Origin of the sequence: Paenibacillus oryzisoli (assembly GCF_050467285.1) — a bacterium.
GTDB classification, from domain to species: Bacteria; Bacillota; Bacilli; order Paenibacillales; family NBRC-103111; genus Paenibacillus_E; species Paenibacillus_E oryzisoli_A.
Window position 1 is genome coordinate 115,343 of record NZ_JBCMUN010000013.1, and the last position, 57,671, is coordinate 173,013.

53 protein-coding genes (1 of these 53 cut by a window edge) are annotated in these 57,671 nt (G+C 48.9%); 10 read left to right on the forward strand and 43 right to left on the reverse strand.

Features of this window, described 5'->3' with window-relative positions; translation table 11 throughout:
* The 10 genes from ABE504_RS22650 to ABE504_RS22695 form a co-directional block, all read right to left on the reverse strand.
* Positions 1–433, reverse strand: the beginning of a protein-coding gene (locus ABE504_RS22650) for a copper amine oxidase N-terminal domain-containing protein (protein ID WP_430092976.1). The gene continues 866 nt to the left of window position 1, outside the view; the window shows 433 of its 1,299 coding nt (coding positions 1–433); the start codon lies at positions 431–433; the stop codon falls past the left edge of the window.
* A complete protein-coding gene (glmM, locus tag ABE504_RS22655; protein ID WP_430092979.1) occupies positions 414–1,772 on the reverse strand; it encodes a phosphoglucosamine mutase in 1,359 nt (452 codons plus the stop codon). Before glmM ends, ABE504_RS22650 begins: the two co-directional genes overlap by 20 nt.
* Positions 1,773–1,796: 24 nt before the next feature.
* Positions 1,797–2,558 carry an NTP transferase domain-containing protein gene (locus ABE504_RS22660; RefSeq protein WP_430092982.1) on the reverse strand — a complete coding sequence of 254 codons (762 nt, stop codon included), beginning with the start codon at positions 2,556–2,558 and terminating at the stop codon, positions 1,797–1,799.
* A 24-nt stretch (positions 2,559–2,582) separates the two neighbouring features.
* Positions 2,583–4,412 carry a glutamine--fructose-6-phosphate transaminase (isomerizing) gene (gene glmS / locus ABE504_RS22665; RefSeq protein WP_430092984.1) on the reverse strand — a complete coding sequence of 610 codons (1,830 nt, stop codon included), beginning with the start codon at positions 4,410–4,412 and terminating at the stop codon, positions 2,583–2,585.
* Between the two features lie 32 nt (positions 4,413–4,444).
* Positions 4,445–5,800, reverse strand: a complete 1,356-nt coding sequence (locus ABE504_RS22670) for a nucleotide sugar dehydrogenase (RefSeq protein ID WP_430092986.1) — start codon at positions 5,798–5,800, stop codon at positions 4,445–4,447.
* A gap of 31 nt (positions 5,801–5,831) precedes the next feature.
* The gene (locus ABE504_RS22675; RefSeq protein WP_430092988.1) at positions 5,832–6,647 is read right to left on the reverse strand and encodes a response regulator transcription factor; all 816 of its coding nucleotides are present in this window, start codon (positions 6,645–6,647) and stop codon (positions 5,832–5,834) included.
* A gap of 24 nt (positions 6,648–6,671) precedes the next feature.
* Positions 6,672–8,072 (reverse strand): glycosyltransferase family 2 protein, encoded by a 1,401-nt coding sequence (locus ABE504_RS22680; protein WP_430093181.1) that lies wholly within the window; start codon positions 8,070–8,072, stop codon positions 6,672–6,674.
* A gap of 63 nt (positions 8,073–8,135) precedes the next feature.
* Complete coding sequence (locus tag ABE504_RS22685; RefSeq protein WP_430092990.1) at positions 8,136–9,305, reverse strand: HEAT repeat domain-containing protein; 1,170 nt, start codon at positions 9,303–9,305, stop codon at positions 8,136–8,138.
* A gap of 20 nt (positions 9,306–9,325) precedes the next feature.
* Positions 9,326–11,563 (reverse strand): hypothetical protein, encoded by a 2,238-nt coding sequence (locus ABE504_RS22690; protein ID WP_430092992.1) that lies wholly within the window; start codon positions 11,561–11,563, stop codon positions 9,326–9,328.
* 267 nt (positions 11,564–11,830) lie between these two features.
* Positions 11,831–13,012, reverse strand: coding sequence for a winged helix-turn-helix domain-containing protein (locus ABE504_RS22695; protein WP_430092995.1), 1,182 nt, complete (start codon positions 13,010–13,012; stop codon positions 11,831–11,833).
* Between the two features lie 136 nt (positions 13,013–13,148).
* Here ABE504_RS22695 and ABE504_RS22700 point away from each other — a divergent pair, with 136 nt between their 5' ends.
* Positions 13,149–14,561: a PQQ-dependent sugar dehydrogenase gene (locus tag ABE504_RS22700; RefSeq protein WP_430092998.1), complete on the forward strand. Its 1,413-nt coding sequence runs from the start codon at positions 13,149–13,151 to the stop codon at positions 14,559–14,561.
* Between the two features lie 57 nt (positions 14,562–14,618).
* Here the strand turns inward: ABE504_RS22700 and ABE504_RS22705 are convergent, their stop codons facing one another.
* The gene (locus ABE504_RS22705; protein WP_430093001.1) at positions 14,619–15,188 is read right to left on the reverse strand and encodes a TetR/AcrR family transcriptional regulator; all 570 of its coding nucleotides are present in this window, start codon (positions 15,186–15,188) and stop codon (positions 14,619–14,621) included.
* 150 nt (positions 15,189–15,338) lie between these two features.
* Between ABE504_RS22705 and ABE504_RS22710 the strand changes: the two genes are divergently transcribed.
* Complete coding sequence (locus ABE504_RS22710; RefSeq protein WP_430093004.1) at positions 15,339–16,268, forward strand: ketopantoate reductase family protein; 930 nt, start codon at positions 15,339–15,341, stop codon at positions 16,266–16,268.
* Positions 16,269–16,408: 140 nt separating this feature from the next.
* Here the strand turns inward: ABE504_RS22710 and ABE504_RS22715 are convergent, their stop codons facing one another.
* Positions 16,409–20,749, reverse strand: coding sequence for a leucine-rich repeat protein (locus ABE504_RS22715; protein ID WP_430093007.1), 4,341 nt, complete (start codon positions 20,747–20,749; stop codon positions 16,409–16,411).
* A gap of 147 nt (positions 20,750–20,896) precedes the next feature.
* Between ABE504_RS22715 and ABE504_RS22720 the strand changes: the two genes are divergently transcribed.
* On the forward strand, positions 20,897–22,636 hold the full coding sequence (locus ABE504_RS22720; protein ID WP_430093008.1) for a histidine kinase N-terminal 7TM domain-containing protein: 1,740 nt from the start codon (positions 20,897–20,899) through the stop codon (positions 22,634–22,636).
* A complete protein-coding gene (locus ABE504_RS22725; protein WP_430093010.1) occupies positions 22,633–23,766 on the forward strand; it encodes a response regulator in 1,134 nt (377 codons plus the stop codon). The genes ABE504_RS22720 and ABE504_RS22725 overlap by 4 nt, the downstream gene beginning before the upstream one ends.
* A gap of 199 nt (positions 23,767–23,965) precedes the next feature.
* Here ABE504_RS22725 and ABE504_RS22730 read toward each other — a convergent pair whose 3' ends face one another.
* From ABE504_RS22730 to ABE504_RS22745, 4 genes are all read right to left on the reverse strand, one after another.
* Positions 23,966–24,421: a macro domain-containing protein gene (locus tag ABE504_RS22730; RefSeq protein ID WP_430093183.1), complete on the reverse strand. Its 456-nt coding sequence runs from the start codon at positions 24,419–24,421 to the stop codon at positions 23,966–23,968.
* 23 nt (positions 24,422–24,444) lie between these two features.
* Positions 24,445–24,930 carry an NADAR family protein gene (locus ABE504_RS22735; protein ID WP_430093012.1) on the reverse strand — a complete coding sequence of 162 codons (486 nt, stop codon included), beginning with the start codon at positions 24,928–24,930 and terminating at the stop codon, positions 24,445–24,447.
* A 21-nt stretch (positions 24,931–24,951) separates the two neighbouring features.
* The gene (locus tag ABE504_RS22740) at positions 24,952–25,854 is read right to left on the reverse strand and encodes an NUDIX hydrolase (protein ID WP_430093015.1); all 903 of its coding nucleotides are present in this window, start codon (positions 25,852–25,854) and stop codon (positions 24,952–24,954) included.
* Between the two features lie 306 nt (positions 25,855–26,160).
* Entirely contained in the window at positions 26,161–26,442 is a 282-nt protein-coding gene (locus ABE504_RS22745) for a hypothetical protein (protein ID WP_430093018.1), read from the reverse strand.
* A gap of 183 nt (positions 26,443–26,625) precedes the next feature.
* Between ABE504_RS22745 and ABE504_RS22750 the strand changes: the two genes are divergently transcribed.
* Complete coding sequence (locus ABE504_RS22750; protein ID WP_430093021.1) at positions 26,626–26,970, forward strand: helix-turn-helix domain-containing protein; 345 nt, start codon at positions 26,626–26,628, stop codon at positions 26,968–26,970.
* A 142-nt stretch (positions 26,971–27,112) separates the two neighbouring features.
* Here the strand turns inward: ABE504_RS22750 and ABE504_RS22755 are convergent, their stop codons facing one another.
* The 15 genes from ABE504_RS22755 to ABE504_RS22825 all read right to left on the reverse strand — a co-directional run bounded on the left by ABE504_RS22755 (position 27,113) and on the right by ABE504_RS22825 (position 44,115).
* Complete coding sequence (locus ABE504_RS22755) at positions 27,113–28,093, reverse strand: restriction endonuclease (RefSeq protein ID WP_430093024.1); 981 nt, start codon at positions 28,091–28,093, stop codon at positions 27,113–27,115.
* 16 nt (positions 28,094–28,109) lie between these two features.
* A complete protein-coding gene (locus tag ABE504_RS22760; RefSeq protein WP_430093027.1) occupies positions 28,110–30,515 on the reverse strand; it encodes a DUF2357 domain-containing protein in 2,406 nt (801 codons plus the stop codon).
* The gene (locus ABE504_RS22765) at positions 30,487–32,727 is read right to left on the reverse strand and encodes an MrcB family domain-containing protein (protein ID WP_430093028.1); all 2,241 of its coding nucleotides are present in this window, start codon (positions 32,725–32,727) and stop codon (positions 30,487–30,489) included. Before ABE504_RS22765 ends, ABE504_RS22760 begins: the two co-directional genes overlap by 29 nt.
* A gap of 43 nt (positions 32,728–32,770) precedes the next feature.
* Entirely contained in the window at positions 32,771–33,514 is a 744-nt protein-coding gene (locus ABE504_RS22770) for an NERD domain-containing protein (RefSeq protein WP_430093030.1), read from the reverse strand.
* A gap of 182 nt (positions 33,515–33,696) precedes the next feature.
* Complete coding sequence (locus ABE504_RS22775) at positions 33,697–35,178, reverse strand: recombinase family protein (RefSeq protein ID WP_430093032.1); 1,482 nt, start codon at positions 35,176–35,178, stop codon at positions 33,697–33,699.
* Positions 35,175–35,342, reverse strand: a complete 168-nt coding sequence (locus ABE504_RS22780) for a hypothetical protein (RefSeq protein WP_430093034.1) — start codon at positions 35,340–35,342, stop codon at positions 35,175–35,177. The genes ABE504_RS22775 and ABE504_RS22780 overlap by 4 nt, the downstream gene beginning before the upstream one ends.
* A 16-nt stretch (positions 35,343–35,358) precedes the next feature.
* Positions 35,359–36,264, reverse strand: a complete 906-nt coding sequence (locus ABE504_RS22785) for a phage/plasmid replication domain-containing protein (RefSeq protein WP_430093035.1) — start codon at positions 36,262–36,264, stop codon at positions 35,359–35,361.
* A gap of 470 nt (positions 36,265–36,734) precedes the next feature.
* Positions 36,735–37,436, reverse strand: a complete 702-nt coding sequence (locus ABE504_RS22790; RefSeq protein WP_430093039.1) for a CPCC family cysteine-rich protein — start codon at positions 37,434–37,436, stop codon at positions 36,735–36,737.
* A gap of 34 nt (positions 37,437–37,470) precedes the next feature.
* A complete protein-coding gene (locus tag ABE504_RS22795; RefSeq protein WP_430093042.1) occupies positions 37,471–37,803 on the reverse strand; it encodes a hypothetical protein in 333 nt (110 codons plus the stop codon).
* A 100-nt stretch (positions 37,804–37,903) separates the two neighbouring features.
* Positions 37,904–38,956 carry a hypothetical protein gene (locus ABE504_RS22800; RefSeq protein WP_430093044.1) on the reverse strand — a complete coding sequence of 351 codons (1,053 nt, stop codon included), beginning with the start codon at positions 38,954–38,956 and terminating at the stop codon, positions 37,904–37,906.
* A 69-nt stretch (positions 38,957–39,025) separates the two neighbouring features.
* Entirely contained in the window at positions 39,026–40,039 is a 1,014-nt protein-coding gene (locus tag ABE504_RS22805) for a DUF4062 domain-containing protein (RefSeq protein WP_430093045.1), read from the reverse strand.
* Positions 40,040–40,236: 197 nt separating this feature from the next.
* Positions 40,237–41,763 carry a 23S rRNA (uracil(1939)-C(5))-methyltransferase RlmD gene (rlmD, locus tag ABE504_RS22810; RefSeq protein WP_430093048.1) on the reverse strand — a complete coding sequence of 509 codons (1,527 nt, stop codon included), beginning with the start codon at positions 41,761–41,763 and terminating at the stop codon, positions 40,237–40,239.
* Between the two features lie 155 nt (positions 41,764–41,918).
* Positions 41,919–42,884 (reverse strand): diacylglycerol kinase, encoded by a 966-nt coding sequence (locus ABE504_RS22815; protein WP_430093050.1) that lies wholly within the window; start codon positions 42,882–42,884, stop codon positions 41,919–41,921.
* 7 nt (positions 42,885–42,891) lie between these two features.
* On the reverse strand, positions 42,892–43,668 hold the full coding sequence (locus tag ABE504_RS22820) for a sirohydrochlorin chelatase (protein WP_430093052.1): 777 nt from the start codon (positions 43,666–43,668) through the stop codon (positions 42,892–42,894).
* A gap of 156 nt (positions 43,669–43,824) precedes the next feature.
* Entirely contained in the window at positions 43,825–44,115 is a 291-nt protein-coding gene (locus tag ABE504_RS22825) for a YerC/YecD family TrpR-related protein (protein ID WP_029198698.1), read from the reverse strand.
* A gap of 237 nt (positions 44,116–44,352) precedes the next feature.
* Here ABE504_RS22825 and ABE504_RS22830 point away from each other — a divergent pair, with 237 nt between their 5' ends.
* Positions 44,353–45,000, forward strand: a complete 648-nt coding sequence (locus ABE504_RS22830) for an aminotransferase (RefSeq protein ID WP_430093055.1) — start codon at positions 44,353–44,355, stop codon at positions 44,998–45,000.
* 125 nt (positions 45,001–45,125) lie between these two features.
* Here the strand turns inward: ABE504_RS22830 and ABE504_RS22835 are convergent, their stop codons facing one another.
* A complete protein-coding gene (locus ABE504_RS22835) occupies positions 45,126–46,226 on the reverse strand; it encodes a DUF3048 domain-containing protein (protein WP_430093058.1) in 1,101 nt (366 codons plus the stop codon).
* 153 nt (positions 46,227–46,379) lie between these two features.
* Between ABE504_RS22835 and ABE504_RS22840 the strand changes: the two genes are divergently transcribed.
* Both ABE504_RS22840 and ABE504_RS22845 read left to right on the forward strand, forming a co-directional pair.
* Positions 46,380–46,847 carry a ferritin-like domain-containing protein gene (locus tag ABE504_RS22840; protein ID WP_430093062.1) on the forward strand — a complete coding sequence of 156 codons (468 nt, stop codon included), beginning with the start codon at positions 46,380–46,382 and terminating at the stop codon, positions 46,845–46,847.
* 113 nt (positions 46,848–46,960) lie between these two features.
* Entirely contained in the window at positions 46,961–47,305 is a 345-nt protein-coding gene (locus tag ABE504_RS22845; RefSeq protein WP_430093064.1) for a DUF2512 family protein, read from the forward strand.
* A 54-nt stretch (positions 47,306–47,359) separates the two neighbouring features.
* Here ABE504_RS22845 and ABE504_RS22850 read toward each other — a convergent pair whose 3' ends face one another.
* The 7 genes from ABE504_RS22850 to ABE504_RS22880 all read right to left on the reverse strand — a co-directional run bounded on the left by ABE504_RS22850 (position 47,360) and on the right by ABE504_RS22880 (position 50,912).
* Entirely contained in the window at positions 47,360–47,746 is a 387-nt protein-coding gene (locus ABE504_RS22850; protein ID WP_430093067.1) for a rhodanese-like domain-containing protein, read from the reverse strand.
* Between the two features lie 20 nt (positions 47,747–47,766).
* Positions 47,767–48,033, reverse strand: coding sequence for a metal-sensitive transcriptional regulator (locus ABE504_RS22855; protein WP_430082288.1), 267 nt, complete (start codon positions 48,031–48,033; stop codon positions 47,767–47,769).
* A 71-nt stretch (positions 48,034–48,104) separates the two neighbouring features.
* Positions 48,105–48,590: a DsrE/DsrF/DrsH-like family protein gene (locus ABE504_RS22860; protein ID WP_430093070.1), complete on the reverse strand. Its 486-nt coding sequence runs from the start codon at positions 48,588–48,590 to the stop codon at positions 48,105–48,107.
* Positions 48,591–48,595: 5 nt separating this feature from the next.
* Positions 48,596–48,823, reverse strand: coding sequence for a sulfurtransferase TusA family protein (locus ABE504_RS22865; protein ID WP_430093073.1), 228 nt, complete (start codon positions 48,821–48,823; stop codon positions 48,596–48,598).
* Positions 48,824–48,838: 15 nt separating this feature from the next.
* Entirely contained in the window at positions 48,839–49,411 is a 573-nt protein-coding gene (locus ABE504_RS22870; protein ID WP_430093075.1) for a sulfurtransferase TusA family protein, read from the reverse strand.
* Between the two features lie 14 nt (positions 49,412–49,425).
* Complete coding sequence (locus ABE504_RS22875) at positions 49,426–49,743, reverse strand: rhodanese-like domain-containing protein (RefSeq protein WP_430093077.1); 318 nt, start codon at positions 49,741–49,743, stop codon at positions 49,426–49,428.
* Between the two features lie 29 nt (positions 49,744–49,772).
* The gene (locus ABE504_RS22880; protein ID WP_430093186.1) at positions 49,773–50,912 is read right to left on the reverse strand and encodes an MBL fold metallo-hydrolase; all 1,140 of its coding nucleotides are present in this window, start codon (positions 50,910–50,912) and stop codon (positions 49,773–49,775) included.
* A 357-nt stretch (positions 50,913–51,269) separates the two neighbouring features.
* Between ABE504_RS22880 and ABE504_RS22885 the strand changes: the two genes are divergently transcribed.
* Positions 51,270–51,683 carry a thiol-disulfide oxidoreductase DCC family protein gene (locus ABE504_RS22885; protein WP_430093079.1) on the forward strand — a complete coding sequence of 138 codons (414 nt, stop codon included), beginning with the start codon at positions 51,270–51,272 and terminating at the stop codon, positions 51,681–51,683.
* A gap of 68 nt (positions 51,684–51,751) precedes the next feature.
* Here ABE504_RS22885 and ABE504_RS22890 read toward each other — a convergent pair whose 3' ends face one another.
* Positions 51,752–52,546, reverse strand: a complete 795-nt coding sequence (locus tag ABE504_RS22890) for a DODA-type extradiol aromatic ring-opening family dioxygenase (protein ID WP_430093082.1) — start codon at positions 52,544–52,546, stop codon at positions 51,752–51,754.
* A gap of 348 nt (positions 52,547–52,894) precedes the next feature.
* A complete protein-coding gene (locus tag ABE504_RS22895; protein WP_430093085.1) occupies positions 52,895–53,845 on the reverse strand; it encodes an N-acetylmuramoyl-L-alanine amidase family protein in 951 nt (316 codons plus the stop codon).
* A gap of 38 nt (positions 53,846–53,883) precedes the next feature.
* On the opposite strand from ABE504_RS22895, the gene ABE504_RS22900 reads away from it, so the two are divergent.
* Positions 53,884–54,012, forward strand: coding sequence for a hypothetical protein (locus ABE504_RS22900; RefSeq protein WP_430093088.1), 129 nt, complete (start codon positions 53,884–53,886; stop codon positions 54,010–54,012).
* A 478-nt stretch (positions 54,013–54,490) separates the two neighbouring features.
* Here the strand turns inward: ABE504_RS22900 and purD are convergent, their stop codons facing one another.
* Together purD and purH are read right to left on the reverse strand one after the other, a co-directional pair.
* Positions 54,491–55,750, reverse strand: a complete 1,260-nt coding sequence (gene purD, locus ABE504_RS22905; RefSeq protein ID WP_430093091.1) for a phosphoribosylamine--glycine ligase — start codon at positions 55,748–55,750, stop codon at positions 54,491–54,493.
* Positions 55,751–55,820: 70 nt separating this feature from the next.
* Positions 55,821–57,368, reverse strand: a complete 1,548-nt coding sequence (gene purH, locus ABE504_RS22910) for a bifunctional phosphoribosylaminoimidazolecarboxamide formyltransferase/IMP cyclohydrolase (RefSeq protein ID WP_430093094.1) — start codon at positions 57,366–57,368, stop codon at positions 55,821–55,823.
* Between the last annotated feature and the right edge of the window lie 303 nt (positions 57,369–57,671).

Consider the following 57,671-nt stretch of genomic DNA (forward strand, 5'->3'; position numbering starts at 1 on the left):
CCCCGAGGCTCTCGCTAACCGCTCTCAGCGGCACCATGGTTCGGTCATTTTTCAGAATAGCCGGGGCGTCTAACTCCACCTGCTTGCCGTCAACCACAGCAACGTTCTGACCGATCGTTAATAATGTTGTGGCGTGCTGACTGCGAAACGTTACCTGTTCCAGCGAACGGTTCCATTCCACCTCAGCCCCCAGTTTTTCGGCGATTTCTCTTGCCGGCACCATCGTACTTCCCGTTTGTTCATCGATATAGGGCTGGGCATCTGTAAAGGTGATTTTTTCCCCGTTGACCTCTACCCCAGGCTCCGTGATCAGCGAGTACACCGGGAAAAACAAAGGAGCGCTTGTTACAATTAAAACAAAGACCAGGCATATAATTGTCTTTCTCACAGGGACTTTCATAGGAACGAACGGATTAAACCACGCTGTATTCAAGCTCTTCCTTGACCACCTCTACAATGCCCTCCACATAACCGGACAGCTCCCTTTCATCCGGTCCTTCCGCCATCACACGCACCAGGGACTCCGTGCCCGAAGGCCGTACCAACACACGGCCGCGGCCGGCCATCTCGTTTTCCACCCGGCGGATGACGGCATGGATGCGGCGATTGCCTTCCAGCTTGGTTTTATGGTTCACCCGCACATTCACCACCAGCTGCGGGTACTTGATGACAGGTGACGCGAGCTTCGACAAAGGCTTCCCTGTTTGAAGCATCACCTGCAGCAACTGAACGGCCGATAACAGGCCATCGCCTGTCGTCGAATGATCCAGCAAAATAATATGCCCGGACGACTCACCGCCCAGGTTATACCCGCCGCTGCGCATCGCTTCCATGACATGCCGGTCTCCGACCTTGCTTTGGAACGAGTCGAGACCGATATTATTCAGCGCTTGGTGAAAACCAAGGTTGCTCATGACGGTAGACACGACGGTGCTGTGACGCAGTCGGCCCTGCTTCGCCAGATGAGCGGCAAGAATATAGAGGATGTGATCCCCGTCCAAAATCTCGCCCCGCTCATCAACCGCAATCAGCCGGTCCGCATCCCCGTCAAACGAAAGCCCCGCGTGGGCCTTGTGGTCCAACACAGCCCGACGCAAATGCTCCGGATGCGTGGAGCCGCAATCCTGATTAATATTTAACCCGTCCGGTTGATGATGCAATAGCACCGTCTCCGCGCCCAATTCGGCGAACAGCTGCGGAGCTAGTGCAAAAGCCGCCCCATTCGCGCAATCGAGCACGATTTTGCAGCCGGACAGCCCCACCGCAGCCGTCGACTTCAAGTAGCTCACGTAGTCCTGCGCGCCTTGCGGGTCATCACGCAGGGTGCCGATTCCCGCTCCCGTAGGGCGGGACAATCGATGCTCGTTCCCTTGCAAGCGGCGCTCGACTTCCGCTTCCCATTCATCCGGCATTTTGAAGCCGTCCCTGCCAAAAAACTTGATCCCATTGTCCTCCACCGGATTATGCGAAGCAGAGATCATCACCCCTGCATCCATGCCGGATTGCCGTGTGACATAAGCCACGCCCGGCGTCGGCAGAACGCCCAGTCTGACGGCATCCGCCCCGGCGGATAACAACCCCGCAACCAAGGCTGCTTCCAGCATAGGCCCGGAAATGCGGGTATCCCGCCCGATGGCAACGGTAGGCCGACGACCTTCACAGCTGAGTGACAGCATCCAGCCAACAATCAGCCCTAATTCAAAGGCCAGTTCCGGCGTCAACTCGCGGTTAGCTACCCCTCTGACGCCATCTGTACCAAAAATAGCTCCCATATCAGCTCTCCTCCCTATAACTTGTTAGGCAAAAATCCCCTTGCGTTCGTAAAAGACCCGATTCGCCTCTTCCAATTGTTCCGGGGTGTTAATCCCCATTACTTCTGTCGCATCTTCGAGAATAATCGCCTCGAATCGCTTCTGACCACCGGCAATACCGGATAGTCGCATCACCTTCACGATGTCGGTCAAGTAGTACTCCTGCTGCGCATTCGCATTGGTAATGCCAGAGAGAGCTTTAAACAAGCTCTCATTATCGAAACAGAAAATTCCCGTGTTAATTTCGGCGATCTCTCGCTGCTCAGGCGTCGCGTCTTTCTCTTCCACAATATCGACGACTTCGCCGCTTGCAGCATCGCGGATGATTCTGCCATAGCCCGTCGGGTCCTGCACGATCGCGGTCAACACCACACCCGCGCTTGCCCCCGCCCGCTGGGCCGCCAGCAGCCGTTCGATGGTAGATTGCCGGATGAGCGGCGTATCGCCCGTTAGCACCAGGGTCGAGCCGCTGCGGCCCCCCAGCAACGGCTCAGCCTGCAGAACGGCATGCGCCGTTCCGAGCTGATGCTCCTGCTGGGCGTAAGTCACCCGCGTGCCCAAGCACTTCTCCACCAGCTCTCCCCGGTGCCCGACCACGGTAATAATCCGATTGATCGGCATCGCTTCCAGCTTGTCCACCAAACGGCCGATCATCGGTACGCCTCCGACGGGATGAAGCACTTTGGGCAGCTCCGACTTCATCCGTGTGCCTTTTCCTGCCGCTAACAGAATAGCGAATGCTTCCATGTGGTTCAACTCCCCTCCGGTTGGTTATTCAACTGTCACGCTTTTGGCCAAGTTGCGCGGTTTATCAATATCGTTCTCCAGCGCCAGAGAGGCGTAATAGGAAATTAACTGCAGCGGCACGACGGCCAAGATCGGCGCCAGGAGCTGGTGGGACGGCGGGATGAAGCAGATTTCATCGACCGCGTTGAGCAGCCCGACATTGCCCTCCACCGTAATCCCCATGACGTGGGCTCCACGGGCTTTGACTTCTTTGATATTGCTCACGGCTTTTTCGTACAGATCCATCTGTGTGGCCAGCGCAATGACCGGCGTATCCTTCTCGATCAGCGCCAAGGTGCCGTGCTTGAGCTCCCCAGCTGCATAAGCCTCCGAGTGGATATAAGAGATTTCCTTCAGTTTGAGCGATCCCTCAAGTGCAACAGCGTAGTCGAGGCCCCTGCCGATAAAAAACAGGCTGTCCGCATCCTTGATCGATTCCGCATACAGCTTCACTTCGTTGGCGTTTTCCAGCACCTTCTCCACCTGGACGGGAAGGGACTTCAAGCCTTGAACCAGCTCCGTATGAAGCTCGGCAGACAGTGTCTTTCTTTCCTGAGCCAAGTAAATGCTGAACAAGTAGAAAGCCAGCAGTTGAGCGGTGTACGCCTTCGTCGAGGCCACGGCAATTTCCGGGCCGGCCTTCGTGGCGATGACATAATCCGCATCCCGCGCAATCGAACTGGTCGGCACATTCGTAATGGCCAATACTTTCGCGCCTTGCCTTCTGCTCTCTTGCAGCGCAGCAAGCGTATCCGCCGTTTCCCCGGATTGGCTCACGACGATGACGAGCGTTCGATCCGTGATGATCGGGTCGCGGTATCGGAATTCCGATGCGATATCGCACTGCACCGGAATACGCGTCAGCTTTTCAAGGACCGTGCTGCCGACAAGTCCGGCATGGTAGGCGGTGCCGCAAGCCACGATAAAGATTTTATCCACCTGTTGGAATGCCTGGGCTGCGTGCGCTAATTCCGGAAAACACACGTCATCCTGGTCGTTGAATCGCCCGAGCATTGTGTTGCGCAGCGTTAACGGCTGTTCATGAATTTCCTTCAGCATGAAGTGCTCATACGGTCCCTTTTCCACCTGATCTGCGCTCCAATCGATCTGCAGCAGCTTGCACGCCGCCGGTTTCCCCGTCTCGATTTTCGTGATAGAGATACCCCCCTGGGTAAGGACAGCCATATCCCCATCCTCCAAAATATACACATCACGCGTATGCTCAATCAGCGCGGAGATGTCCGAAGCCATGAAGTACTCTCCCTCACCCTCGCCGATCACAAGCGGACTCGATTGTCTGACCGCAATCAGCTTATCTGGCTCATATTCCGTCATGACACCAAGGGAATATGCCCCTTGCAGCCTCCCAATGACCGCAAGCATGGTGGTGTAGATGTCGCCTTCATAATGCTCGGCAAGCAAGTGAGCAATGACCTCCGTGTCGGTCTCGGAAGCAAAAGTGACACCTTTCTGCTCCAGCTCTGTTTTCAGCTCCATATAATTTTCCACAATGCCGTTGTGCACGACCGTAAATTTCCCCGACATATCCGTATGGGGATGGGAGTTGGCATTCGACGGTCTGCCGTGAGTCGCCCAGCGCGTATGCCCGATACCCACCGAACCTTTCAACGGCTGCTTATCCAGCTGACCCGCTAAGTTGGCCAGACGCCCTTCCGCCTTGCTAATCTTGACCTGATCCTGCACCAGCACCGCAATCCCCGCAGAATCATACCCTCTGTACTCCAGCTTGCTTAATCCGTTCAGCAGAATCGGCTGTACATCTTGCCTGCCAATATATCCTACAATGCCACACATCTTTGTTGTCTCCTCTCTATCCTAGCCTGCGTTTATACGCCGACGGCGATCTTCACTTCTTGCCCCCGAATACCCGTACCCAGTTTATAAATATTGTCAGCTTGAATATCTACAAAAGCGTTGCGCGTATCGATAATCGGCACGCCCAGCTCCGCGAGCTCACGGTTATTGAAGATGCGGTGATTCGTGATCAATACCATGCAGTCATAGTCGGCAAAAGCGGACAGATCATAGCTCACAGAGTGCACCGTACCCTCTTGTTTATCGCGGAAGGTAACGGCATGCGGATCATAATAGTCCACATGAGCTCCGCTCTCCCGAAGAAGCTCGTACAGCTCCAGCCCCGGCGATTCACGGAGATCATCCACATCCGGCTTATACGCCATGCCTAAAATAAGAATTTTTGAATTGCGGATGGATTTGGCATACATATTCAGAACCTGCGAAGCTTTATACCGGACATACTCCGGCATATTATCATTGATCGATTGCGCCAGCTCGATGAACTTGCTGTAGAAGCGGAATTCCTTCGCTTTCCACGATAAATACATCGGATCAAGCGGGATGCAGTGACCGCCGATGCCAGGTCCCGGATGGAACGGCATGAAGCCAAAAGGCTTCGTCGACGCCGCCTTAATGACCTCCCAGACGTCAATATCCATTTTGTCGCACATCATCGCCATTTCGTTAATGAATGCGATGTTAATGCTACGGAACGTATTCTCCAACAGCTTGGACATCTCCGCGACTTTCGGCGAGGAGACAGGAACGACGTCCTTCACGACATGGCTGTACAAGGTGACGCCGAGGTCGATGCACGATTCCGTCGTACCGCCGATCACTTTTGGCGTATTAAACGTGTTGAAGTTGGGATTACCCGGATCGACCCGCTCCGGTGAGAAGCAGAGGAAGAAATCCTTGCCCACCTTGAGTCCCTGCGCTTCCAGCTCGAACTGGATCAGCTCCTCCGTCGTTCCCGGATAGGTCGTGCTTTCCAGGATGATCAAGGCTCCGCGCTTGAGGTTTTTCTTGATTTCCCGGACGACACTTTGAATGTAAGAGGTATCCGGGTCCTGGTTTTCACTGAGCGGCGTCGGGACGCAGATGGAGATCGCATCCAGCCTTTGCACCGTATGATAGTCATCAGTTGGAATAAATCGGCCGGACGCGACCACTTTCTCCACGTCTTCGCTCGGAACGTCTTGAATATATGATTGGCCGCTTTGCAGCGACTCTACTTTCCGGAAATCGAGGTCGATGCCGTAGACCGTAAATCCGCCCTTCGCCATCTCCATGCAAAGCGGCAGTCCGACATAGCCGAGCCCGATGACCCCGATTTCGGCCGTTTTGGTTTGAAATTTATATTTTAATTGGTTATATGCATGCATGATGATTCCACCTCTCCTATTTTCTCGTAGACTAGCTCAGACGGGAACTCAGTTTCTTGATTCTCCACTCTAACTCCGAAATGGAGAAAGGCTTCGTCACATAATCGGAGGCGCCCAATTCAAACGCACGATCCATACTTTTCGGCAGCTGCTTATCTGTCAGCACAATGACTTGTCCTTCGCTGGTCACATTTCTGCTGATTTTGTCGATTAATTGGTACCCATCCAGAATCGGCAGGTTCAGCTCCGTAATCACCAAGTCCGGCATGGATTTCTCATATTTTTCGAGCGCTTCACTGCCGTCCTTCGCCTCTTCAACCTTGTAACCGCCTATCTCAAGCCGCAGCTTGACAAACTCCCTGCTCACCTCGTCCGGATCGGCGATGAGAATCGACGTAATCCCCTGCTGCACCCCATGATTCATGAACAGGTGAATATCTCGGCTCTCGCCTTTCCCTTGCAATGTCGTCTGGAGCAGCTGTGACAGCGAATGTTCCGTCAACTCCCCGCTCTCCGGGAAACTGGCGACGACCATCTGACCTTCGAGCAAATTTTGCTGTTCCACAAACTCTTTGAGCACGAGCGAAGCATAATGGGTGTTGATCAGTTTTTGCCCTGTCAGTATGATGCCGAGAAGACCGCTGGAATCCAAGTAGAAGCATTGAAAGGGGACCTCCGGCTCAAAACCGCTGACATAGGACTGCACTTGTTCCAGTTGCTTCGGCCCCACCGCTGCGCATGGCGCAAGGATCATCCCGCATGGAGCACCCTTTTCATAGGAAGCCTGAACTTTTTCTGCGACTTGCAAAATTGCTTCTTGAATCGGATCATGAACTAATACCGCCATCTTCTCCACTCCTCTTGTCTTTGTTTATTTATTAAAATTGGTGCGGACCATCGTTCCCCACGAGTTGTTATTCCGCAGGAATTGAACATGTCCGTTTAACCTCCACCAAACACCGATTTGCCGATACCCTGCAAACATTAAGAGTGAGTATAAGAGCATTTTGTTCAAGTCGCGCAGCTTGGGATACCGGCTGAAGGCCGTCTCTTCAATGAACAGGGCCCCCAGACTTAAAGCAAAACAGGAGAACAAATTGACTAACGAAAAGATCACAACCGTGTGCCAATCTGTCATATTCAGCATCCAGTAGCCCAATATCGCCAACAGGCCGCTGAGGCGGAAATACGGGTTCAACGTTTCAAAAATGATGTTATAGGGAAGTGTCAGCATCCCGAAAATTTTGTATTTCGGGCGCAGCACCATGTAAATGCCTTCTTCAATCATATTTTTCAGATTTCCCCGCCCCCAGCGCTTGCGCTGACTGCTCAAGATGCGGTACGAATCCGGGGCTTGTGTCCAACACACAGCATCCGGGCAAAACGCGACCCGGTACGGGATTTTATTCTCCAAACAGTGACGGTGAAGCTTGATCACAATGTTCATATCCTCACCGGGGTAGCCGCCACGGTAACCGCCGACGGCGATGATCTTTTCCTTTTGAAACACACCGAAAGCTCCCGAAATAATAATGAGACCATTGACCGCGCTCCAGCCAATCCTGCCGCCGAGAAACGCTTTTGTATATTCAACGTGCTGCAGGGCCGGCAGCAGCTTGCGAGGAAATTGAACATCCTTCACAATGCCGTCTTCCACCGTGCAGCTGTTCACGATGCGAACATTGCCGCCAACAGCGATCGTCTCCTCAGGGTTCTCCATGTAGACCCGGGCAATCCGCGTTAAAGCGTCTTTTTCAAGCAAAGAGTCTGCATCAATCGTGGAGATCAAATCATAGTGGGAAAGGTTGATGCCTGCGTTCAGCGAATCCGCCTTCCCGCCATTTTCTTTATCTATGAAAAAAAGATTGGGATACTCGGGATTATGGTACACCCCTCTGATTTTCCCCGTCTTAATGGAACTGGATTGCACCGGATGAATCCGCTCCAGCTTGAATTCTTCAAGCATGCATGTCAAAGTCCCATCCTGTGAACCGTCATTGACGACGATCACCTCATATTCCGCATAATTGAGCGCCAGCAGCGACCTGACGTTCTCGATAATCGTTAATTCCTCGTTATAGGCCGGCACCAGCAGAGACACCGGCGGGAGCTGACTGGAACTGGACAGCTTATTGATCCGATTGTACTGAATTCCCCTCCTAATTGAGAAAATATGCCGAATCGAGAAGCCGAAGATAAAGTAATAGAGCAGTGTGACGAGAACCACGTAAAAGAGCGCGGCGTAGCTGTAATAGAACAAAAACTCCCTCAGCCCGTTCAGGAATGAGTCCAACACCGCTTGATAACCGAAAACCCACATGTTTACGCAACCCTCCTATACGACACGATATAACCGTGCAGATTTGCGAAATATTTTGTCATACGTATACATCAACGTGTTATATTGCATGAGCTTATCCCAATTGTGCAGCTGCATAGACAGATGCTTGAGTTCATCGTCGATCAGCTGCTGCATGAACTGTCCGCGTTCTGTACCTTGGGCCGCTGCCGCACGCTCACAAAGCGCCGCCATCCCTTCTTCTCCCATACGGAGCAGCCCTTTGCCCGACGCATACACGATGCGTTGATCGGCGTCGCCCAGATTGGCTGTCATCGCCTCGACATAGGCCGTATTGCGGGTGTCGGCCAACGCCTCGATCGTCAATCGGCGAATGCCCAGGTTGGGATGATTCAGCAGCTTGCTAACGACATTTCTAGGCAGCAGACGGGAGCTTTTCAGGTACAAATCCACCGCTTGGATCTGGATGTCTTCCTGCTCGGCATCCATGAGACGGAAGACCGCAGAAGCCGCAGCTGGATCGGTGTAACCCGTGAGCCCGGTCAGCCCAATCCGGACATAAGCCGGGTTCTCATGACTCACATAGCCCGTGTACAAGGAACCGGCATCCACGTCCGAATCCCCGATCATATCGACAATCAGCTCGTAACATTTCTTGTTATGCTGAAGCACAATCTGCACCATAGCTTCGAGATCCTGCTGACCGCGGGCACACTTGGCGACAGCTCGGGCGACGACAAACAGCGCCGAATTGAGCCCATGCTCTTTTAACATATCCAGCAAAGCCGGCACCGCCTCCTTCACCCGCATGCATCCCAAATGATACGCGGCATCCAGCTTCACCCGATAAGATCGGCTGCTTAAACGCTCCAGATGGTGATGCACGAGCCCCAGATCTATGCACAGCTGTACCAGCCTGCGCCGTTGTTCGCCCGAGAAAATTTCCATCATATCATTCAGCTTCTCCTGCATCGCCTCTCTTTCCACCGCATTCATCGTCCAGGGAGGAGTTCTTAGCGGCTCCATCCCGTCCAGATTCGCTTGCACATACGTCAGGTAATCCTTAAACTTCGTTTGGAAGCGGTCGTTCAGCTTTCGCCTTCTTATACTTCGCAACTTAATGGCATAAATGATGCCTATACAAACCAGGTTAAAAGCCAAAATGACATATAACGCCTGTATGGCTGCATTCAGATTGGTGTACACGCCTGCACTCTCCTCTTTTTTCAGCTACCCGATTGCGGGGTAGGGGTAACGGGGCCATTGATCCTCTGCAACGCCTCTTTCATGATGTAGTAGCTTTGTTTCGGCCGTTCCACGTAATTCACCTTATCCTCCCAGCCCTGCCACGTGTATAGCGGCATCGCGGATACTTGCAGTGGCTGAGCTCCAGCTGAGCCCTCCCGGCCAACAACCTGTTCATTCTTCACAATCCACGGAACAAAACGAACACCTTTCACCTTCGTCACTTCGAATTTGTTCTTGCTCTGCGGGGTGTAGTTCATCACACTCAGCGAGCTTGGATCACTGAATCCCAGCAGCATCCACGGGATCCGTATTTCGAGCACCTGCCCTTGCACCTGCCACATCGCCTTCGAATTGTAGTCGGGACGCGACGGATCGCTGTAGCCTCTCTCTAAAATACCCACATCCACATCCCCGAAGGGGTGATTCACCCGGGAGTCGGGATATTCCAGCAGGTAATTGACCGCCAGCTTCCAAGGCTTGAAAATCCCCGAATCATCCTGCTTCTCCTTCGGATCAATATCCGGCAGTCCGGAACGCTCATACAGCCGGGCATGAATATCGTAATTGGAAGCGATCGTCATGCGGCTTTTCTGGTCATCCGACAATTGGATTAACGTTTCCAATCCTTCATCCAGCGTCATGCCGTGAAGCTCCGGTCCATGGCGATTGCCGCCGGGCAGCGTATCCGCCCCGAAATAAATGCTTTCCGCTGACGGGTCGAACGGCTCAGAGAGCTTGGCCATCACGTACAAGTAGCCTTCGTCATGCGTGGCCCAAATCTCCTCAAAGCCCGGAGCCTGCACATCGAGCTTCTTCTTATCCTTCAGCTTGTTCCAATCCGCGGCATCCCCATCGATATGAATCGCTTCGTCCTTGCCCGGGAACATCCCGAGTACCCCGAAAAAGGACTCATTCGTCAGCGTGTTATACCAGTACGCCCGGCGATCCGCTTCATCGTAGCGCTGCGTGTTCCACGTCTTCTTGAACCATTCATCCTGCCACGTGAACAAAATCGCCCCAGCGTAGCCGGACCCGTGAATCTCCTGCAGCAAGTCCGCATCGATTTCGCCCTGCTGCTTCTCGCTATGACCGCCTTGATCGCGGCCGAGTGTGCCCAAGTGAGCTACGCCCAAGGAGGCTGGCACGCCATATTCCGTCACCATCACCGGCATATTGGGGTGCGCTGCTTTTAACTTATTCAGGTAAGTAAGGTAACTATCTGGCTCCCCTTTGCTGTTCGTCATTTCCTGGAATGACTTATCAAAGGCAAAGAAATCCGGATAATACGGATACACATGATACGAGGCAAAATAGCCCGCCTCCCAATCCGCCGCCTCAATATGCGTGGGATCGACACTAACCAGATCCTCCTCAACCAACGGCTCACCCGGATGCGCGATCGGATCCGTCGTCACCCAGTTGGCGAACGCCATCGGATGCTGCCACCCATACTGAACCTCCGTTTGCGCCGCCGTGTCGACCATCAAGGCCAGCCACTTTTCAAAAGCGTTCGCACCCGGTTTATTTCGAAAATATGTTCCCACATAATCTGGGGTGTCCGCGTGAGCATCATTAGTCCCCTTCACCATCTTCGGGTCCCACTCCGTGCCGACAATCCAGCCCATCAGATACGGACCTGCATTGTATTTGTAGACACCTCCCGCTTTCCCCGAATGCGGCTCAGGTGTGAGCGTCGTCTTGCCATAAACCGCCGCAACCGCGTCTTTAATCTCCTGCTCGAACTTCGCCTTGATCTTGGGATCGAAAGCATCCTGCCCTTCAATCAGCTGCTCCTCCGGGCTCCAAATGCCCTGAAGGAAGAAAAGCGGATCCTTCTGATGCTTCATATTGTATTTGGCGAGCGCCTCGTAAAACTCAGGCATCATGATCGTATACACCCGGATCACATTTACGCCCATGTCCTGAATCATGCCAAACCATCGCTCATAGTCATCCTGCGAAATGGCCAGCTCCCCCGGAAAATGCCCCGGGATCGTCGCCCCCATATTAATCCCCTTCGCAAAATAGGGCTGCCAGGCCTCATTCGTATATTCCTCTACATTCGTACCTTCTGTCTTGAACTTCACATGTATGCCGCTAGCCAACGTCGTGCTTTCAATTCTGACCAAAAGCGGCCGCACCCAATAATAAAACGCACCGGCGACAATCGCTACGAAAAAACCGATCTTTATCAACAATTTAAGCCACTTGCGCATCCGATTCACCTTCGATAATTTGCTTAATTCTTCTGTCTATTGCCATGGTACGACAGGAAAGTGCAATTGTCTGTTTTCTAAGTGTTAAACATTGTGAGCAAATTAAGTGCGTTGTGTTCGAACTTTGAATTGTGTTATCGGAGGTTGAAAAGAGTGTGATCGAATTGTTAAAAGGGGGTAAGATTGTGTAAATGGGGTTGGTAAAAAGTAAAAACACCTGATTGGGGCATCAGGTGTTTCGAATTTGGAAAGATTCATTTCGCATGTTTAGAGAGAAATCGTCTCGCACCCATTGAATTTCGCAAACCTTTTGAAGCAATCGTCCAAGGCTGTCTGCAGCTTCTTTGTTGGCTTCACGCCTTTCTCATACCAGATGTTTTTAACAACAAGCTGCCTGGTTTTTCGCTCTGCGATTACCTCTACTCGTCCAATGAAGCTCTCTCCGTATAATAGCGGCAGAACATAATGTCCGAATTTCCGTTTGTGAACTGGCGTGTAAATCTCCCATGTGTAATCAAAGCCAAATAATTCGTTGATAAGCTTCCTGTCCCATATCATATTGTCCAGAGGGGCGATCAACTCGCAGCGAAATTGCAGCTTTGGATCTTTAAGGATGGCCTCGATAAGCGGCAAGTCTTCTGTGCGACAGTACAGGATGTCCTTCATTCCTTCAACGGTAACAGCAGCAACCTTAGCTTCGATCGATAACTGGCGAAAAACCTCGTTACGCTCGGCCGATTTCAGTCCCCATATGTTTAACCAAGCATCGGATGCCCGATTCCATAGGAGTCCAACAGCACCAATCCGACGCAATACCCGCCATTTTTGATGCTCAAGTTCACTAGGCAGCGGCTCTGGCGCATTCAACACATTTGCCTGTATGTACTTCTCGGCGATATCATAGTATTTTCGCGTGCCTTTTTTGTGCTCGATAATCAACTCGCCCGTCGAGTACATCTGTTCCAGTACGGAACGAGATGCATTGTTGCCACCGCTCCAGTGAATTGCCGATCGCCAGGAGAAATCCACATCCAATTTAATATCATCCGAGCTTATCGCACCGTGATTTTGGATATGAGTCCGTACTTGCTCCGTCAAAGCTTGCATGTCAGGATAGTGTTCGGCATGCTGCCGGGCGGCCCGCCTGTACCTTTCAAAATACGGCCAGTCTTCGACAGGAATAATGGCTAGATTCTTATCGGGATAATCAACTAAACGTCTATCTTGATACAGCAGCTCCTCAAGCATTTCCTTGGTAAATCCCTTCACTCGCGATTGAAGCACCAGTTCGGCATTTTTTCCGCACACATCGATGGGATCGTATTGGAGGCAGCTTGCCTGTCGAACAAAATCCAAAATGCCCTGTTTTCCTATAAATCTGTATTCCCCTAGCAGACCGTGCTTCAACAACATAAATTGCCGTGCTTGACGGATGGTTAATTTGATCATTGGACACCTGCTCTTATTTTTTATTGACTATATGGGTAAAATTCACTGGCTAATCATGCCCCTAACCTCAGTTTGGTGCTAATAAAAAAACTTCATCATATTCTAAAATAGATTATGACAATCAGGGGGGATTTAGTTGAATAAAGTAAAAGTCACTCTACGGCCTATTGTCAGTAGGATAAACTTACCCACCGTTATAAAAACAACATTCCTTCCGGGTGACTCCATTGAAAGCATCATGATCGCAACACAGGTCGGAGAAATCTTTTTTATTAGAAACGGAGCTATAGGGACTTTTTTGGATATTCGCCAGCGAATCTTAAAACTAGGCGGCTCCAGCGGCGGATACGATGAACGAGGACTCGTAGGTCTAGCTTTTCATCCCCAATTTTACCACAACGGATTATTTTATCTCCATTACTCACTAGCTGGAACCCAAGGTCCAGTTGCATTTTCCGAATCTTTTAAGCCTAACCCGTGTGATCCCCGAACTTTAAACTTAAAGTGGATAGATAGGGAAATTAAATATGATCATATTGATACCGTTGAAGAATGGATTCTGCAATCGAATGGGCAGTCTCATCGACGGCGTGCATTACTTAATATACGAAGGCCATTTTTAAATCATAATGGGGTCAACAGCTTAAACTTTTCACCTGAAACAGGAAAACTTGTTTTAACGACCGGGGACGGCGGATCAGCCTATGACCCGTTTAATTTAAGCCAAGATAGTATGGAAATCGCGGGTAAAATTATTGAAATTGATGTAAGCATGAATTCATTTATTGATAATCCGCCTGTGGTTACACGGTTTAATGAACTGCCTGAATCTATTCAGAAAATGCTTACGGTCATTGCAAAAGGGGTACGCAATATAACCGGCATTTCCTATCAGAGGCTCCATGATAAGTATATTAAATACGCGGGGAATGTCGGACAAGATCTGGTAGAATCGATTTTTTCATTCGTTCATTATAAGCCAATACCGGTTACTCAGCTTGTCCAAGCCTCTATTGTGGGGTCGGAGACCGACCAAGAAGGATTAATTAACTTTGGCTGGCGAGGGTGGGAAGGTAGTTTACCTACGACTGTGGTACGAAGCTGCCCCGTAAATGCAGGTCTGAACGAAAAAAATATTTCGTATTTCAATGAGACCCTGGAAACTTCAGCGCTGCGTCTTCCGCCGCTAACGAGTTATTATCATGAAGATCCTCGTCCCGACAAGTTTGGAGGGACTGCACTCACTGGGGTTCAGGCTTATAATGGAAACGATATCCCTGATTTATTGGGAAGCGTCGTGTTTACCGATCTTGCTCGTGCTCATTCAAAACCTCCTGTTAGGGGGGTTCTAGCCTATACAAGGGTAACAGCCGATTGTAAACAAAACGATTATCATGTAATAGAAACGGATCATAATTTTGGGTCTAATTCTGCTTATTACGTTAGTTTAGGAACAAATCTGAATCAAACCCGGCTATATTTAGGGGTTTATGGTTCTATGAAAGTGGCTGAGTTTAACCAAGGCACTGTATTTGAGATTTTTCCATGATTCAACTAAAGCCCGTACCGTGTCGGTAAATCCATTAAATACCATTTTGATCCGCGTTTACCCTTTATTGACCGTACCAAAGAAGTAATACGGTTTTATCCCATTTGCAAATAGGCTATCGATCAGCTTGACCAATTCTTCCGACGATAAATCTTTGCCGTTGCGTATCCAAAGGCGAAACAAAGAGATTAATGTTGAGATGTAAAACTCAATCAGGTATGGCGCTAAGCTATCATTTGTTGGGAAGTCTGCAATCAATCTTTCAAAGGGAATTTCTCTTTTCAGGCGTTCAACAAAATGAACAGAACCATAGTCGCCCAAGAGAGCTTTAAGAACCGAAATTTCCTCTGCATTTTCCAAGCATTGAAGCGCATCTTGGAAAGTATGCGTAGAAAGCTCCCTGCTTGCCATTTCCTCGTTAATGGATTTCAAAACACACTCTTCCACATAGTCCAACAACTCATAAATATCCGTAAAGTATTGATAAAAAGTACTGCGGTTATATCCTGACTTGTTGGCAATCTCTTGAATAGATATTTTTTCAATTGGTTTTTGACTATATAAATCACAGAATACATTTACAAAGGTTTGCCTGGTTTTGTCCGTAATTTCAGGCTGCTTGTTCATGATTTGCCTCCATTTCCGGTTCATATAGATGATCCGACAGATATTGAAAATCTGATGGTTGATGACAGGTTGGTGAATCCATACAATACTATTATACAACACGTTGTTGGATCAACAACAAGAATTATCAACTATTTTCGGGAGGCTAACATGAAAATCTTATTCTTCGGTAGAGGTGTAATATCGACCCAATATGCGTGGGCTTTCGAGCAGGCAGGGCATACAGTAGAGTTTTACGTTAGAAAGGGGAGAAAAGAAACCTTCGGAGGCTGTATCGAGCTTGAAATGTGGGACGCACGAAAAGGGAAAAAGCTAATAAAAGAAAGCTGGAACGTCAAACTGCATGAGGAGATCCTTCCAAATTATGATCTCATTATTGTGAGCGTCAACACGGAACAACTTCCGGAAGCAGCACAATTCCTATCAACTGCTGCAGGAAATACCCCTGTCCTCATATTCAACAACATTTGGCAAGACTTGAAATCATCGATCGCACCATTGTCTATGAACAATGTTGTCTTTGGCTTCCCGGGAGCAGGAGGCGGCATAGCGGAAAATACGCTTAGAGGCGGCTTTTTGAAAATGGTATTTCTAGAAAAACCACGGGCAGGCACTGAGCATATGAACAACAAGGTCAAAGAACTATTTGAAAGTGCCCATTTTAAAATTAGTTGGGTAAAGGATATGCAAAACTGGCTATGGAATCACTTTGCCATGAATGCAGCGATGGAGGCCGAGGTGATAAAACGGGGAAGTTTTCCGGCACTCATGGACCACAAGGCCTCATTTGCAAATGTTGGGTTACATATGAGAGAAATGATCCCTGTACTTAAAGCAAGAGGTGCAAAGCTTGATGCCATTTCCCTCCTACTGACTAAAATTCCACCGGGACTTCTCGGCATACTTTTTAACAAGGTTATTTTTGCAAAAGGCAGCTTAGCGCGGCTTTTTGTGGAATACAACAATAGTAAAGCAGGTTTTGCGGTACTTGAAGTTGTGAGAGAAGCAAAAAAGGCGGGCATACCTTTGCCGCGTCTTACGATGGCATTTGAAAATACGGAATATGCAAAAGAATTATAAAGAAACCTTCGATGGATTGAGGCGCATAGACTTCCAAAATGTCCTCCATCCGCGCGACAAATTGTACGAATTAAATTGTAGCTGCGGGGACGCAATAACTCGCGTCCCCAACTAGAATACATCTACCACCAACGCCATTGTCAATCCAAAAATTCAATCATAACCATTAATCGGTGCAACATGACAGCTGCTTGTGCACGTGTTGCCGATGCAGTCGGCGCTAGCCGGTCTGTATTCATACCTTGAATAAGTTTACTAGCGACAGCTTCCGACATCGCAGCTCGAGCCCAAGCTGACACTTCCGAAGCATCAGTAAACGAAGTGAGCGAATTGGGGATCTGCTCGATAGAATTGAATTCCTCTTTCACGAGTGCATGCGCATTCATGAGCATAACTGCAATTTGCTCCCGCGTAATCTGTGCCTCCGGTGCAAAATGTGTTGAACTGATCCCATTCACTAATCCAGCCCTGAAGGCTGCTTCAACTTCGGTGGAATACCAAGAAGTGGCAGCTACATCTTCGAATACATCTCCTGCACCAGTACGATCAGTCTTGATTCCTAGTGCACGCACCAGTAATGATGCAAATTCAGCACGAGTAATGTTGCGATTCGGTGCATAGTCATTGATCGTTATTCCTCTGACAATCCGTTTGGATCCTAGTTGCTCAACCTCGGACTCCGCCCAATGCCCTTGCATGTCAGCGAATTCGATCCGATCCGTCTCCAGTACCGCATAGATACTATTGTGCGGCATCTGTATCACGGAATCTTGTTGGCCATTACTTCGGTTAGCCATAATCGCTGGTACATACGTGAATGTTCGGCCATCTGGATCGTATAGGACGGCCAAGTAATTTCGATTGGCGAATTGTTCGTCCAGCACGATCGACTTGGTCATATACGTGCCGCCAAAATCGGTTATCTCAACCCATTTATCTCCACCTGATACAAACAATTGAAATTCAATCACCTGGCTGAGCAATGTCATCCCTTGCTCGTCCGCAGCTAATATGAAATCTTCCTTAGTCTCGCCGGTTAAGGCAGAGATTTTAATAATCACATTCATTTCGTCAACTGCCATACCTAATCGTGTGGCCAGTTGATCTAAATCCAGTATGTTTACTTTTAATTGAAAGCTGGATCCGTTCAGCTGCATGTCGAACTCGAGATGCGGATTAATATCCTTGAATTCTGCCAGTCGTTTACCTGGTAGATGCAATTCCACATCGGGCAGATGGTCATCAATGATAACACGAATCACTGGACGATCATCATCCAGCAGCTTGGGAATTTCATCCCACACATCATCAGGCAGATTCACAACTTCTTTAACCCCGCCGTTGTCCTTCGGCACCTCCTTGATATCACGTGGAGCCACCTCTATAATGATAACGCCAGGACCAATCGATAGGATTGTACGAGGATCGGAATCTTCTGGCGAGTCCGGCGGTGTAGAGTCACCTGAAGATGTACTTTGTACAATGTTGCTGATTGTGATCATCTCAACCGCTTCATTGCCGGCATTGTCCCTTGCATAGACGGTGTAAGTACCGTTCGAAGTTACGGTAAATGCATTACCGACAATGGCTTCCCCACCAGTCGTGAAGAACACTGTTCCTTCATTGCCTGCTGCCCATTTCAACTCGCTGATTCCACTATTGGCATAGGCAGCTACCGTTACTGTAACTTCCCCATTCGTTGAACTTGTCGGATTCCCTGACAAATCAATCGTAGGCACGCTGCGGTCAATATTGCTGATTGCAATCGTCTCAACCGCTTCATTGCCGGCATTGTCCCTTGCATAGACGGTGTAAGTACCATTCGCTGTTACAGTAAATGCATTACCGACAATGGCTTCCCCGCCAGTCGTGAAGAACACTGTTCCTTCATTGCCTGTTGCCCATTTCAGCTCGCTGATTCCACTATTGGCATAAGCAGCTACAGTTACTGTAACATCCCCATTCGTTGAACTTGTCGGACTCCCTGTTAAATCGATCGTAGGCACGTTGCGGTCAATATTGCTGATTGTGATCATCTCAACCGCTTCATTGCCGGCATTGTCCCTTGCATAGACGGTGTAAGTACCGTTCGAAGTTACGGTAAATGCATTACCGACAATGGCTTCCCCACCAGTCATGAAAAACACTGTTCCTTCATTGCCTGCTGCCCATTTTAACTCGCCGATTCCACTATTGGCATAGGCAGCTACAGTTACTGTAACATCCCCATTCGTTGAACTTGTCGGACTCCCTGTCAAATCGATCGTAGGCACGTTGCGGTCAATATTGCTGATTGTGATCGTCTGCACAGCTTCGTTTCCTGCCTCATCTCGGGCATAAACGGTATACATTCCGTTAGCAATAGCGTCGAACGAGCCACCTGAGAGCACTTGGCCTCCCGTTGCGAAGAACGCGGCAACTTGGCTGCCTGCAGCCCATTTCACGCTGTTAATGGCGCTGCCCGTACCATCCGTTCCGACTGTTACGGTAACATTCCCATTCGTCGGTGTTGTCGGGCTAGCTGTCAAATCAATAGATGGGCTAGTATGATCAACCTTAAATACGACTGTATATTGTTCTGTAGAGTTGTCTGGAGCTTCCACATCCAAGGTAATTGTCACCGTGCCTTCGGCAAGTCCGATGGATGGGGAGTCCGACCCGTACGGCACTAGCGCATGATTGACTTGCACTTCCGAGAACGGGACAACAGGAGTTGGCGTCACGATGACGGCATTCGCATTTGTCGTCAGGTTGAAGGTGCGTGCCGCCGGATTGAATGTCAACCCGGGTATGTTAATTTCCAGGTCTGCGAGCTCTGCCGTGATTTTCTGAAAATGGAGACCGTTCGTCGATGCAAAAGTCTGTGAAGTTGATGAATCTTCACTATATAGTATCAAGCTGGATGAGCTGCCATTAAAGATATTGTTGTGATTAAATGTAACAGCCGGATTAAGGACCAAAACATCCGAAAGTTGAGGATTGTTAATAAATGCCCCTTGTCCAATTGTCGTCACACTTTCCGGAATCACCAGCGATTCCAGTTGATTGTCATAGAAAGCATCAACGCCGATCGTCGTGAGACTACCAGGGAGGGTCAAACTCTTCAGATTGTTGTCTAGAAACGCCCCTTGTTCAATCGTCGTCACGCCGACTGGAATCATCAGAGCGGTTAGTTGATTGTCCCTGAAGGCATCAGTCCTGATCGTCGTGAGACTATTGGGAAGGGTCAAGCTCGTCAGATTGTTAGATTGAAACGCCGCTTCTTCAATCGTCGTCATACTATCCGGAATCATCAGCGAGGACAGTTGATTGCCCTTGAAAGCGTAAGATCCGATCGTTGTGAGGCTGCTAGGGAGGGTCAAATTCGTCAGATTGTTCGTTAGAAACGCCCCTTGCCCGATCGTCGTAACGCTATCCGGAATCGTCAGCGAGGACAGTTGATTCTCCCTGAAAGCATCAACTCCGATCGTTGTGAGGTTGCTAGGGAGGGGCAAACTCGTCAGTTGGTTCGCTTGAAACGCCCCTTGCCCGATCGTCGTCACACTATCCGGAATCGTTAGCGATGGCAGTTGATTGCCCCTGAAAGCGTACGGTCCGATCGTCGTGAGACTATTAGGGAGGGTCACACTCGTCAAATTGTTGTCTAGAAACGCCGCTTCTTCAATCGTCGTCACGCCGATTGGAATCGTCAGCGTGGCCAGTTGATTGTCCCTGAAAGCATCAATTCCGATCGTTGTGAGGTTACTAGGGAGGGTCAGACTCGTCAGATTGTTGGATTGAAACGCCCCTTGCCCGATCGTCGTCACGTTATCTGGAATCGTCAGCGTGGCCAATTGATTGCCCCTGAAAGCATCAACTCCGATCGTTGTGAGGCTGCTAGGGAGGGTCAAACTCGTCAGATTGTTGGATTGAAACACCCCTTGCTCGATCGTGGTCGCGTTATCTGGAATCGTCAGCGTGGCCAATTGATTGTTCTTGAAAGCATCAACTCCGATCGTTGTGAGGTTGCTAGGGAGGATCAAATTCGTCAGTTGGTTCGCTTTAAACGCCCCTTGCCCGATCGTCGTCACGCTATCCGGAATTGTTAGCGAGGCCAGTTGATTTTCACTGAAAGCATAAATTCCGATCGTTGTGAGGCTGCTAGGGAGAGTCAAATTAGTCAGTTGGTTCCCTTGAAACGCCCCTTTCCCAATCGTCGTCACGCTATTCGGAATCGTCAGAGAAGGAATTTGTCTCGTATTGAAAGCATCCACACCGATTTCGACCACGATTAATCCGCCACCCACAAGATTAGGTATGACAACATCCACTCCGTTGGTTCCCGTGTAGTTTGTGATTTTAGCGGTGCCGCCGCCCAGATCCTCGTATTGAAAATCTCCATCCGTAGCGGCACTGGATACTGGAATCGATATAACACTACCTAACAATAGCACTATTGACAGTGCAATAAGTCCTATTTTACGTGAAAAACCTTGCAACATAGTGAATACCCACCTTTCACATCTGCATATATAATGATTACGCAAGCAATTTGTTTACATCCTAGCATACTGCTATGATAAAATTATGATAGAATTCAACTATATCACCCAATTTCTCCCAACTCCAAAGGAGTAACTGACCTAATTATGGATGAATTATGGGCTTTACCCTCAATCACAATCATACTTTCGGCCATTCTCATGTGCATCATGCTGATGTATGCGATCGTGTACCGTCAAGAACGAGGTGTGCGATATTTCGTATGGGTATTAGTCTGCCGAGTCGTTTACGCCGGGTGTGTGATTCTCGAGATCAGTCGTTCAGACTTGCAATCCAAGCTTTTTTTTCGAAATATAGAGCAAACGGCACTTTTATTTATGGTCCCGTTGATGGTGCTTTTTGTCTTGGACCTAGTCGGCAAGGACAAGTGGTTGAGGCTAAGATGGAGCCTCTCTCTATTAGCCGTATTCGCTTGCTGGGCAGTGGTCATCTGGGCGGAGCCTTATTGGCATGTCATTAATAGAACGCAAGAGTTGATCAATGGACACCTGGTCACGACCAAAACACCGTATTCCCTTGCTTTCAATCTAATGTGCTACGCCATTATTGCTTGCTGCGTATTTGTTCTAGTCCGTTACATACGAAGCACGCGCCCCGAAATCCGCAGAGCTGGCATGTGGCTGCTCCTATTCGGATGCATTCCAGCATTGGTGGAGATGATGAAGTTATTCAAGCCCAATCTCTCCCCCTGGCTCCTCCCTCTTTCCGTCTATAGCGGGATTTGCGGCATCATCATGTTCTGGATTATTTTGCGCAAAAAGCTTTTTTCAAGCGTTCCCATGGCAAGGAATATCGTTGTAGAGACGATGCATGAAGGGATGCTCATTATGAATACGGATGGAAATATAATCGATAGCAATAGATTTGCTCGCTTATTGTTAGAAGTTGATGATAACCGTCCAATTCTAGGCCGTAGTTATGGGGAAGTACTCACAGCTTGGCCACAGTGGCAGTCTGCATGCGCCCGCATGGAAGAATGCCGAGTGGAGATCAGTACCCGGATCGGACATGAGAAGAAATCATACATCGTGAATGTCTACCCATTCTTCACCCAGCGACAACGCAAGCTAGGAACCATCTCCATCATTATCGATATTACGGAGAAGCAACAAGCGCTGGAGCAAATCGCCCGTCTTAATCAAATGAAGGATCAGCTGTTCACAGCCGTATCCCATGACATTCGTAATCCGTTAGCCGTTCAAATCAATTTATTGGAATTGCTAGAGCAGGATAACGAATCCTCGCACCAAGCGAACAGAGAGGTTTTCCACGCATTAAGCGAACAAATTCGCAACACCTATGCGATGGTTGAGAATCTAGTGGAATGGTTTCGCGGCCAGAAGGAAGGGATTGTGTTACATCCCGAATCGTTTATCTTATCAAGAGCTGTTGAAGAAGCATGCCGTATACTAGTTTTGAATTGTGAAGTGAAGCAGTTAACTTTGCAAATCCATGTGGACGAAGAAATCCGGGTCCACACCGACCGCGAAGTCCTCATTCTTGTTATCCGCAATCTTCTATCCAATGCGATTAAGTATTCCATTCAGGGCGGAGTGATCCTAATCCGCGCAATCGCTTCCGGAGGCAGAGTCGAAATCACCGTTCAAGATGATGGCATAGGGATGAGTGAGAAACAGATTAGCCATGTGTTCGATGACACGCGATTTGATTCCACTATAGGCACTGCTGGTGAGAAGGGAACTGGTTTAGGCTTACTCGTAAGCCGGCAATTCCTACGACTGTGCGATGGACATCTCAAAGTGCGCAGTAAGCTAGGAAGTGGCAGCAGCTTTACTATCGTTCTAGAGGATGGGGATTTACGATGAGGGTTATTGTGATTGATGATGAGAAGGCCATGCATATCGTGATGAATCGCTTACTATCCGAGATAAGCGGCGTAGTCGTGGTTGGTTGCTATCAGAATGCCGCACAGGCGCTGGAGCAAATACGGCAAGAAGCCATTGATCTAGTATTCATTGATATCATGATTGGGCAGGATCACGGGTTAGAGGTCGCCCGTCAACTCCGTTCCACCCACAGTGAGATAGACATCGTGTTCGTAACCTCGCACAAGGAGTTTGCTATCGATTCATTCGACAGTTATCCTCTGGATTATATGATCAAACCGGTTTCGAAATCACGCCTGGAACAGACGATCGCGCGAGCCGCAGCAAGAATCAGTGAAAAGTCCGCGATTGCGGGCGGCCCTGCCGGAAGTCTGATGGTGCGAGCCTTTGGAGGATTTGAAGTAAGGAGCGAACACACTGGTCCTGCGAGGTGGATCTCGAAGAAAAGTATGGAGTTATTTGCCTACCTGCTGATGCATAAAGGCCGCCCGGTGTCCAAAAGCCGGATCATCGAACACATTTACTCAGACATGTTACAGGAGAATGTTGCAACCTACGTTAATACGAATGTCTATCAGCTTCGTAAAACCCTGCAGGCACTTGGGCATAAGAACATCGTTGTCCATTCTCAGGAACAATACTGGCTGATCCTCGATCATATTAAGATCGACTTCTTGCAATTCGAGGATCAGGTTTCTCAATTGACTGGAATTGAATCCGATCATATTGAGAAGGCATTGGCATGCGAGCAACTGTATACCGGTGAATTATTCGAGGACCGATCCTATGAATGGTCGATTACCGAGCAAATCCGTCTGCACAGCTTGTATTCCCAATTCGCCAAACGGCTGAGTCGGTATCTGCTAACGCACCGTAGAGCCGAGCACGCAATCCTCTTAATCAAGAAGCTGCTTCTAAGCGATGAATGGGACGAGGAAGCGAACCTGTTACTGCTTCAAGCTTATGTAGAATTGAAGGATCATGTATCATTTACGCAACATTATACGTACATATCCAATCTGTACCAGCAAGAATTATCTGTCCCCCTCCCCGTTGAATTCTCGGAGATCTATGAAAACTTCATAAATAAATGCAAAAAGACACCTTAGAGCAATTGTCATCACTCTAAGGTGTTTTCTGTTTACACAATGTGGGCAAACAAAGCTCCAGCAAGTAACCCCAGCTTAAGCGTGAGTTTAAAAGCAAGAAGAGCCTTACGCGGTCGTTGTAAGCGATTTGACCTATGTCCGTGTCGTAGGAAAATCATACAATTCACTCCATTACATGAACTTCGTTTAATCCTATCTTCTATTCCAATTTATATAGGGTAATGTCAACATCAGTAAAAATATCACGGATCATTCCTAAGACAATATTCCAATCCCCACCGCCGCGGTCACAGCCAATTTTGTAAGGAAGTGCAACTGAGAACTGGTTAGCTTTGGCAAACTCGTACAACTGGGTGAGAGCGTCTCTTAAAGCGTCATCGTTCGTATATTTCCTGCCATCCCTACCGAATGTTTGCTGGCCAAATAAATTTGCTACATATTTATTTGTACCATGATCAAGTTCGACAATTTGACACGATCCAAGCAAGCTCCCTTTATTATCGTTACAAAATCGCACATACTCTCTAAACACCTCAGGATAGAGCTGTTTCATTTGCTTAGCTACACCCGAGCCCATTACGGCCTGACAATTGACTTGATGGCCAATAATGGATTCGGATGCTTGAAATAAGTCCCCTGTAACGAAATTAACCATCCTACTCACTTCACTTTCCTCTCTCATTTATTCATCTTAAAGAGCAGGTCTTCCCTTAAATTCGTAAGCACTTCACCCAGCCAGTTAGTCCCTCTCCATGTTACTCGGTTCAAGATGAGTGGATCATCTTCTAGCAGCCCTACACCCCATATGCAGTCGGTCGGACTTGCTTCTACCAGTGTGGTGCCTTGTGTTGCGAGCAGCTTCTCGAGAAGCTGCTGGTTCTGGGTAAATTTTGCGTAATTCCCCTCGTACACGAATTGTTTGCAGTGAGTTTCCCATTTGTCACGATGAAAGTTGCGTACCGCCCGCCCAAGCTCTTTCTGCTCACGTGGAGTTTGGGCGGATAAAACCTTTGCGGCGATTTCCTCATCTTTAAAAAGCTTCGCCTTTTGATACATCATGTATTGTTCAGCGCAATTGAAGCTGATTCCATTTATTTCAAATAAAGCAGGATGCCATTGTGAAAATGGCGATTCCGTCCGGTAGAAAAAAGTGAACTTTTCCATATTAAATCCGTCCTCACATGGTTAAGTGTTCTCCCAATTGGGGTTAAAGCGATAAAGCTTGGAGGGGCGATGTCCAGCATCCTTTGTAAATTCATTGGTCTCTGTGACCATCGGCGCAATCTTTCTTCGAAATGCTGCGGCAAGAAGCTCTTTTCCGAGAATTACCTCGTAAACCTGTTGAAGCTCTGACAGCGTGAAAAAAGGAGTCATAAGATGGAACGCAATGTCGGTGTATTCGATTTTATTATGCAACCGCTCTATGGCGTATTCAATGATCTTGGCATGATCAAAAGCGAGCCCATGTGACTCGACAATCTCGCGGCTGATTCTCCTCGTTCGGCCAGTAATCGTCGTTATTATCTTCACCGTTGCGGTTAGAAGCTCCGCTTCATGCTTCAGGGTTATTTTTATGAGACGCTCAAATTCGTACCCCTCTTCGAGAATGGTTTTTTTCTCTTGGAAAACTTGATGGTTAACTTCAAACCAGCGCGCGTCCTCTGCATCGTCACCCGCCCTAACATCTAAAGACGTCCGGTCTACAAGCGCCATATAAGAGGAACTGATTACCCGTGTTCTCGGGTCACGCCCCACGTCGCCCCATGTAAATAACTGTTCCATATAGAGGTTCTCAATATTGGCTTCGCTTTTCAATTCTCTTTGTGCCGCTTCTTCAATGCTTTCATGTACAGATACAAATCCTCCCGGCAACGCCCATTGACCCAAATAAGGGTGTTCGCCCCTCTTAATGAGCAACAACTGCAAGGTTTTTTCGGGCAGCTTCCGATAATTATCTTGCTCTTTATCAAACACAGTAAATATAAGCATGTCTACGGTCACCGAAGGACGCTCATATATACTGGCATCATATGTTTGCAAAAATTCCTGCTCCGTCAGCCCGTTGCGGTCACGATTGATTTCCGTCATCTTAATCACCTGTTATTTCTATTTTGTTAATAACATATTATTAATATCTAATTGTTATTATATAGATCTACATACTGTTGTCAATACATGGAAAATAAAAAAGCCCGAATTCTCGGGCTTTTAAGTGGAAATTCCTATTCAAATCACCAACCAGCCTTTGCTGGCGCCTCTTACACCAAATGGACAACCCAGACTACAGCTGCTTCTTCTCATTCAGTTGATCAAACCGGACATTTGTAGTAGACATTGCACAAGTGTTGATATCTCCGCGCGGGAACAGTTGGATTAACCAAATGGCGCTACTCATTACGAAGTACCTATTGACACCACCTGAGACTGTTGGCTTCTTAGCTTGTTCTCGAGAATGCCCTTTTCCAGCCTAACATGGAGCAGCTCCGTATCGAGGTCTTGGGCGATCGTGTGTACCGAAGTCAGAATATCCTCCGCGGTGAGGATATGAATCTGATCTGCGTTATGGGAGACGTATTCTAGCAAGATGTCGATGAAATCTCGGCAGAGGCGGATTCTCTGGGTTAGCGTCGCTTCCTCTTGGAGCGTTGTTTCGAGTTGGGTTTGGTTGGGTTGCATGGGGGTACCTCCGAGTGTTTGATAACTACAGTCACTAACGTTTAAATTCTTTCATTTGTGTTAACCCTAAGAAATGTGATTATCACAAAAATAAACTTATAAGTGTAATTATGTACATTCTACACTAATATTGGTCTGTTAGCTACATGAATTAAAACCTACTCTATTAATGAGGTGGTTAGCTTGGGCAACTTACGGAATTTGATTGGCAAACAAATCAGAATGATACGAAAACAAAGGGGACTCTCCCAAGAGAAGCTCGGGGAATTGGCACAATTGAAGAATTCATATATTGGGGATGTCGAAAGAGGCGCCCGGAACATCTCTCTTGACTCATTGGAAAAGATTATAACTGCACTGGAAACTGATCTTGGGACTTTCTTTAAATTTAGTGAGATTGATATCGCATCGAATGATGTTGATAAACAAGAGTCATTAGAAGTTCATACACAATTTCTTCAGGATAGGACAAATGATGAGATTAAGCTTATACATAAGATAACGAGGGATATTTTGAATGGAAAGTAAAAAGAGCGACTACCGTCATCAGTAATCGCTCCTTGTCATTCAACTATGACTTCACGCAGCTTTCCTCACTCTTCTTTTGTAAGTTATCACTTTGAATCTCCTAGTATAATAGTTTGAGATTTTCATGAGTGCTAAAGCTCAATTATATCGACGTCGTATGTCTACATTTTGGAAATGTTGAACAACCCCTAAATTGCTTCCCCTCTTTACTTTTCCTAATAACCATTGGAGCACCACATGAACAAATCATCTCATTAGAGGCAGATGCTTCAGCCTGTGACCTCCGTATCACATCACGAGCGGATTGCTCCACTGCTCTTGTTTTCGTGCTTTGTTTGGTTGGCGTCCATTTCCCCCATGCCTTTAGCTTCTGTTCCAATATAGCCCCATGCCAGTAATCAACTTTAAACTTATCTGCCTCTTTTTTAGCTGGTTCTGTTAAATCTGATGTAGTAATTAGTAGCGATAGGATGCAGTCATGATTTCTCTTTGCCCCAACTAATTCCCGTACAATTCCAACACCTACATGGTTACGATCTGCATAGCATTTGGCTTGTACAGCGGTTTTCTCTCCACGTTGGTCAATGATAACAAGGTCCACTCCGCCATCCTTTCCTCCTACACCAACTTCATGAACCGTATATCCTTGATCACGAAAGTACAGCGCTAGCAAACGCTCGAACTCGGCCCCCGATAACCGACTAAACGAACTTTCTAGGATTGCTTGATCCGATTTTTCTTGTACTGATCGCAGCGGTTGCTTTTTACTTGGACGACTAGAATTTTTCTTAGTTTTCTTCATACCGCTCGTTCTCTTAGATGGCATTAAACCCATAATGATACCAAACATGACAATCAAAGCTATAAACCCTATTACGAAGCCTGTCGTTGTCCAGTTTTTGGTGATGTCTTTTACTTTATCGAAGTTATCTACACACTTAAATAAAATGAAAGCTGCGCCAATAAACCACACGAAGGATGCAAGTTTTTCCGGTACCCATTTAGCCAAAAATTGATAATAAATAATAGCTCCCAGGAATGAGAAGATTACAATCACTGCTGCAACGAATACGAAAGGATACAGTAACGTCTGATTCATCAGTTGGCCTAATTCACTATTCATACTTAAAGAGTTCCCCCTACTCAACCTCAATCCCCACAACCGCACTCCCCAGATCCACGTGCTCCCGATCTAAAGCCACACGAACCTTTCCAACACGCCGCTTCTCGCGCCACTCTCTTAACTCTTCTTCCGTCTCAAGACGAAGCTCTGACACTTCCTTCGCCCGATTAAACATGTAATCAGTCGTATACAAAATCCGATAAATCCCGTGCCCCGCTGGCGTAATCGGTTCTGTCCTTTTCACCCAAGACTCCACATCAAACCTTACATAAAGCTCATCCGAAGCCCCCCGGCTAGACGGGATTTCCTTAATCGCTGAGCGTGGAACAACCTTCCAGTCTCTAATCCTCCCGTACCAGCTGATCCCGGCGCTCTCCGCACCAAACAGACGAATAGACTGGTATAACGCCACAAACTCAAGCTGAGTAAGCACTTTATGGTCCGTAATATTCCGCAACGGGGTGTGATAAAAACCAAACTTCAACGCAGCATCCAGTTGATCTGCTTTACTTAACGCCCCAACCAAAACATTTTTCCCAGACATTTTGTCCTTATAATACTCTTTTGTTCCACGCGGCTGCGTCGATCGCTCATAGGCCTTTTCTGGACTATCCATGATAATGTCATCCAAGAACTTCTCCATAAGGCTTGTTGAGTTCGGCAAGAACGGAAACGCACCAATATTAATGAGCTCCACACTGCGATAAAACTTATGCTGCTTGAACCGCTCCTCATCATGGTAAGGAAACAGCACGTATGCACCAAACATACTACGCTCGTATTCCCGGCCTTTCCCCTCAGTAAAAACAATTGCATCCCGATACCGATGCATCGTATTAATGTCATCTTCCTCTGGCCCCGGCATACGATACTTTTCGTAATAGGGCGTGCCCTCATAGCCTGAATTAATCCGATACTTAGCATCAAAAACATACTTATACTCAGCCGCGGCATCATTCTTCTTCAGTGTTAGAACATTATCCGGCCTTTGCGCTAGCGTTGGGCTCGAATCTCCTTTAGGCAGCGCATTATAAAATAAGGTGAAAATCTCCCCATTCTTCGAGTTCCGATACACCATCTTCGCTGATTGGGATTTATCCAATGTCACAAATAACCCGCTTCGATTCACAGAAATAATATCTTGTTTGAGCAGCTCATACTTCTTACTTAGGAGATGATGAATTTTTAAAAAGCACCAGTACTCGTAGAGCTGCGCCAAATCCTTCATCGATAAACGGAAGAGATCGTTTTGAATGGAAAGACCTTTTAACAACATTAAGTAATAGCGATACACCTCGCGGTAACCCGAAGCCATCTGCAAGACTAATGAAATCGTAAACTGCCGCATCTCCCCAACGTTCAGGAAATCATGCTGCAACAACCGCTGAACCTGATTCATCATCAGGTTAATCTTCCTAGTCAGTTCAGGGTCTTCAACGCGACCTTTCTGCAATACGCGTGCTTTAACGTCCTTCAGCTTTTGCCCTACTCGGACCAAAACCCACTTCACAAAGCGGTTCTCAGCCGTATCGTAATGAACATGCCGCTTTGTCTCCAAGAGATGGGTTGGCGTATATCGCTGACCATTCACTTCTATGATGCCACGTGAAGCATCCTTCGCTAACAATTGAGGACGCTTGCTTAGAAAAGCAATGTTCTCTTTGCCAGCCTTCTTCACGCGCGATGCGTCAACTAGACGATTCTCACTCTGTAGCTTAGAATGGGGAGCTAGCTGAATTCGCTCAACAGCTTGCGTAAGCTGTACAAATACATGCTGCAATATCGTAAAATACTCCGTCAAGCTCTGGTGATTCGTTTCTTTTAACCCCGTTAAATTGTACGTCTTCCGCAAAAAGTCAAAAGACAAATTATAGATCTGCTCATTCACATCATGAAGAATCATTTGATAGTCGTTCTTGTAATCGATTTTCGAAGGAAAAATCTCCAACTGTAGCCGAAAGATTGCCTCTCCACCTAGTCGGAGCTCGAGCTCTGTGAATCCGACTTCATTTTGAAAATTGAGAACACCCGATAAAATCATTTTCCCTAGCGGTTTTACAGCCTGCCTTACATGAAGATTCTCATGGTAAAAGGTTAAGGGGATGTCTGCTTTCTTTTCAACAACCAGCTCATACCCCTGAGTCTCATAAAACGTTGGTGTCGCCGCGTCACCAGCACTCCACGACACCATCTCCCTGGAAGCGTGAGAATAAATGGAGATAGCCTCGATCTCTAGCGAATCTATCAGTGGATCTATATGAAAATGAGCATTCACCCACTCCTCATTCTCACTCCGATGCAGACTCAACGTTTCAACGGTGGGATGGAATGGCTTCCCTTGCAAATATAGATTAAATAGATTCGTCTCTACTCTCAGCAGTTCCCTGCTCTGATTAAGAGAGCCAGTATGAGGTGAAGCCATCTTCCTCTAACCTCCGTAACATGAAGGCAATTTTCCTAGCGCTTTGCGGATATTTGGCAGAAGTTATAAACTCTTGTGATGTATAGAGCTTGGAAGCATCTTCTCTGTACTCGGCTAACGGTATATTCCGGTTGAGTGTAATCTGCATTAGTTGCAGCAAAGCTGTCTTTACAGAGAGATTGCTGCCTTGAATGCGCGGCAGGATCTTTTGAAGCAGCTGCATATCAAATGCTGCATCTTTGCCTAGTAGACTGAACCGTTCATTGTAAATCATATAGAAACACACGGCATCCCGAATTCGGAACCCTACATGAGAATGAATCTGTTCGAGTATGCCGTTGATTTTGACTAATAACTCCGTTGTCTCTTCGGTTAGTAGCTTGTAATCCCGATACACGTCAACTAATTGCAGGTAATCACTCCGCAGAAGCGAATTAGGCGGATAAACTGCATCCTCGGTCGTTCCCACCTCGTCATTACTCGGATACTGACCTAAATGAATATAGTTAAATTCAATTGTGTTCGCGCGGTCCAGCACCTTTTTACTAAAAGGGTGTGTCGTCTCGTCCATATTGACTGTGCCAACGATATACACATTATCCGGGAAATATAGATTCCCGAATACCTGCTTATCTGCCTCATTTTGTAGAGAGTCTTGATGAATGAGAGGTGTCGTCACGATTCGGCTATCCCGCCACTCTTGCGTCTCAAGAACGCTTAGGAAGTCACTGAAATAATGCTCCACCCTAGCTAAGTTCATCTCATCCAAACAGATAAAATAGGGCCGATGCTGATTGCGGGGCTTGGACGCCTCCACTAGCACTTCTGTTAATTTTCCAGGTCGGAAAGCACCGGATAAGTCTTTGTACCCCAGCAGATCCGAGGGATCGCTCCAATCAGGTCTGACTGGAATGAGTGTAAACTGACCATTCTGTGCCGTGGCCCCTACCGCCTCTGCAAAAAGCTTCACAAGCTTTGTTTTTCCCGTCCCAGATACCCCCGCAAGGATAACGAAAGGCTTCGCTTTTAGGGAAAGATAAAAATTCTCGATCCAGTGATCCGGGTACATAAAGCCTTTGTCGGCGATGAAGTTTTTAATCTTCGCTACTCGTTCACTTACCGTTAATGGGTCCACAAGAGGTTGCTCCTCCCATTCTTCTTCCTGATCGTCATTCTGATCAACAACCGACTCCTGACGTTCGTCTCTGATATAAAGGACATGATTTACATACTCGTTGTAATTCGTTACAGCATTTCTTAGATCGGCAATCAGTTGTTCGTCATCTGGAAGATGATCCACATCGTATCGGTAATAAGCGACTGTCGATACCTGATAATCTTGGCCGAGCCCACCTGAGGTTAAGTATATGTTATCGTCCTTTGTCATGCCTTCTAATGGTAGTAGTTCACGGATTTCTCGGACCTTCTCTTTGAAGTATTGATAAGCAGCGGGTCTTCCTTTAGTTTCAACGGGAATCGTAACGCCTTGCATGAATGTAAGATAAAGCGACTTCATATCTTCAGCGAAAAGATACACCAGATACTCCCCCTGGCGGGTAGTCTCTGTCAGTCGCTTATCCATGATAGCGATCCACGGGATCGTCGCCCAATTGCCTTGACCTATGGATCCCTGAATTTTAAGATCAGCGTGAATGAACGGAAGCTTCTTTAGCTCCGCTGGAATGACTTGGCGCATTAAGTTCCCTAGGCGGTGTCCAGCAAGAGGCTCTCTCTTCGCCGTTAGATATGTAGATAATACATCCGATAGAGCTTCCTTCAGTGAAAAAGAATTCTGGCTCTGCTGCTGATAATAGGACTCAAGTTCAGTTTGAGCATAATCGTAGAGCTCGGTTAAAACATCCTGTGGCCAAGAATCGTAAAGATCTTTTTTAAATCCAATCGTATCTCTCGTTTGCTCCAAAATAGTCGAAAGCGCAGAAATTGGCGTGGAGATCACGGATTGAATATTGGCTATGCTCATACTTCCCCAGCTCGTCCCCGCTTTCTCCGGGGGCTGATCAACCAAAAGGCCGTTCGACTCTCTTTCCTGGAGAAGCGATAAGAAGCGTTGCTTTATGTGTTGCAGAGAAGCTTCTCTCTGCCCCGTAACCTGCATTTCTGTAAGGAGTGCAAGGATGAGGACCATTTTGTAGGACTTTTGCTTATGAGAAAATATGTGACTAAGTTCATTTGGGAGCGTCAATGTTTTCAAATAAATTCACCTTATTCTTTTTAGATATTAATGACAGCTGCACTCATGCATGCTTATGGATAAATCTACATTTCGGATAATTTCCGCATCCTTTAAATGGGCCGTACTTGCCTCTACGTTCTACAAGGGTACCTCCACACTTCGGGCACTCATCTTTTGCAATCGTATTAGATTTGTCAACCATTTCTTGCTGAATAGCCTTAACGTGTTCCTTTTTCACCTTCTTATCCTGTAAGCTGGCTGACTGAAATGTTTGAAGCAATTTCTGCACATCCTCTTGTGGAATAACGGATTCATTATACTTCTCAATCGTTTTAATTAAGTATTTCGAATAAATAACCTCTGAGGTGACATTCACCTTTAAATCAGCCTTTAAGCTAAAAGAAATAATCGAAATGAATGGAATCTGTTCAAAATCAGGCGATAGCGCCTTCAATGCTTGAATGTGCCCGTAGTTCTGCCTAATTGGATTATACAGCTTTTCTTTCCTTTTATAGATAACCTGAGTCCAATATTCTGAACGTTCGTCGCCCAGAATCCAGCCGTTATAGTTCTTCGTCTCAATGACGAAGACACCATATTCTGAAATGACGATGTGGTCAATCTGTGTGGTCTTACCTTTAACGGATGGGATTGTAATGTCGTTTAAGATGAAGTATTTTGAGTTATCTAATTTGTTTAATCTATACGACACGAACTTTTCGCCGATAAGGCCTTTGAATTTCGGGGATTTTAGAAGGATTGTAAGGATGAACATCGCGGCTAGGAGTGTTAGGTAGGTGTACATATGGACTCTCCTTTATATGGATATAGTCGAATTGTACCATGTCTTTTGTCTTATTTGGTAGGAATTTGTAGTGGGAATAGAAAAAAAGAGTGTCTATAGTAAATAGACACTCTTTTTCTGTTAGGCTTTGAGAAGTACTACGCACTCCACATGACTTGAGTGTCGGTCACTGAATTAATGGCTTAAAGAAAAGCAGAGGGAGGGGCAAATCTGTAACGGATTTGCGGTATCCCATCTGCTGTAACTTCGATTCTTTCCACCAACCTATGAAGCATATCGGAAGTAAGGTCCTTTAATTTCATGAACCTTTGCAGTTCTTCCTTCATCCGAGCGACCATAACGTCCAATCCTTTAGTCTGCGCCACGTTAGATAATGTAGACTTCTTCAATTGAAGTTGTTCGATGCTACTGTTAATTTCAGCAGTAACATCCTTGTATTCAGCCTCAGTAATTTTATCCGATGCTAAGAGTCTGATTATTGCCTTTCGCTCATCGTTTAGCTTCTGAAGCTGTTTATCTACTACTTCTAATTGCTTAGTAAGCTGTTTCCTTGATTTTGTCGCCTTTGCCTCAACCCGCTCCAACACGTCCTTCTGATTCAAGGCCTCCGTCCATGTACGGATATCTTCAAGGATGATAGACTTTAGAGCCTCTTCCTTTATGGTGTGCTGTCCGCATACATGTTTGCCATGTTTCAGATGAGTTCCACACACGTAACCTTTTCGATTCTTCAGGTACCAAAGGCTTTGACCACAATCTGCACAGTAAGCAACATTAGTAAATAGATGCTTTTTGCATTTAGGTCGTTTCTTCTTACGGCTTTCCATATGTCTCTGCACAGCTTCAAAATCTTCACGGGAGACAATAGGCGCATGAGCACTAGGGATAACTACTTGAGCGTTCTTGGCAACCTCTGCCCTTACCTTGCTTGTAACGCTTAATGTTGTTTCTCGGCATAGGACGAGATCACCTGTGTAATGAGGGTTAGCTAGGATTTTCTTAATGGTCGTTCCTTGCCAGTAAAGCCCCGCATTAACTTTGTCGGCTACTTGAGCAGGTGTAGGAAATCCTTCTTTTGTTAAGGTCCTGGCGATGGAATCGAAACCCTTTCCCTCCAAGTAAAGCCGATACACTCTTCTTACTACATCAGGCGTTTCATCATTTCTGATGTATAGCTTTCCTTCCTGTACAACATAACCGTAAGGAGGGATAGAACCCTTAAACTTTCCTTTTTGAGCCTGATTACGTAGAACAGCTTTAATTCGTTCACTGGTTCTCTGTGACTCTTGCTCGTACATCCATGCATAAAGCCCGAACATATTGCGGTTGCCTTCGATTGTGTTAACGGCATTATCGAGGGTGATAATGTGAGTACCGCTTCTTTCAGCCATATCTTTTATCTCGTAAGATAGCTTGCCATTACGAGCCAAACGAGATAATTCTTTGGCTAAAATCACATCAAACTTCCGTTGTTTTGCATCCTCTATAAGCCTTTGCAAATTCGGTCGTTTGTCGGTAGTTCCACTTTCAACATCTTGATAAATACCATACAACTCCCACCCTTTGTCCTCAATAAACTTAAAGAACAATGATTGTTGGTTATCGAGGCTTTTCTTCTGTTCCTCTTTATCGGTTGAAACACGAATATATACTGCACATCTCATGATAAACCTTCTCCTTTATCACAAGATGCATCGGTGTCAGTATCTTCATTATACTCGTTCTGATTAAGTTCTTCTAATACCCTTTCGATTTCACAATCAATCAACGGCAGAAACAAATCTAAGAAGGACTTACCTTCTTCTGCAAAGATTCTAATAGCTGTCATAGTAGCCCCTCCTAGATTAATTTATAGCCGAATAGCTAATTTCAAGTGGACTTAGTGTAGTAGTTCGGGGACTCTTTTCAAGTAACTTCATACGATTACTGAAGGTTCCCTGTCTGTATAGCTGTTTCATGGTTGCATACCCAAATGCTTTGCCAAGTGAGGTAAATCCAATTAACGTTTCCGCTACCTGCACACTGTTCAGTGATTTAAGCCATTCCATGGTTAATTCTCGAGTATCACTAAACACAAGGTACGGGCTGATTTTTCTTGTGATAAAGACAAAGAACTCCTTTGTAAGCAAATATGATGCTCGCTTGTCTACAGAGTAGTCTTTTATTTCGTGGTCGGAGGGGGATACCTCCATTCTCAAGATTCCTTTTGCTTGCTGAATTGCACTCGATGGTGCGTCTTTTCTTCGCCGCTCTTTCTCCTTGTCGTAAAACATGATTCTACTGCTATTGTTTCTCCAAATTACCGTTTCGGTTTGGTTGTAAGTGACGGTGTCTTTTCTCGGATACTTCATAAGCGATAGTTGAGAGAGATAATCCGTAACTTTACTACCAACATTGAAGTTCCAACAAACGTCTATCCTCTTAACTTTCCATTCGCTACGGTCAATATCAACTCTTAATTCATTGCGGAGTTGATGTGAAAGCATCGTGAAGAAAGCATCAACATCCTTCGATGTTAGAAGGCTGATATTCTCACCGAAAAGGAATATTGGAATAGATAATTCTACTTCAAGCACAAAAGTAGAAGAGTTGTATTTAACATATGGTATCTGACCACATGGAAATGTAAAGACATCCGTAATGACTCCGGTATTTTTATCAAGATAAGTAGTTACTTTCGCATCTAGCGTATCAAGAATAATCGACTCAACTACGATATTCTCAGCCTTTAGGCGAACTGTATCAAACACAACAAATCTCCCCCTGTAAAGTCAAAATCTTGTTGTTAATTTACGGTGTTACAGGAACTTGATTGGTGTGCACAGCCAATTGCTCCTTACAGTGAGAATGATCGTGACAAGTGCCTGTTTAGTTGCGATGCTTATCTAACAACCTTCCCGCCCTCCCTATCGTTTTACCTTTAGCTTCTGTTGCGATTGTGCATTTACGTTGTCATCTTCAATAAAACGTAAGAAAGCGAAGGTAAGGTTATTGCCCTTTTTTATGGTGGTATCTAGATATTTTCAGGTTATTACTGAAGTGCTTATTTGATAAGGAAGGTTATACTTTTCGGTCGTCCTAATGTACGCACAATATGTTTCAGAAAAATTCGTACAGGCATAATAAAGGTTATTAATGTTGGAGAGATGAATATCGCTTTAATCGGCACCCACCCCCATAACAAAAAAACCTCAGAGAATAGTCTCTGAGGCCTTGTTACTTACCTACAAAACATATTTATATCATCTAAAGCTGAATTAGCATGCCCTCTAACAAATGAACTTTCATCATTTAATGCATCATTGATAAGTGGAATAATCAATTCCTTATTAACTGCTCCATGTATTCTTGCTATATGACCAAAGCAAAGAATTGCTATACCCCTTATATTTTCATTTTTATGCTGAGAGTATCGAACCATCAGTTCTTGTATAAACTCTCCATCATCCGCATTTAATGCCAGGGATAGCAAGCCCTTTACGATTGTGTCAGGGTTATCGGAATTAATCAGGTTTATGATCTCTTGATTTTTCTCTATGTTGTTGCTGTAATGTTCCACTCTTTCGTGAACAATATCATCTAGTTCCTTTTCGAAGGAGTCTATTTCCTGCCATATTTGTTGGTCAGATTCATTATTTGCGGTTCTAAGTTTTTCAAATGCACTAATTAATTTTTTCTTTGTTTGAACTTCTTTATCCGTTTGTTTTAAGATTCTTTGTCTATCTCTATACATGATGTAGTGTTTTTTGAAGTTTTCACGAGCCTCAGTAAGTGAATAGTCTTGATTTGGTCCGCCCCAAACTTTATCTGCGTGGAGATCATCTTGCCCATCATCTTCCCAATTACATAAACAACAAATCTCCCAACCTCTTCTTTCCTCTAGTGTGGGATAGCCACAACAGGGACAATTAAATCGGGTCATTTGACACTTACCTTTCTTTTTCAGTCATCAACTGCTACTTAAGCTGACCACAGCTAGCACACAACTTTGCGTTTGGCGTTCTCAATGGCTTGCCACAATATTGGCAAGGGTCGCCAAATAAAGATATTTGATGATGCATAATTGCATTATGATGAACGCCTGAAACACCAGTTATTTTTTCGTATTCCTTTACGACAGGCCTGAATCTCTCATCCATAGATAGCTGTTCTAATGGTAGTCCATGCTCTTGCCTAAACTCCTTTGTTGCTTTCATGCAATCACCATATAACTTATGAATCCGAGCATATTCTCCTTCATCTAACATGGGCATTTTACATTTACAACGCCAACACCACACCATTTTCATAGTTTTTCACTCCATATTCTTAGGATTCTTATCACTAAGAGTTAAAGTTAGGAATATTGATTACACAACCACTATTCCTATTAAAACCCACTCTAAATAATCACCTTATATTCTTCTGTATTCTTTCAAACCAAACAGAATCCCATAGAATCATGGCATTAGCCAAAAACCATGTTGACCAAAGAACAGGACTCTTTTCCACCACTCTATGGCAATTTTCATGCATTATTAGTCTATTAATTAATTTTCTTACCGTAACAAATAATTGATCAATATCTTCATCAAAGATCTCTGAGAAGTCCCACCATTTACTCATACTTGGGTGCCCGCCGAAAAAATTTCTTATGTCGTATAATCTAGCTAACTGGTGTTTTTCCTCTCCCGACATTTCGAAAGCAGTCAAAGTTAAATCTCTTTGGTTATCAGTACCATTAATATTCATACGTTCTCTCGCATATTGGTGTATCACGTCTACTGTTTTATCTAGAGAAGTTATAGCTTCTTCATAAAATTCACTGTTTAGTAACTTACACGACTTTAGAAAATTGAAATGTATCCTATGAACAAATGGGTCTAATGAGTTTGATTGGTCAATCAAGCAAAATAACTGTCTCTCGTTTGAACTAAGCCTTTTCTTATAGATTGGATTTGCCTCAGATTTTAATGCTAATTCAAGGCTATTCTTACAAGTACTTTTTTCTTCTAGGATCTTGATCATTTTGTGCCCTCTAAAATCACATGTTCGTCCATAAACAAGATTAATTGACGCAATTACATCTATCATCCGACTCCTAGCTACATATTGAGAAGCAAAATGAAAAAACCATGAGATGACATCATATACATGTTCATCTCTACAAATATGTCGTAGTCCCCTATCCCATGAAGGCATTGTGACACCTATATATAAATTCTCCCTTCTACTATCAGGAGTTATTAATAGTTCTTCACCTTCATAGCTAAAACCTAATTTTTTTGAATTCACTAAATTTCTAATTATAATCTGCACATTTTTATCACTTTCAAACAAATGACTCATCAATACATTATTTAGTGAGTTTGTAAATTTCCTTGTACTGTGTTCAGGTAGATTCGATTGAGCCCATTGGCAAAACTTACTTTTGAACATTTGAGCACTAGGTGTCAATGGCATTTGTACGTCCATCCTTATTAATCAAAATATAAATACCCTCCCGTATTCAGCAGAAGGGCATTATAGAAATCATTTATATAGTGCAATACGTGATTGGTAAATAAAATCCCGAATCTCTTGAATAGTCTCCCTGGAAATACGAGAGAGTTCTGAGTAGTATTTGTCGTACCTTTTTCTACCTTCTTCATCTACATAAGTGAGATCAATGTTTAACTCAGGATACAAATACAAACGATCGTTCTTCGGAAAGAAATGTATTCCTGTAAAATCAGTAAAAGCATCTAACTTAGTCACTAATTTCACAAATAATGATTGAATTGTAGAATTAAAAAATCTTGCGGACGGTTCTTTTGAAAAATATATAAGTTCATCGATTTTTTTCGTGTTTTCAGAGTTATAAGAACAATAAGTGGAGATATCTTCAATAATGTCTATAAAGGATTCCTCTTCTATCTTATTAATAACTTTATTCAGGAGTTCCTCATCCATCATAAATAACTTACTATTGCCTTGTTGCCCACCATTAACTGAACTCGCTTCAACATCTGTGCCCCTAATCCAACCTCTAAAGTGATATTCATCAGAATCCTTACTAATAAAATCATTTAATGATAATACAACTTCAGTAGAGATTTCACTGATATTACCGATGAATCTTACCAAATTCGACTCAACAAGTGCTTTAAACATTTTATATTTCTCAATTTCAGGTTTATCGACCTCATGCTCATATACTTTAAGACTTATATCTGCACTTTTCTTATTGGCAAGAAACTGATCATTTAAAACTAAAGCAAAGACAGGAATATTGTTTTTCAATGCAAATTCGTACTCTAACTGCGTATAACTTTTCCCACTTTCCGGTTCCACAGTTCCGTACTTACCACCAAATATCAACATTAAAATATCAGACTCTTTTATCCAATCCTCAATTACTTTCCATTGACTTTTACTTGCCGCAGTAAAAAGTTCCATCCCTGCAGGGATGTGTCCGGCACGTAGAATACCTTCAACAGCTTTCTGTCTTTCATCCTTTAAATCTAGGAATGTTGAGGAAACAAACACCTGTAACTTCTTTTTCAACGACAAGTCCTCCTGTATCGACTCTATATTATATAAATTTTGGGGCAGGTATTTTCATATAAGGCAATATATAAATATTACCATTTTATTGAACATCTATCTACGCTAATACTTACAACTTCTATAGTTAAGTTGGTCGAAGAACAAGAACCCCTTCAAGTTAGATTAGAAGGGGTTCTGACACCGTCACATCTTGTTTAATCTTTTCTCACTAATAGTGAACAGCACTCCACATGCACCGTATGCGGAAACATATCCACCGGCGTCACCTCCGCGACGCCGTACCCGCCGTCCGCGAGCACGCGCAGGTCGCGCGCCAGTGTCGCGGCGCTGCACGACACGTACACGACCCGCCGAGGGCGCAGCTCAAGGATGGTCGCGAGCAGCGCGGGGTCGCACCCTTTGCGCGGCGGGTCGACCACGATCACGTCAGGCCGGACGCCCTGACGTGTCCAAGCCGGCAGGACCACCTCCGCGGGTCCTGCCTCAAAGTGCACGTTCGACATGCCGTTGAGCGCGGCATTCTTACGTGCATCCGAGATCGCCTCTTCGACGATCTCGACGCCATACACTTTTCCTGCGCGCTGCGCCAGGAAAAGCGAAATCGTCCCGATGCCGCAATAGGCATCGACAACCACTTCATCGCCTGTCAGCGCGGCGTACTCCAAAGCTTTCCCGTACAAGACTTCCGTCTGGACGGGGTTGACTTGAAAGAACGATCGGGCTGAAATAGCAAATTTCACATCCCCGATATAGTCATAGATGACGTCGCTTCCCCACAAGGTGCGCGTCTCATCCCCAAAAATAACATTCGTCTGCTTCACATTAATGTTATGGCAAATGCTTTTCACCGCAGGCAGCGCCTCGCGGATGTCGGCTACCCACTCGTCGACGCGGGGAATGTCCGCGCCATTGGTCACGAGCACGACCATGATTTCGCCCGTGCGGAAGCCGACTTTGACGACGACATGGCGCAGCAGGCCAGTCCCGGTCTCCTCGCGATAAGCGCGAATCCCCAGACGCGTGCCGATCTCTTTCACCCGCGCAACGACCTCGTCGTTCGCCTCGTGCTGAATCAGGCAGGCCTCCATATCGATGATGTCATGGCTGCCCTGCGCATAAAAGCCGCCGATCAGACCGCCGCGCTCTTCCCCGAACGGGACCTGCGCCTTGTTGCGGTACCGCCACGGATCGGACATCCCAACTGTGGGATGGACAATAATGCCTTCCTCCGAAGCAGCGCCTTCATTGTTACCCGCAGCAGCCACCGCCAACTTCCCAATCCGCTCCAAATTATCCACGACCTGCTGCCGCTTCACGCGAAGCTGCGCCTCATAGCTCAGGTGCTGCAGCTGGCAGCCGCCGCACTGCTCATAAATCCCACAGTCCGGCCGTACACGGTCAGGGCTGACTTCCAGCAACTCCACTAACCGCGCATGCCCGTACTGCTTTTTCAAATGCGCGACTTCCACCAACGCTCGTTCACCTGGCAGCGCCCCCGCGACAAAAAGGGTAAAACCGTTCGCCCGGCCTACCCCTTCTCCCTCGTGCGAGATGCCCACGATATCCGCTTCCACCTGTTGTCCCAACCGGACAGGCAGGTCCGCCATCCAGGCAGGTGCTGCCTTAGCGCCGCCGACTTTTTTGCCTCCACTTGCATGACGCCCTTGCGAGCGACCTCCATCTTTACCCGGCGCTGAGCCGGTACGTCTGTTTACACTCATAATAGCCTCACTTTAATTTAACATTTCCCGCAAAAAACTGTCACGCGGAGAGGGGCGGAATTTCGAGTAGTTGGGTGTTGGATTGTTAAGCTCCCGGCTTCTTGATTTCCGGTTTCGATCCCCACACTTCCAAACTCTCGGTATTCCCCGCTCCCCTACTCCTCCACATGCCCCTTCAAATGCAATCCGTTCGTCAACGTATCCAGGAATTTCTTCTTGTAGATCGACTGCCCCGACTCATCCACGATGATCTGCAGATGGTTCTGCAGGTTGGTCATGACGCACGGCAGGGTGCCGCCGAATTCGCCGTCGAGGTTGAGCTGGACGTAGTCTGGCGAGTTGATTTCGATATGGTTCGTTTTAAAATAAATCAGGTTCGGGTCGTTTAGATGCTCCCCGCGCAGCGCGAGGGTGACGATCCGGATGAACTCGGGGAGGCTGCATTTTTTCAAAATCAGCACATCGAACAAGCCGTCGGTCATGTTGGCTTCCGGTGCCAGCTTCTCGAAGCCGCCTACGGAGTTGGAGTTGCCGACGAGGAAGAGCATGACTTCTTCATGCAACTCGCGGTCCCCTGTTTTAATGTACAGCTCGATGGGCTTCAGCCTAGGCAGCTTCTCGAGCCCTTTCATATAATAGGCCAATTGGCCAATCATGGTTTTGAGCTTGCTCGGTACTTCATACGTCAGCTCGGTCATCGAGCCGCCGCCGGCGATGTTGATGAAGTAGCGGTTGTTGATTTTACCGACATCGATCGGCGTGCTGTACTGCTGGATGATGAGGTCGCACGCATATTCGAGGTTTTTCGGAATGCCCAGCGCGCGGGCAAAATCGTTCGTCGTCCCCAGCGGCAAAATGCCCAGCGGCGGTCTGCCCTCTCGTTCCGCCATGCCGTTGACGACTTCGCACAGTGTGCCGTCGCCGCCTGCGGCAATGATGAGATCGAAGCCCCGGCTGACCGCCTCCGCCGCCGCCAGTGTCGCATCCCCTTCGCCGATCGTCGCATGCGCGGACGTTTCAAAACCGCCCCGCTCCAAGCGTTGGAGGATTTCAGGCAGTCTTTTCTTCATTTCTTCCCGGCCTGAGGTCGGATTATAAATTAATCGTGCTCGTTTGACCATTCGCGTTCTATCCCCTGTATGCCGTCTGGATCCCAGCAGCGATCTGCCGCTCGATCCATCGGGAAATTAGCGGACTCGGCAGTAGCGCCTGTCCGTTGTACCGATACGTACAGCCTTCCAGCCTTGACGGAATGACGGTGCGCGTGAAATACCCTTCACTTAAGAAAAGCGGCGCCACAATGACTGCATAATCCGGATTGTCTGCCGTCACAGCCTGCACCCGATCCCGCAGCTCATCCGGCAAAAGCATCGCAACGTCCGCACCGGCAAAGCCGCCTAACCGCTGCACCCGCGCCGCGAGCTGCTCCAGCCCCGTGCGCCACTTCTGATGAAAGCCGTCTTCCTTGCTGCCGTGCCCCACGACCAGTACGATTTCTTTCTTCGGCTCGGCCGTGAGCTCTTTTAATTTATCCCATAAAATATCCGCTATGACGGGATCGTCGTCGATCGGAGAGGTGAAATGAATGCGCGCCTGAATGGCAAAAGGCTCCAAATCCGTCTCCAGCTGCGGCTCGGGAATGACGCCAAGCGCCCAGGAGATTTCATCGATATGGGTACTCCCGGAGGATACAAACAAAGGCACGACTATGATGTCCGTCACGCCTTGCGCCTCCAACGAGGTGATACCATCCTGGATCAGCCGCCCTTCGACGAGCTCCAGGTAGGAGGCGTAGATAGGGATATTGGGGTCTAAATTAACCCCAGCCACCGCCTCATCCACAAGCCGCACCCAGCCCTCGTCGCGGGACCCGTGACTGATGACCAGCACGCCATATTTTTGCATCACAAATCCCTCCGTCCGTACGATCTGCGTCTCTTGTTCCTATGCTATCGAATGTGCCCCCGCATGTCAATTCAGCTGCCCGAAAACAGGAAAAATCCCGCATTACCAAAGGTAATACAGGATTCTTCGATCACAAGCTTTTCGCCTCATGAACTTTTAACGGCCTAAACGATCCAAGGTCAGCACATAACCGTCGTTACCGTAGTTCAAGCAGCGTTTGACGCGGGAGATGGTCGCAGTGGACGCCCCGGTCTCGGCTTCAATCTGATTATACGTACAGCCCTTGCGCAGCATACGCGCCACTTCGAGCCGCTGGGAAAGCGATTGGATTTCATTGACCGTGCACAAATCGTCGAAAAATACGTAACACTCCTCAATATCCTTGAGCGTCAGCACGGCTTCAAACAACTGGTCTATGGCTTTATCATTCAATTTTTTTAATTGCATCTGATGTCAACTCCCGGTAAAAATGCATGTTAGCTCATACGACGAGTAAGCTCATGTGTATCATTCGACACGCACGGGTTAATTCCTTCCTTTAGGATTGTGAAACACTAAAATTTCTATGCGTTAAAGAGGTAAATCCCAACAAATCGCGGGCACCCGTGACATTCGTCCATACCAAAGGTAGGCAAGTGACATATCCTGTAGGAGAAAATCTGATAAAAAGGATCGTGAATCCTCGTGACCAACCCAAGACAAATCATTGGTAATGGCGGAAGTAGCAATCAACCCGAAGTTCAGACTCGAAGTCTCACCCTCCCGGGTCAAAGCTTAGGTCAATACCCGGGCTTAGGCGGAGGCAGTCCATTTGGCGGCGGCGGTTTTGAAGGCGGCAGCGGCTTTTTTGGCGGACCTCCGGCAACCGGCGGTGGATTATTCGGCGGCGGTGGCGGAGCTGGAGGCGGCGGCGGCCTGTTCGGCGGTGGCAGTTCAGGCGGCGGTGGAGGTCTCTTCGGCGGTGGTGGCAGCACCGGCGGCGGTGGGGGCAACTTTCTGAGCAACCTGCTCGGCGGCGGTGGTGGTGGTGGCGCAGGCGGCGGCCTGAGCAACCTCAACATGAAGCAAATCTCCGGCTTCGTGGAGCGCATGGGCGGCATCGACGGCATCATCGGCACGATGGGCAAGGTGCAGAAATTCATCGGTACGTTCCAGCAAATGGCGCCGATGGTGAAGACGCTTTTTGGCAGCATCGGCAAGGGCGCCGTCAAAGCCTCCGATGACGATGTAGAAGTCTATCGGCCGCGCCGCAAGCGCCGCAGACGCAAAGGCGGCAAAGCCCGCCGGCGCACCAGCAGCAAGAGCGTGAGCGTAAAGCGCAGACGCAGATAAGATGAGGTGAAACCCGCCCGAACTCATCCCATCATTGGGAAGACTCCACGCCAAATAGCCGCAGGATTAGAGCAGCCCCGCAAATAGGGCCCTCTGTCCTGTGGCTGTTCGGCTTCCGGTCCATCCTACTCCATCTTCAGCGCCGTGCCCTCCGGCACGATCTGCACCCACGTGCTGCCCGGCAGCAGCGGCACTTCCTTGCCATCCGCGCCGAAGGCCCGCAGCAAGCCGTTCTTGCGCTCCCACGTGATCGCCTGGGACTTGCCCCGCTGAAAGATCACGCCCTTGTTCGGCCCGAAGACGTCGACGATGCGGCGGCCTTCTTTGTCGACGACCTGGTGCTTGCTCTCCAGCACGAGCAGGTTCGTCGTCGTGAGCTGCTGGCCCGTCTCCTTGTCCAGATGCGGCTTCCCTTCCATGCTGCGCTTGTACAGACCAGAAGCGGCATCGTACTCATACGAGACGAAGTAGCCGAGCAAGTAAGGGATCTGCACGTAGTTCACCGCGGCGCCCGTGAGCTTGCTCTGCGCATCCGGCGCGAACGTCACCAGCGGCCCGTTCCAATCCGTGCGGAACTTGTGCGCGGCTGCGCCTTGTTTGATTTTCGCCACCGAGGTGTACAAGTTGTGCGGCGCTTTGCGCTCCGTCGAGCGCCAGTAATAAGCGCCGTCGCCGTACACTTCATCAAGATGGGCCAGATTTCGGCCGGCCATCATATCCATCGCATCCTGGCTCCAGCCGGCATGGACAATGACCGCGTCGAGCGCGTCGCCAATCTCCACAAAATACGGCCGAATGCTCCGCACAGGCCCGATCACCGCCGGTTCATGACTTTGAAAAACGGAAACGAATCTCGTAATCTCACCCTCGGCGAGAATTTCATAGACGATATCGGCTTGGTCGAGGCCGGATTGCGGGCGCGCTTGGGGCGCGTTTTCGACCATGACCATGTAAGGTCGCGACGTCACTTCCCGCTCGGCGGGCAAGCCCGTGAGCGGGAAGCGATAAGCCGCCGAGGCCGAAGCCGCGGGCGACTCCGCAGGCGCAGTGACCGGTTTCGCCGGCGGCGTCACGCTCACGCCGCCGGCGCCCGCAGGGCTGGCGGAAGGCACGGCGGCCGTTTCGCTGCTGCTGCCGCACGCAGTCGTGAGCAGCAAACAGCAACCGATCGCTAAAGCGAGGCTGCTCGATTTTTTAGGGGATACGATCTGCATCATTTTCAACATAGGCACCTCATTCCTATCAATCTAGCGTACATACTACATCTATATGCTAGAACGCCCGCGGCTAGAAGCACGGAGCGATAATCGGGAACCACGGTAGGCATTTGCTCATATACTGTTCTACCAGCATATCAATGAACGATTGGAGGATCAACCATGTACTGGCGTTACCCTCATGCTTACCGCCCTGCGTTCCAACCTGTCTGGAACACCGATTACCAGAAATCCTTGCAGCTCATTGCCTCGGCGGTGCAGGACGAACGAAATGACGAATTGTTTTATGAGGAATTGATCAGGCTGGCGCCTACAGCGGAGCAGAAAGCCATGATTACATCCATCCGCAACGATGAACGCAGCCATAACACGATGTACCGCAGCATGTATCGGGATCTCACCGGCCATGAGGTTCATGGCATCAGCGACGAACAATTTCAGCACATCCGCACGTATAAGGAAGGCTTGCAGCGAGCGCTGCAAGGAGAGCTCGGGGCGGTCGAGAAATACCGGAATATTCAGTTCGGGCTGCCTTATGGCATTTACAAGGATACGGTGGGAGGCATCATTCTCGACGAGCTCAAGCATGCGAGCAAATACAACTATCTAATCACCTTGAACTACCACTAGAAGATTCTGGCCTTACAGCAGTCTCCAGCATACCCCCGCGCGATTTCAGCCATATTAAGAGAAGACGTGTTATCTTAAAGAAAGTAGGCGGGATTATGCTGGGAAAACTGCTCATGAAGCTCGTAATTAACGGGATTATTCTGATTCCCTTGGTTGTGTATTTATCGAATGCCGGGTGGGGAAGCGCGTTTTGGGCTGTGTTTACCTTCCTCCTGATGACGTATGTCGTGGTGGACCAGCTCTTCATGCGGGTGACGAACAATGCAGCCGCGGTCTTGGCGGATGTGCTGCTGACGTTCGTTTTCTTCTGGCTGGTGCAGCGGTATTTCTACGATTGGTCGATGAGCTATACGAGTATGGCTATTATTGCCGTCGTCTATGGGATTGTGGAGTTTTTCGTGCATGCGTATTACCAGCGGGACCCGGGCAAACTGAGCCGCCACAGCTTTGACGACTGACCATAGCGCCAAAAAAGTCATTAACCCACCCTTGGGCTAATGACTTTTTCTCCATTATTGCGTGACTTTACCGCGCCAGGCCAGAATGCCCCCGCGCAAATGCGACAACTGTTTATAACCGTGCTTGCTTAAAATCCGGGCCGCCTGCTTGCTGCGCATCCCGCTTCGGCAGTATAGCACCACCGGCCGATCCTGTGGGATTTCGGCATATCTTGTCTTGAGCCGGGAAAGCGGAATGTTCACCGCACCCGGAATATAGCCTTGCTTCACCTCGTTCGGCTCGCGTACATCGATCAGCACGCCCCCGTTCTTGCCCACTAACCGCTCCTGCAGTTGCGCCGAGGAGAGGTTGTCGAGACCTTTTACCCCGGCAAAGCGAGAATAAAGGAACCACGCGATAAAACCAAGCGCAACAAGGTTGAAAATCATTTGACCATTCATCGGCTGCCTCTTTCTGTTAATTATCGGCTTTTGACAAGCAGTTCGACCGCTTGCTTCACCAGCTTGCTCGTATCGCCGCCCGCTTCACGCTCTTCCATAATGCAGTTCTCCAAGTTGACGGCAACAATCGTGGCAATCGCCTTGTCGGCCGCGCTGCGGACCGCCGAGATTTGGCTCACGACATCCTTGCAATCCTGCTCTTCCTCCATCATGCGCAAAATGCCGCGAATCTGGCCTTCCATTCGTTTGAGCCGTTTTTTCATATCATCATCGTAGATCATCGTCATTTTTCAGCCATCCTTTCGCATACCTGGTTAGGTATATTATTGCCCATGACGGGGTGGAAGACAAGCCAAGCCTAGACAAATAGGTTCACTTTCGCATCCGCAGCGTCCCCAAGGTAAGCTGCAACCCCGGCATATTCGATGCCGTCCAACAATTCTTGCTCCTGCAGCCCCAGTAGATCCATGGTCATCGTACATGCCACCAAGCGAACCCCCTGCTCTTGCGCAAGCTCAATCAGTTGAGGCAGCGATAACGCGTTGTGCTTTTTCATCACATGCTTGATCATTTTCGGGCCCATGCCGCCAAAATTCATTCTGGACAGCCCGAGCTTCTCAGGACCGCGCGGCATCATCCAGCCAAAGGCTTTCTCCAACAGCCTTTTCTTCATGCCTGGGAGCTTTCCATCCTTGCGCAGTGTATTGAGGCCCCAGAAAGTGAAGAAAATCGTCACCTCATGGTCATACGCGGCCGCACCGTTCGCAATAATGAAAGCGGCAATCGCTTTATCCAGTTCACCGCTGAACAGAACGATCGTCGTCTTCTCCTTGTTCTCCGTCATGCCGCTCATCCTCCTTTTCTCACCAGAAAGGTGAAGACGCCTTGATTCTCTTTCGCTTCAAGCAGCTCATGCTTCGTTTGCCTGACCCAAGCTGTAAAATCCTTCAATGCGCCTTTATCTGTCGTGAGCAGCTCCATAACCTGCCCCGGCTCCAGGGTATCGATCCCTTTCTTGGCTTTCACAATCGGCATTGGGCACGCTAATCCTTTCGCATCTACAACCAAATGAACCATTTTCGTTACTTCCTCCTATTCTTGTTGAATCGGGCCGTTCCATTGCGACATGCCCGGCGTAATATTGTAAACCTTCGTAAATCCTCGCTCCGCGAGCAGCAAGCAAGCGAGATCGCTTCGCGTACCCGTCCGGCAAATCACGTAGAGACTCTCTTCGGGATTGAGCGCCGTAAGCCTGCCCTCAAGATCGCCAAGCGGAATCGAGAAGGCGCCTGGAATGTGACCGAAGGCGAATTCGGCAGGCTCGCGAACATCGAGGATCGATAGCTTCTCACCGGCCGCCAGCTTGGCCTCAAGGTCCCCATTCCCAATTGTGTGCTCATACTTCTGCTCGGGCTTAGCTTCCGAAGCATCGGCTTTTCGAATGAAATGGCGGTAGACGCCGTTCTCCTCTCGCAGACCGATATATTGATGCCCGGTACGATCCGACCATCCTTTCAAATCGGCGACGGAGCCCTTATCGGTTGCGCGCACTTCGACAATTTCGCCTGCCTTCATCTCATCGATTGCCTTCTTGGTACGAACAACGGGCAGCGGACAAGCCAGTCCCTCGCACGGTACAGTTCGGTTAGCGTGAATAATCGTCATTTCCCCAGCCCTCCTTAATCTCTTTCTGATGCGTAGGCTAATGCCCCGCTCCAGGCGGACATGCCCCCAGTCATATTCACGACGCGGCAGCCGAGCGACGACAAGTATTCGCAAGCCCTGCTACTCCGGTTGCCGCTGCGGCATACAACAATCGTTTCTTGTTCGCGGTCCAGTTCATTCAGAGCCCGGTTGATCTGCCCTAATGGGATATGAAGCGCACCGGAAATATGGCCGGATTCCCATTCGTCCTGCTCGCGCACATCCAGAACGCGCACCGGCTCTCCCTGCTCTATGCGACTAAGCACATCTTGCGGCAAAATATCTGTATACATCGTTGATTCCTCCTAGTAAGTGGATGGTTTTATACATCATGAACCGCACAACGGTTCGGTCCGATTTCCATTTCTCGCTGTTCCTCTGTCGTCGGAGCCATTCGCCCCATATTCGTCAAGCGAATATCTTGGTAGGCATTCGGCTGCGGCGGCAGATTCTCCGATACCGTACGCCGAAATTCCAATTCATCGGCAATTTTGAGTCCCGGATTGCTCGCAAACAGATCCCCAAGCCGAGCGGAGACGATGCCGTCCCTGCCTAGCTCCGACATACTGCCAAAATGCGCAGGCAGCACGATGAGCTCCTCGGAAAGCGCCTGATACCGTTCATAAAGGGTCGTGCGGAGATCACCTACCCAGTCCTGCGCTTTGCCGGCCAAGTCCGGTCTGCCGATCGAGGCGACAAACAGAATATCCCCGGAGAGCAGGAAACGATCATCCACGATAAGCGATGTACTGCCAATGGTGTGGCCCGGCGAATAAATCGGCTGCAAACGAATGGACGTTGTGCCGACCGTCAGCACGCCGCCTTCTTCCAGCTTGTGATACGGATACTGAACCTCGTCGGCATCCTTCTCAGGAAGCCAGTAAGCGCCGCCCGCGTTCTCCGCCAGTTGACGCCCGCCCGAAATATGATCGGCATGAAGATGCGTATCGATGGTATGAACGATCGTCGCCTTCTTGTCTCTGGCTAATAGCTCGAAGGCCTCCGTCATTCTGACGGCATCGATGACCGCGGCTTCGCCCGATGAGATGACCATGTAAGACAAGCAGCCTTTTCCCAGCCGAAGGAACTGAAACAATTCGCCGCCATTCTGCAGATCGGCAACTTTGACAGGCAGGAGCTGCTCGCTCCAGGCTTTCATCCCGCCAATTAAATACGAAACCCCGGTGACGCCTGCCTCCAGCAGTTGCTCGGCCACAAAGACGGAAGACCCCTCTTTGGCGCAGACCACCACAATCTCCTGATGGACCGGCAGACGGTCAAGAACCCCCTCCACCCCATCCAACAGTTCAAAATAAGGCACATTCAGCATGCTGACGCCTTCGCCTTCAATGCGCCAATTGCCATGATCCTGTTCATTGCGCACATCCAAAATGAAAACCTGTTCCCGGTTCAGCACTTTTCGTGCCAAAACCTCTGCCGACATGCCTTGCAGCTGTGTCATTTCATTCATCGTGATACCCCTCCAGGTAAGTCATGTATGAGATTAAAGTAAAATCGTAAGCCAAACTTTGATGACCCTACCAAACCCGAGATGAAAGAACCAAAGACGCCGAAGGTAAAAAGTAAGGCTATTCACATGACATCCATAAAGCTCCTGCCTTTCCCGCATACCCTATAGGGTATACAAAAGAGCAAAAAAAATTCGCAGTAAGCCCTTTGCCATCTTGCGCTTCGGTTACGTATACCCGTATGGGTATATTAAGACTATACAGCTTCATTCTAATTTCGTCAACTCCCTTTGTTGAACATGATCACGTATAATAAGAAGTACGTACTCGAAGTGAAAGGAGGCGGAGCCATGCAGACACTCCGGGACGATGCTGCCATCATTTTATTCGACGGCGTCTGTCATTTTTGCAACGGGGCCGTGCAGTTCATTATTCGCCGGGACCCGCGAGGCCTATTTCGCTTTGCCTCGCTGCAGTCGGACATCGGCCGCCAACTGCTGGAGCAGCATGGACTGCCTCTGGATGAAATGAGCACCATCGTGCTCATTGAAGCCGGCCGCGCTTATACCCGCTCTACTGCCGCTCTGCGCATCGCTAGACGGCTGCGCGGCGCATGGCCGTTATGCTATGCGGCCATCCTGATTCCGCCGCCGCTCCGCAATCTGGGCTACACATACATTGCGCGCAACCGCTATCGCTGGTTCGGCCAAGCCGAGCAGTGCATGCTGCCGACTCCCGCAGACAGAGCGCGGTTCCTGGGATAGCTCGCCACTCGCTCACAGCAAGAAAGGCTCGCCGCGCCAACTGAGCAATTGGCGTCGCGAGCCTTCTCCTATTTCCGGTCGAGCTTCAAGCCGCCGAACATCCAGCAGCATAGGCTGAGGGAACCCAGCTGGAAGCTGTGATGCAGCAGCTTCGCCCGGCGGGTCGTATCCGCCGCGCCCATCGCCAACAGCAGCGGCGCAAAATGTCTCGGCAGCGGCACCGCGCTTTCCGCATGCGGCGCCCGCTCGTCGTAGCGAATGAGGGCATCGAGGTGCCACGTCTCCAGCTGTTCGGCCAGCCACTCTTCGAACGCCACCGCCCATTCCGCCGGTACTGGGTTATTGGCATCGAGTTTGTCTAAGTTATAGACAGTTCCGCCGCAGCCGAGAATCAGCACCCCATGCTCACGCAAAGGAGCCAGCGCAGCGCCGATCCGGTAGTGCTCCTCCGCCGTCAAGCGCGGATTCACCGACAGTGTCACCACCGGAATAAGCGCATCCGGGTATAGGATGGACAGCGGTCCCCATGCGCAAAAGTCAAGCCCCCGCTCATCGTCCAACTCGCAGCCGATTCCCTCGCCCTCCAGCAGTTGCTGAATATGCAGGCTTAACATCAGCTCGCCTTTTACTGGATACTGGTTCAGCGCCAGGAAGGGGTCTGCCTTCGCAGCTTCATCCATCAGCGTCACAGGAGCGATCGCGGAACTGATCTTTTGCCCCTGACTCTCCCAGCCGGCACTGAACAGCACAATCGCCTTCGGTTTTGGCAAACTGCCCGCGAGCCTGAGCAGGAACGCCGTATAGCCGTCCTCCTGCGCCGCCAGCCCCGGATGCCCATGCGAGATAAAAAACGTCGGCAGCATACAACCCTTCCCCCTTACACTCCGCACTATTTGGATTTCTCGTTGTTATTTCCAGTATTCTCGAGCGAGCAGGTAAATAAACGACTGTTTCTGGTGATCGTCCTTACGTCCTTACGTTCATTGTATGCAAAATGTCCATTCGTCGATCTCAAGCCCATTCCTGCTTCCTTCCGGCAATTCTCTCATGCCAACTGGACTTTCTCCCGTTTATTTGCGGCATTCGTGCAGTTTTCGCACGCTGAACTGGAGGAATTCCAGTTGAAGCTTCCACATTAGATAAAAGGCTACAAATGAACGGGAACAATTCCAGCTCAGCTGAGCTCGCGGAGAAGCAAATCACCGCCAAGGCTACTTCCCCGCCAAAAATTGCTCAATCCCGTCCGCCATCCCGCGCACCAACTGCTGCTGATAATCCGCCTCAGACATGCGCTTGTCTTCCTCGGGATTCGTCATGAACCCGATTTCAGCCAAAATCACCGGCATCCTCGACCAGTTAAAGCCGCTCAGATCTTCGCGAGCCGATAGGCCGCGGCCTTTCTGACCTGTTGCCTCCTGAAGTCCCGCTAGCAGCAGGGTGGCTGCTTCCTTGCTCTCCGCCGCAATGGGCCCCACTGCCGCTACGCTCGGCGACGGGTACAGCACCGAGAACCCGCGGGTGCTCGCCGAGCCGTCACCGTCCGCATGAATGCGGACCGTCAGCGCAGCGCCCGCCTCGTTCGACATCTCCGCACGCTGCTTGTTGCTGAGGTCGACATCGTGGGTCTCCCGCGTCATCGCGACCTGAAAGCCGCGCTTGCGTAGCTCGTCCCGCAGCAGCAGCGACACCTCCAGATTCAGCACATACTCCGGCTTCTTCGTGCTGACGCCGGTCGTGCCCGAGCTGACCTTGGCCTTCGTCTCGCGCGTGTCCGGCCCCACGGGCTCGGGCTCGTTGTTCCCCCGGCGCTGATGGCCGGGGTCGAGCATAACCAGCTTGCCGGATGCGCGCACCGGCGAGCTGGTTTGTGCCGCCGCGGCCGCAGGCGCGGCGCTCTTCATCGGCGGCTCCACCGTGGGAGCCGCCGTAGCCATAGGGACGGCCGTGCTCACGCCGGCCGTTGCTGCGGGCTGCGCACTCGCCGCAGCCACGATAACACCCGGCGTCGCCGCAGGCGCCGGGCTCTCCACCGCCGGCGTGCCCACAGCCGCCGGCACCTCACCAACGCCGCGGCCCGAACACGCGGCGAGCAAACTAACCAACAGCATTCCGCACAGGATGCCGCTCCTCATTCCCTGCATAAATCTACCCCCAACACCCAAAACTAACCTCACCAACACTTCCGTCCGGGAGGTCTCACATGTCAACACTTTGGCGTTTCATCACCGACCACTGGCTGCCGATCTGCTTGATCCTTGGCGCCCTCATCGCCATCTGGTTCGTGTACAAGAACAAAGACAAATACATCCGCGGCTGGAGCGATCAGTAATTTGGCTAGCGCCTGCCGATTTGCAGACAAAAAACCGCACCTGATCGTGCCCACTGAGTTACGTTAGATCTGAGCGCGAACTTAGCAGGGGCTAAGCCCTCTTAGCCCGCCAAAATATCACTTTATTCTCTAACTTAGCAAGGGCTAGACCCTCTTAAGAATGCGAAATTTGCCCATTTTGTCGCTTTCCGCGACCTTTAAGAGGGCTTGTCCCCACTTAACTCTGCAAAATTGCTCTTTTCCGCCTCCTTAGCAAGGGGCAGACCCTCTTAGCGATGGGGAGCTCACTCATTAAGCAGTTTAACTATCAAAAAAACACAGCCATCGCCGCGTCCGCCAAGCGCTCCGCTTTCTCGATGACTGTGTTTGCTGTTCTTGCATGTAGTGCTGCCCTCACCCCAAAGGCTTCCGAACAGCAATCCACCACTTGGCAGACCCGCGCGCATCCTTACAGGCGCCAGCCCATTCACCAACTGTTCTACTTCAACGCCTTCAACGCAATATCCGTCCGATAATGCTTACCCTCAAAATGAATCCGATCCACGATACTGTACGCCTTCTCACGCGCTTCGACGATGTCTTTGCCAAGGCCCGTGATGCCCAACACGCGTCCACCGTTTGTGACGATCTGACCGTTCTCCACCGCCGTACCAGCGTGGAACACCAGCGCATCCTTCACATCCTCGAGGCCCGTGATTGGCAAACCCTTCGGATACGAGGCAGGGTATCCTGGCGAAGCCACGATGACGCACACGGCCGCCTCGTCGCTCCATTCGATCGGCTGCTCTGCCAGCGTGCCGTTGTTAATGGACAGCATGATGTCCATCAAGTCCGTTTTCAAACGCGGCAAAATCACTTGCGTCTCCGGATCCCCGAAGCGCGCGTTGAACTCAATCGTTTTGACCCCATCCGGTGTTAAAATAAGTCCGCCATACAGCACGCCCTTAAATGGACGCCCTTCGCTTACCATCGCATCCGCCGTCGGCTGGATGATGTTCGCGAGCGCCTCTTGTACGATGCTGTCCGGTACGTGCGGCAGCGGCGAATACGTGCCCATGCCGCCTGTGTTCGGACCTTTGTCGCCGTCAAAAACCGGCTTATGATCCTGCGAAGGCACCATCAAGCGCACCGTCGAGCCGTCTACGAATGCCAGCAAGGACATCTCTTGACCTGTAAGGAACTCCTCGATCACCACGCTCGCGCCGGATTTTCCAAACACTTGGCCGACCATAATGTCGCGCAATGCCGCTTCGGCCTCTTCCATCGTTTGCGCAACAGTCACGCCTTTACCTGCTGCCAGGCCGTCAGCTTTGATGACAATCGGCGCCTTCTGCGAACGCAGATAAGCGAGAGCCGATTCATAATCGGTGAACGACTCGTAGGCCGCCGTCGGGATGTTGTATTTTTTGAGCAGCTGCTTCATGAACACTTTGCTGCCCTCGATAATCGCCGCATTCGCGCGTGGCCCGAAGCATGCAATACCGTTCGCTTCCAAGTGGTCGACAAGCCCCGCTGCCAAAGGATCGTCAGGCGCAACCATCACGTAATCAATCGCATTTTCCTTGGCAAATGTGGAGATTTCCTCAAACTGCAGTTCCGTAATCGGCACGCACTCGGCCAAAGTCGCGATCCCGCCGTTACCCGGCGCGCAGAACAATTTGCTGACTTTCGGGCTTTGACTCAGCTTCCATACAATGGCATGCTCGCGCCCGCCACGTCCAATCACTAATACACGCATCGCTCGTATACCCCTTTTCATGTGGAATGCCCACGGTCAGTCTCTCGATCGTGAGCATTCTACATTTATTTTAATGTTTAAAATGACGTACGCCCGTCATAACCATTGCAATGCCGTTCTCATTCGCAACGCGGATGGACTCTTCATCTTTAATGGAACCGCCTGGTTGGATGACCGCCATGATGCCGGCTTTTGCCGCCATTTCCAACGTGTCGCCCATTGGGAAAAACGCGTCGGACGCCAGCACGGAACCTTTTGCTTTGTCGCCCGCTTGCTCAATCGCGATTTTCGCTGCGCCTACACGGTTCATTTGGCCAGCGCCAACACCGATTGTCATATCGTCAGCGACCAGCACGATTGCGTTGGATTTCACGTGTTTCACGACTTTCCAAGCAAACAACAACTGCTTCAGCTCTTCTTCCGTCGGCTGACGCTCGGACACAACTTTCAGATCGCTCTCAGCAAGCTGATAAGCGTCGCTGTCTTGCACGAGCATGCCGCCTTCGACCGTTGTTACAACCGGCTGCGCAACCTTGCCAGCGATTTGATCCAAGCCGCTCACTTTGAGCAGGCGAATGTTTTTCTTTTTCGCCAGGATCTCCTGCGCCTCCGGCGAGAAGTCAGGCGCGATGACGATTTCGAGGAAAATCTCATGCAGCAATTGCGCTGTCGCCTCGTCGATCGTACGGTTTGCCGCTACGATGCCGCCGAAAATGGACGTCGGGTCCGCTGCGTACGCTTTTTGGTAAGCTTCCAGCACGTTCGTGCCGATGCCCACGCCGCAAGGGTTCATATGCTTAACCGCGACGACAGCCGGCTCGCTGAATTCTTTGACAATTTGCAGCGCCGTGTTCGCGTCGTTGATGTTATTGTAGGAAAGTTCTTTGCCGTGCAGCTGCTCGGCTGTCGTGATGTTGCCAGCCGCCGCATTCGGCTTGCGGTAGAACGCCGCCGTTTGGTGCGGGTTCTCGCCGTAGCGAAGGTCTTGCACTTTTTCGTAAGTAACGGTGTAACGCTCAGGGTACGCCTCGCCTTGCAGACCGGACAAGTAGTCGCCGATCAGGGCATCGTAGGAGCCTGTGTGACGGAACACTTTAGCCGCCAGGCGTTTACGTGTGTCCAGCGTCGTGTCACCAGTCTCTTGCACTTCTTCCAGCACTTTCGCATAGTCGGAAGCATCCACAACAACTGTGACGAACGCGTGGTTCTTCGCAGCGGAACGCAGCATCGTAGGGCCGCCGATGTCGATGTTCTCAATCGCATGATCATACGTCACGTCCGGCTTCGCAATCGTTTCTGCGAACGGATACAGGTTCACGACAACCAGGTCGATGTAGTCCAGGCCGAGCTCTTTCATGCTCGCTTGGTGCTCTTCATTGTCGCGAACAGCCAGCAGCCCGCTGTGTACGGCAGGGTGCAGCGTTTTGACGCGTCCGTCCATGATTTCCGGGAAGCCTGTCACTTCGGAGATGCCGATGACCGGTACCCCTTTATCCTTCAATAAACTTTGCGTACCGCCCGTCGAAATGATTTGAACGCCCAGCTTCGCCAGCTCGCTCGCGAACTCGACAATGCCCGTTTTGTCGGACACGCTGATCAGTGCTCTTTTGATTGCCACTTGACTTCCTCCTAAAGATTAAGTTTGATGATTCAACTGCTGTATATGAACATGTAAAAACGTAGATGATTTCAATAAAGTAACCGATGCTGTGGACATGAATGGCCTATCTGACAGATGGAGGTTCACACGAGACTGGAAAACTGGACAAACAAATCTGCTCCGGAAAAACGCACAATTCGCCTGTTCGCACCAGAGCCATCAGCCCTCACGTACCCAAAACTAGCTACTCATAACCCCGTAATCACTCACAACTTCCGCACCGCACCAGACTAATTAGCCCTCAGCCATCCTTTTCGCCTA

Bases quoted from the DNA above. Each gene is read 5' to 3' on its own strand.
- glmM (WP_430092979.1), bottom strand. From the start codon at position 1,772: ATGGGAGCTATTTTTGGTACAGATGGCGTCAGAGGGGTAGCTAACCGC.
- ABE504_RS22660 (WP_430092982.1), bottom strand. From the start codon at position 2,558: ATGGAAGCATTCGCTATTCTGTTAGCGGCAGGAAAAGGCACACGGATG.
- glmS (WP_430092984.1), bottom strand. From the start codon at position 4,412: ATGTGTGGCATTGTAGGATATATTGGCAGGCAAGATGTACAGCCGATT.
- ABE504_RS22670 (WP_430092986.1), bottom strand. From the start codon at position 5,800: ATGCATGCATATAACCAATTAAAATATAAATTTCAAACCAAAACGGCC.
- ABE504_RS22675 (WP_430092988.1), bottom strand. From the start codon at position 6,647: ATGGCGGTATTAGTTCATGATCCGATTCAAGAAGCAATTTTGCAAGTC.
- ABE504_RS22690 (WP_430092992.1), bottom strand. From the start codon at position 11,563: ATGCGCAAGTGGCTTAAATTGTTGATAAAGATCGGTTTTTTCGTAGCG.
- ABE504_RS22695 (WP_430092995.1), bottom strand. From the start codon at position 13,012: ATGATCAAATTAACCATCCGTCAAGCACGGCAATTTATGTTGTTGAAG.
- ABE504_RS22705 (WP_430093001.1), bottom strand. From the start codon at position 15,188: ATGAACAAGCAGCCTGAAATTACGGACAAAACCAGGCAAACCTTTGTA.
- ABE504_RS22710 (WP_430093004.1), top strand. From the start codon at position 15,339: ATGAAAATCTTATTCTTCGGTAGAGGTGTAATATCGACCCAATATGCG.
- ABE504_RS22715 (WP_430093007.1), bottom strand. From the start codon at position 20,749: ATGTTGCAAGGTTTTTCACGTAAAATAGGACTTATTGCACTGTCAATA.
- ABE504_RS22720 (WP_430093008.1), top strand. From the start codon at position 20,897: ATGGATGAATTATGGGCTTTACCCTCAATCACAATCATACTTTCGGCC.
- ABE504_RS22725 (WP_430093010.1), top strand. From the start codon at position 22,633: ATGAGGGTTATTGTGATTGATGATGAGAAGGCCATGCATATCGTGATG.
- ABE504_RS22730 (WP_430093183.1), bottom strand. From the start codon at position 24,421: ATGGTTAATTTCGTTACAGGGGACTTATTTCAAGCATCCGAATCCATT.
- ABE504_RS22735 (WP_430093012.1), bottom strand. From the start codon at position 24,930: ATGGAAAAGTTCACTTTTTTCTACCGGACGGAATCGCCATTTTCACAA.
- ABE504_RS22740 (WP_430093015.1), bottom strand. From the start codon at position 25,854: ATGACGGAAATCAATCGTGACCGCAACGGGCTGACGGAGCAGGAATTT.
- ABE504_RS22745 (WP_430093018.1), bottom strand. From the start codon at position 26,442: ATGCAACCCAACCAAACCCAACTCGAAACAACGCTCCAAGAGGAAGCG.
- ABE504_RS22755 (WP_430093024.1), bottom strand. From the start codon at position 28,093: ATGAATAGTGAATTAGGCCAACTGATGAATCAGACGTTACTGTATCCT.
- ABE504_RS22760 (WP_430093027.1), bottom strand. From the start codon at position 30,515: ATGGCTTCACCTCATACTGGCTCTCTTAATCAGAGCAGGGAACTGCTG.
- ABE504_RS22770 (WP_430093030.1), bottom strand. From the start codon at position 33,514: ATGTACACCTACCTAACACTCCTAGCCGCGATGTTCATCCTTACAATC.
- ABE504_RS22775 (WP_430093032.1), bottom strand. From the start codon at position 35,178: ATGAGATGTGCAGTATATATTCGTGTTTCAACCGATAAAGAGGAACAG.
- ABE504_RS22780 (WP_430093034.1), bottom strand. From the start codon at position 35,342: ATGACAGCTATTAGAATCTTTGCAGAAGAAGGTAAGTCCTTCTTAGAT.
- ABE504_RS22790 (WP_430093039.1), bottom strand. From the start codon at position 37,436: ATGACCCGATTTAATTGTCCCTGTTGTGGCTATCCCACACTAGAGGAA.
- ABE504_RS22795 (WP_430093042.1), bottom strand. From the start codon at position 37,803: ATGAAAATGGTGTGGTGTTGGCGTTGTAAATGTAAAATGCCCATGTTA.
- ABE504_RS22800 (WP_430093044.1), bottom strand. From the start codon at position 38,956: ATGCCATTGACACCTAGTGCTCAAATGTTCAAAAGTAAGTTTTGCCAA.
- rlmD (WP_430093048.1), bottom strand. From the start codon at position 41,763: ATGAGTGTAAACAGACGTACCGGCTCAGCGCCGGGTAAAGATGGAGGT.
- ABE504_RS22815 (WP_430093050.1), bottom strand. From the start codon at position 42,884: ATGGTCAAACGAGCACGATTAATTTATAATCCGACCTCAGGCCGGGAA.
- ABE504_RS22820 (WP_430093052.1), bottom strand. From the start codon at position 43,668: ATGCAAAAATATGGCGTGCTGGTCATCAGTCACGGGTCCCGCGACGAG.
- ABE504_RS22825 (WP_029198698.1), bottom strand. From the start codon at position 44,115: ATGCAATTAAAAAAATTGAATGATAAAGCCATAGACCAGTTGTTTGAA.
- ABE504_RS22835 (WP_430093058.1), bottom strand. From the start codon at position 46,226: ATGTTGAAAATGATGCAGATCGTATCCCCTAAAAAATCGAGCAGCCTC.
- ABE504_RS22840 (WP_430093062.1), top strand. From the start codon at position 46,380: ATGTACTGGCGTTACCCTCATGCTTACCGCCCTGCGTTCCAACCTGTC.
- ABE504_RS22845 (WP_430093064.1), top strand. From the start codon at position 46,961: ATGAAGCTCGTAATTAACGGGATTATTCTGATTCCCTTGGTTGTGTAT.
- ABE504_RS22850 (WP_430093067.1), bottom strand. From the start codon at position 47,746: ATGAATGGTCAAATGATTTTCAACCTTGTTGCGCTTGGTTTTATCGCG.
- ABE504_RS22855 (WP_430082288.1), bottom strand. From the start codon at position 48,033: ATGACGATGATCTACGATGATGATATGAAAAAACGGCTCAAACGAATG.
- ABE504_RS22860 (WP_430093070.1), bottom strand. From the start codon at position 48,590: ATGACGGAGAACAAGGAGAAGACGACGATCGTTCTGTTCAGCGGTGAA.
- ABE504_RS22865 (WP_430093073.1), bottom strand. From the start codon at position 48,823: ATGGTTCATTTGGTTGTAGATGCGAAAGGATTAGCGTGCCCAATGCCG.
- ABE504_RS22870 (WP_430093075.1), bottom strand. From the start codon at position 49,411: ATGACGATTATTCACGCTAACCGAACTGTACCGTGCGAGGGACTGGCT.
- ABE504_RS22875 (WP_430093077.1), bottom strand. From the start codon at position 49,743: ATGTATACAGATATTTTGCCGCAAGATGTGCTTAGTCGCATAGAGCAG.
- ABE504_RS22880 (WP_430093186.1), bottom strand. From the start codon at position 50,912: ATGACACAGCTGCAAGGCATGTCGGCAGAGGTTTTGGCACGAAAAGTG.
- ABE504_RS22885 (WP_430093079.1), top strand. From the start codon at position 51,270: ATGCAGACACTCCGGGACGATGCTGCCATCATTTTATTCGACGGCGTC.
- ABE504_RS22890 (WP_430093082.1), bottom strand. From the start codon at position 52,546: ATGCTGCCGACGTTTTTTATCTCGCATGGGCATCCGGGGCTGGCGGCG.
- ABE504_RS22900 (WP_430093088.1), top strand. From the start codon at position 53,884: ATGTCAACACTTTGGCGTTTCATCACCGACCACTGGCTGCCGATCTGC.
- purD (WP_430093091.1), bottom strand. From the start codon at position 55,750: ATGCGTGTATTAGTGATTGGACGTGGCGGGCGCGAGCATGCCATTGTA.